The sequence below is a fragment of the Cytobacillus sp. FSL R5-0569 genome, assembly GCF_038007265.1.
Taxonomy (GTDB): Bacteria; Bacillota; Bacilli; order Bacillales; family Cytobacillaceae; genus Cytobacillus; species Cytobacillus kochii.
This window is the reverse complement of sequence record NZ_JBBOWW010000001.1, coordinates 692,056-749,726: the sequence shown is the minus strand read 5'-3', so window position 1 is coordinate 749,726 and position 57,671 is coordinate 692,056. Positions and strand designations below refer to the sequence as shown.

The following is a 57,671-nucleotide window of genomic DNA, read 5'->3' as shown; positions in this document are numbered from 1 at the left end:
CTCTTATCTACTAATATCCACTGGCAACTCCATCACCGCGAGGATCGGCTCCGCCATATTTTACACCAGTCTGTTGATTAATTTGAATAGCACCTGCATGCCCCATTACATCTGTGAAGTCTTCTAATACTTCTACTTCATGTCCTCTTTTCTCGAGCTCTAAGCAAATGGATGCACTTATTCTTCCTTCTACTTTCAAGCTGTTAGATGTTGCGCCCCATGTTCGGCCATATAACCATCTCGGTGCCTCAATGGCTGATTGAATCGGAAAATTGTAATCTATTATTCTCGTAACAAGAGCCGCTTGTGTTTGTGGTTGCCCTTCCCCTCCCATCGTTCCATAAATTAAATAAGGTTGTTCATTTTTAAATAACATCGCGGGATTTAATGTATGATATGTTCGCTTTCTTGCTTGCAGGCAATTGATATGACTTTCGTCCAAAGAAAAATAACTGCCTCGATTTTGCAGTACGATACCTGTATTTTTCGGAATAAAGCCTGATCCGAACTCATGATAAATACTTTGAATAACCGAAACTGCGTTGCCTTCTTTATCAACAACACCTAGCCAAATCGTATCCCCCTTAGGATCAAGTTGTTTTTCAAATGCCTTTACGCTAGTAAAATCAATTGATTCGGCAAGTTGGATTCCTCTTCTCAGAGACAATATTTCATCTAAAGGGATCGTAGCAAAATCCGGGTCAGTCAAGTATTGATCACGATCAACGAAAGCCCGCTTTGTTGCCTCCGCTAATAAATGATAATAGTCAGCAGAGCCTTCTTCTACGTCTGATAGTGGAAATTGATTCAAAATATTTAAGATGGATAATGATGCAAAGCCCTGAGAATTAGGTGGGACATTGAATACTTGATGATTGCGATAACGTACAGAGATTGGTTCTACCCAATTGGACTGATGATGCCTCAAATCGTCAATGGTTAACACTCCCCCGTGAAGTTGCAGGTCAGTGGTCATCAACTTCGCTAATTCACCTTCATATAAAAGCGAACCACCTTCCGCAGCTAGCCCTTCTAATGTTCTTGCTAAATCAGGCTGTTTCATAATGTCACCGGCCCGATAAGAAAGACCATTTGCTTGTAAAAAAACCTTTTGAAATTCAGTAAAACGTTGGAGATGACGGAACTCATTATCCTTGTCATCTAAATTGAGATTAGTCCAATACACTTGACTAGGAGTGACAGGAAATCCATCTTTGGCATAATGAATAGATGTCTGCAATAACTCAGACCATTCAACCGTGCCATTCATATGATTCTGTGAATATTGATAGGCCTTTTCCCAACCAGCGACTGCACCAGGAACGGTATTGGCAGCCAAAGCCCCTCTTGAAGGAATCTTGCTATAACCTTGTTGTTGATAAAACGGGATTGTTGCCCCTTCGCCCGAACGACCGCTACTATTTAATGCCTTTAATTTTTTTTGCTTCGCATCATACACAAGCCAGAAATTATCGCCACCAATCCCATTCATATGAGGGTAAACAACACCAATGGTGGATAATGCAGCAATTGCCGCTTCCACCGCGTTACCTCCAGCTTGCAATACCTTCAATCCCGCTTGAGAAGCTAAATAATGTGGCGTTGTGATCATTCCATTTGTCGCCATCGTTGTTGGACGGTACGATTGTTTGGAACTACTCATCTTTTCACCTTCCTTTTAGCAAACATCATTTCCCTAACCCATTTAATGAGAGCAATATCTTGGTGGTGATTGGCGATAAAAGAGAGGCCTATTGGCAGGCCGTCTTTATTTTCAAACGGAATAGTGACCTGCGGAAGGCCCGTTATTCCCGCGATACAAGTGAGTTGCATTAACTGGTTTCGATATTGTTCTAACTCTTCACTTGGTAAATTTTTCAACGGGGCAACGCCTGGTGCCGTAGGAATGACTAAGATACCATCCTCTTTAAGTAGCGATGAAAGCTGACCTCTAATTACATTTTGTTTTCCCAGTAGTGCTGGAAGTTCACTTGGATTTAAAGTGGATGTCCATTGAAACCTTTCGGCGATACCAGGTCCGAAAGTTGGGCGCTCCTCGTTAATCCATTCACCATGAGCTTGCCAGATTTCCGTTCCTTGAATGAGTCTAAACAACTCTGACCATTTTGCTAATCCATCAGCGGCAATGTTTATAACTTGTTTAGAGACACCTTTTAAACTGTCTAGCAATATTTCTTTGTTTTCTTCATCAATTAGCTGCCAAGCCTCTTCTGCAAAATAGACATGCGAAAAAGGGTTATCTTTTACTTCCTCATTACTTATCAGCACTTCTCCTACCTTTAATAAGGTATCTAAGTTTTGCGACATCCAGCCGATTGTGTCAAAGCTTTTAGCAAGCGGAATTACACCATTCATATTTACTTCCCCATGCGTCGGACGGAATCCAAAAATTCCACAGTAAGAAGAAGGAATACGGACAGATCCACCTGTATCAGTACCTATTGCAAAATCTACAAGTCCTGATGCAGCTGCAACAGCTGAACCGCTCGATGAACCTCCAGGAATACGGTTAGGCGAACGAGGATTAACCGGTGTACCGTAATGATAATTTTCCCCGTTTAAACTGTACATTAGTTCATCCGTATGTGTTGTACCTTGCAGGCGCGCGCCATTTTTTAACAAGGATTCTATAACTGTTGCATGTTGTTGTCCGGGTTCGTGGGTATGATACCAATGAGGATTTCCTGCAGTATTTTTGTAATTCTCGATTTCAAAAACATCCTTTATAGCAAACGTCAACCCATTAAGCGGACCACTACCTGTTGGTTCCAGTATAAGATTATCTTTCACAAAGGCACTTGCATTTTCTTTCATTCCCTTTCACCCACTCTATGTAATTTGCTATTTTTCTAGTTTTTCTAAGATTGCTTCTTTTGTTTGGCGAATATGAAGCGTTAATACATGGTGTAATGTTGCAATATCCTTTTTAATGAGTGCTTCTAGCAATTGCTCATGTTCTTTTTGAGAGAAAATTAAATAGTCTAGTTTGGTAGAGTATATATTCATATATGGCTCCACCCTTCCCCAGACAATACTCAACATCTCAAGCATCGGTTTCGACTGGGCATACGTATATATCAACGTGTGAAACTGTCTATTTAACTCATTCCATTCCGCCGGTGATGTCAGTTTCCTTTCCATCTCCAATACTATTTCGCTTAACCTAGCTAACGCTACACTATCAATATGTTTATACGACCATTCCAAGGCCATTTTCTCTAATGTTAATCTAATTTCAAATAATTCAATTAATTATTGCGATGAAAGCTGCCTAACAAAAATACTCCTCCGTTCAAAATGGACAAATCCTTCTGATTGTAATTTATTTAATGCTTCTCTAACCGGCATTGTACTGACATTCAATTGGTAGGCTAATTTTCTAATAGAAATTCTTTTACCTGGCGGGAATATACCATTCATGATGTCTTTTCGGAGACGCTTATACACTTCTTGAGATAATGTGGGGACAGTAATTACTTCGCTTTTACGCATTTATGGGATCGTCACCTCCTTTATGTGATATGTGATCACAGTTATAGCTTCTATGATACCTATCACATAGAGAGACGCAATGAATCTGTTAGAAAATATGACAAGGAAAATTTAAAACCCATTCACTATATTGAGACAAAAAAAGAATCTTCTCCTTCAGGTTGTTCTATTTCCTTATACAAATACTCTTTCAGCTTCCCTTCATATTCAACCTGTATAAAGGGGATATTGCGGAGATCATACGGAGTGATTAATGATAGCGGTTTTTCAAATTCGATGCTGTCAGTAGCGTGGATGACTGAAGCTACAAACTGAGAACAGAAGAAAGCTTTTCTCCTTTTCAAAGGTTTATTAAACAGCACACCAAATAGACCAAAGAGATTATAACGATAATCCTCCTTTTCGGATTCGATTGTAGCAATATATTGTTCCATTTTCCTCAGTTCTTCATTATTTACTGTGAAAGAATAAATGATGCAATCCGCATGTTTCAACAACCCTTTGTTAATATTCTCTACTACAAACCCACCTATAAAAGGATTCCGTGGCTTTTTCCTGCCAAAACTATATACTTTTGCTAATTCATGATCAAAGGCGATAGATGCATGATTATAACTTCTCTTTGTATAGATTTTTATCAATTTCGTAAAGTACGTACCTGTATCTGTTAGTAAAATATAAACCTTTTTGTTACTTAAACCCATAACCGTCTCTCCTCTAGCCAACGAAGGAAATATAAACAAATCCCGATAGCCACCATTTTTTCCGATTGCTTAAGCTAATCATACAAATGGAATCGTGACTGATTAACTAGCTAGAGTCTAAAGTTCCGCTAGGTCTTTGGTCGTAATTCATCAAACGATACCTTTTCAGTTATTGGATGCTTCTTAGGAATGCATGGAGTGAGGGTGCGGTAATGAAGATCAAATAGCATCAGATTTCGCCTATATACCATTTTTTGAACACGTGCGATTTCTCTCTGGATGAACGCGCTAATTCCTTTGGCTCAGCTCACTTTCTTAAACTCCTCACCATTTTAAGTTGTTACTAAATATGAAAACCCGAATCCTTATATATGGACTCGGGTACATCAATATTGTTTTATTTTTTCCGCATTTCCTTCTGAATTTTCCGTAAGGCTTTCTTCGAACCGCGGTTAATATCGTGTTCCAATTTCCTTGTAGCGAAATCAGTGAATAAGGTTTCTAAATCGTAACCTTCTGGATATAGTTCCTGTGCTGGGAGATTTAAGGTAATTCGTTTTACATTTACTTCAACCATTTCTCCTTTATAGTAGACCACAACATTATAGAATTGATCCATTTCTTTGTAGATAATCGCAAAGTCATTATGATCCAATAGTTTTACTCTGTCACCTTTTTTATAATCATATTTTGCTGTAATTGCTTCGACCTTGTGTTTAGGCTGACGTACTTTATCTGGATTCACTTGCTTTAGTTGATAATCTTTATTCTCCATATAAGCTTCTGCTCGCTTTAATACGGATTCTTTCATATTCATTTTGCGAGAAATCCATAATGCGTTGCTATCGCCTGATTTCCCGATAACTAACTGATACAACGGTGATAAAGTTTCCTGATCGAATTGCATCGCTGCGTTCATAAAATCACTATGCAATTCTGAATAACGTTTGATTTCCCCATAATGGGTTGTTGCAATGGTTAGACAGCCCATATGATAGAATTCCTCTAGTATCGCAATTGCAAGTGCTGCTCCTTCATTCGGTTCAGTACCACTGCCAATTTCATCAAATAATAAAAGAGTACGATGATTGGAGGCGTTCATGATTTCCGACAAGTTTTTCATATGAGATGAAAACGTACTTAATGCATTTTCTATACTTTGATTGTCGCCAATATCAACGAAAATATGTTCAAAAATGGCGATCTCCGTTCCCTCTTTTGCCGCAATATGAATTCCTAACATCGTCGCTAAAGTTAATAACCCAATTGTTTTTAATACAATTGTTTTTCCACCGGCATTAGGTCCGGTAATGATTAAACTTCTATAATCTTTACCAATCTCAAACTGAAGGGGTACGGCATCTTTCGGCAACAAGGGATGCTTACCATTCACTATTTTAATGTAGCCATGATCATTGACCTTTGGCTGTATGCCAGTAATATGCTTACTATATTTCGCCTTCGCAAATACCATGTCATACTCGCTAATTAACTCCATATTTACTTTTATTTTTTGTAACTCTTCTACTATCATCCCAGATAGTGTCGCTAATATTCGGTATTCTTCCATCTCTTCTTCTACTTTAAGGCTTGCTAATTCTGCACTCAACTTCGAAACGGTCTGTGGTTCGATAAATACAGTAGAACCTTTCGAAGACACTTCAATAATGGCACCTGGTACTTGACCTTTATAAGAGGCTTTAATTGGAATTGTATATCTGTCATCTTTTTTACTAATAAAGAACTCTTGGATATACTTCTTATTCGTCCCATTGTTTAAAAATTTATTTAAACGCTCGTTAATTTTTTCTTCTGTCGCTTCTTTTTTAAAGCGGATCTTTTTTAACTCTCTACTAGCTGACGAATCAATTCGACTGCCTTTAATCGTAAAATTGATCTCTTCCTCTATTGTCTTCATTTCAGACATCGACTGAGCATAAGAAGCAAGCGTTGGTGCGAAAAACTCTTTGCTTTGCATGAATTGTTTGATTTTGCGACAGCCTCGTAAAAAGTCAGATAAACTAACTAAATCACTCGGTTGCAAAATAATGTCCTTATCAAGTGAATCGATAATGCTTTCAATGTTTGTAATACCTACAAAAGGAATATGACCCTCGGCATCTATGATTGCTCTGGCCTCAGTAGTTTCCTGTAAGCGGTTGTTCACCACTTTTATATTTGTACTCGGTTCTTGTTTGTCGATTAACCTTTTACCTAAACCGCTCACACAATAAGATTGCACAATTTGTTTTAATTCGTTATATTGTAGTTTTTCAAATGTCATATTATTCAATTTCGATGCTCCTCACTCATTTTTTAATTGTGAAGACACCTACTTATTAGATTCCAAAGATTTCAAACAGAAAAAGCCGCAGGGATACCCCGCAGCTTTTACATTTATAAGGCAAGAAGACGTCATGAACCATAGCATAGCTATCCCTGTTCATCACATGCTTTATAAAGTATAGTAGGTATCTTCATAGGTTGAAATCAATCCATAACAAATATCAGGGAATCATTAAGAATTTTTTCCCCTTTTGTTATTACATTCATTTCAAATTTTAATTGCCTATTTAGAACCTACTGCACTCATAAATGCACCTCTCCAAATTCATATGGAATCTAATTACCAGTATCATATCATATCGATAAAAAGAAGTAAACATTCATCTTTTCTCTTATGAATGATTTATTCTGTCAAAATCATCAAGCAACGCACGTGCTTCATCCGTTGACTTTGTATTCATTAATTGATTTCTTAATTCTCCCGCTCCTTTAAAGCTACGAACATAAATTTTGAAAAAACGATGAAGGCCGGTATATGGGCGCAGCTCCAGCCCTGCATATTGATCATGAAGATCGAGATGCAATCTTAATAGATCCAATAATTCTTTACTACTATGCTCTTTCGCTTCCTTTTCAAAAGCAAATGGGTTTTTAAAAATACCTCGGCCAATCATTACACCGTCAATTCCGTATTTTTCTGCTAGCTCTAATCCCACTTGGCGGTCAGGAATATCACCATTAATTGTTAACAGCGTATCAGGAGCTACCTCATCACGGAGCTTTTTAATTTCCGGAATCAATTCCCAGTGTGCATCTACCTTACTCATTTCTTCTCTCGTACGAAGATGAATCGAGAGGTTGGCAATATCTTGTTTTAAAATATGTGTAAGCCAATCACGCCATTCGTCGATTTCACTATAACCGAGCCTTGTTTTAACACTAACAGGCAATCCCCCTGCTTTTGCCGCAGCAATCAGCTCAGCAGCAACATCCGGGCGACAAATCAATCCGCTACCTTTACCGTTTCCAGCAACATTCGGAACAGGACACCCCATATTTAGGTCGATGCCTTTAAATCCTAGTTCCGCCATACCAATACTCATTTCACGAAAATTCTCAGGTCTATCTCCCCATATATGCGCCACCATCGGCTGCTCATCTTCTGTAAAGGTTAAGCGACCACGAACACTTTTTTGTCCATCAGGATGACAATAACTTTCCGAATTTGTGAATTCAGTAAAAAACACATCTGGCCGTGCTGCCTCACTAACGACATGACGAAAAACAACATCCGTCACATCCTCCATCGGTGCAAGCACAAAGAATGGGCGTGGCAACTCACGCCAAAAATTTTCTTTCATCATGTATTCAATCCTCTCACGGTGAGATATCTATTTATAAAATTTACCTTCTTCACTTATAGCATGTTTACACACTGCTTTTCAAACAACAGTTAATTTTGACATTTATAGTTTATCATATCGGGGAATAAGATGGTTTGTATAAGAAGGTCACTTTATGCCCCCTAAACGAATATGAATAAAACAATAATAAGGGAGGGGGCAATATAATGGATAAACGCGTACAATTCGACTTCGAAATAGAATTTACCAATGGGGGAGGCTTACAAGGACAAGATTTTCGCTTGGATATTGACGAAGATACGATCTCAGATGAAGATCTGGCGGACTACATTGTAGAAGTTATGAGATTGTTAATGGTGGGGACACTGAAAATACTAAATAAAAAAATCATTCACGAAAAACATAAACGGATGAAAAGCGAGGAATAGTGTGGCCACTTAACGCTTTTCAGCCTCAAGCCTTAAACCAATATACACAAATAGCCCATACCATTTAGGAAATAATGGATATAAAATATACATAAACTTTCTCTCAGGAGGAATCTCATGTATATATCAAAAAGAATAGGCTTCTTAAGTTGGGGGATGACTTGCCTATACTTTCTTATTGAACCTTTCTTCATTTTTACCTCAACATCGTCTTATAGCTATTTACATCATGCTATGAGTGACCTTGGTGTAACTACCTGCGGTGAATTCACTTATGCATTCGCACCTTATGAAATATGCTCCCCTCATCATGTGGGAATGAATGGACTCTTTTTGTTTAACGGATTAACCTTTTGTATCGGAGTACTATATCTCTCCCAATACTTACGCAAATCATTGATTAATCGAATGGCAACATCGTTTATCCTTTTAATAGGCATTTCTACCTTTATCTCAGGCTTAATCCCTGCTGATGTCAATTTATTAGGGCACTCTATTCTCGTATGGATCGCTATGATAACCATATTTCCAGGCCTACTCATTTTCGCTAAGAAACTGACAGCCATTAGAAAATGGACATATTCTTGCACAGCAAGCTTAATATTCATTACTATTCTGATTTCCCTTGTTCCACTCTTTCCTCTCCCTTCAGGATTACTTCAAAGGCTCTTTTATTTCATATTGTTTATTTGGGGAACAGTATCCACTTATCTTTTAATAAAGCGTTCTAAATCTTTGCCTGCGTCGAACTAAGATGCAGGTTTTTCTTCAAACATCTTCTCTATTTTTTATTGCTTTTATACTTTATTAAATTACGGAATAGTATCACAAACCCAATAATAATCAAGCCAATCACTACTGCGGGTAGGACGTAATAAATAAAGATAATAAACATTTCCGTCTCTTTACTCCATTCCACACCAATACACCGTCCTTTATTTTTACTTCTTCTCCTCTGTTAGATTAAGAGTCGTTTTACATATCATCTATATGATTAGTATGGCGATTAGATTTATTTAGGAGGAAGTTATGCGTATAACCTTTTTTATTAATTATTTCTTTTTTTAGTTACCAATTTTCATAAATTTTATTTACCCTGCTAACACATAAAAAAAAGGAACTGGAATTAATATAACCACTTCCCTTAAAGTTACAGTCTCACCTTCACTTCAGTTCCATCATTCGCTACTACATCTACTAATACCAAGCCCTTATGACTCTTCATTTCTTTCAGAATAGGTTTCAGCCATTTTTTATCCATTTTTGGGATGATAAAATCAACTTCTTTCTTTTGCAGTTGTTGATTGATTCCAGCATATACATGCCGTTGAAACACTTTGGATAAAAGAATAGAGCACCCAATATTCAATGCAGCATGAGGAACTGGAATCGTTAATCGCATACCTTCTGTTCTCACCGTAATTTTCAGCATAGGATGTCACTACTCAATAAAGATTGAAACGGTATCTCCGTCTGCTGACTTCACATCAACAATTTGGCCGTCCAATTCATTTTCTATCGCTTCGATAATTAAGTTAATATCAATATCTTTCACGTATTTCGCAGACTCAGGTATACTCGCTGCAATATTATGCCCTGCTAACAACACCACTTTGACAAGTTTGATTGGTAGATTAACTGTGACATTATCATTTTCAGATGATTTTACACGGATTTTGAGTACTTTTTCCATATACTTACTTGATGATTCGGGCTGCTTACTTTCTTTCTCTTCCTTCTCTTTTAACACCTGGATCAGCTCTGTCCCTTTATCGGCATCTATTTTTCCTTCTTGCACCATCGTTAACACTTTTGTGATTTCCTCTTTCATACCAATACGCCTCCTTATTCTCCTTTTAAGAGCTTAATTGCTTCGTCTGAATTTATTTCACCGTTTTCCAACATCGAGATGACCTTCTTCTCATCCACTTCAGTCTTCTTAGACTGTTTATAACCAAGTGATGAAATGATATCTGAAAGCTTGCTGCGAACTGTCGGATAAGAAACCCCCAATTCCTTTTCAACCTCTTTTATATTACCTCGACAAGTTAAGAACACTTCCACAAAATGCAACTGATCGTTAGACAAAGACGCTAACTTAGATAATTCGAACTCATTTTCAATCGTCGTTTGGCAATGTGCACACTGCAATTTAGTAATTTTCAATGTTTCACTACATACAGGGCAACTCGTAATCACTTTATAAGCCATAACGCACTCCCTTCATTTAATTTTATTTGATTATATATTAATTATATTAATATGTAAATTAATATAATTAATTTTTTAGCTATATTTATTTAATTTATTTTATTTTTGAACAAAATAAAAACAGCAGGATTACTCCCACTGCTTTTTTTATATCATGCTTCCCTATATTTAACAGTCAAACCTTTCAAAAAGTTCCTAGCAAAGTGATCTAAGCACACTTTATAATTTTTATGTCCTTCTTTTCTAAGAAAAGCGCCTATTTCTCCTTTTGAAACGTTGAGTCCCGCTTTTCTAAAGATATCAATCATATCCTCTGTTGTTAATGCCAAGGCAATTTTGACTTTCTTTAAGAGGATATTATTGATATGTCGATGGCTCGTGATCGACGGGTCCGGTGTATTCGCTTGCCCGGGTTTCGGTTCTTGTTTTCCTCTCTTATAAATAATGAGGCCATTTAAGAACGAATTCAACATCGCATCAGTTAATTCAATTCGGTTTTCCGCCTCATCTTCATCAAACTTTTTAAGAATCTTCACCACCTCTGGCACTGAAACCTCTTCCTCACCTAGTTTGAAAATCTCTGCCATTTCACTATTTTTAATATCCAACGCATATCGCAATCGGATTAAAAGATCATTATTATCAACCATAATTATCGCTCCTTCTTTAAAAAAGACCACTTTGTAACGTAGTAGCCTTATTTTATTTTAACACTGTCATTGTTACTCAATCCACATTTGATGCAATTTGCATATTCATTACAAAAAGGATGGAATTTTTATCCCATCCTTTTACAAGTCAAGCTCCCTCTTAATTTTTGCCGTATAGCTCTTTAGCCAAAGAATGTAGATAAAAAAATGAAAAGAACAACATACCAATAGGTACAGCAAAATATACATAACCCATTGGTAATCTTAATGGAGAATGCGATGTGATACCTGTCGAAAATAGATGTTCAATATATGCCACACCGACATAAACAAGAAAAGCACCATAAGACATTCCTATTATATTCGTAATAATCGTAGTTATTTTTTTGGTTTTGGCACCAAAGCGTGATGTGAATAAATCAACCAAGATGTGATTTCCCTCTTTCCCTCCTTGACCAAGTGTTAAAAAAATAGCCCAAATGAGAGTGAAAACTATAACTTCCTCAGATATAGCATACGAAATTGAGAAAACTTGCCTGCTGATTGCCTCAATTAGCATCCATAAGCATGAAACGATAAATAAAAAGACTGCTATAGAAGTAACGACTTTATCTTGAAACTTTTCTATTAACTTCAATTACTTCCCCCTCCTGTTTTGGATGAATATATAAAATTGGGTATCAACGGTGCTTTACTCGCTTTTATATTTATCTGTAAGACTATTAAAGTCTTCCAAAGCCTGTGGAGATCGTTCTTTAAATTTAGAATGGACCTCTTTTGTCTTTTCTTTCCAATCATTAATTTCATTAGTAGGTATATAATGTATTTTTCCCCATTCATTTGTTACTACTTCTATATACTCTTTGTCTAAATTTATCGATTCTTTCCATTGATCAATAGTTATATCATTTAATGTATCTTGTATAAGGGTTTGTAAATTATCGGGTAAATTTTCAAACCAAGCTTTATCTGTTGCTATTGAATAAGTAAAAACCTGCATTCCAGGTACAACCAATCCATAATTAGCAACCGTTCCTACAACGTCTTTCCACCCATCTGGAGAGGTGTTAACACCATCAATTACACCTTGAGAAAGAGAAGTAGCAATTTCCGTTGCAGGTAATGATACACCTGTTGCTCCTAAAGAATCCATCATATCAGTGGCGATATGGCCAGAGACTGTCCGAATTTTCATTTTGGAAAGGTCTTTTATATTTTTAAGCTCCTTGTCACTACTTAAAAAAATTCCCTCAGCTGTCCTCATGACACCTAAGACTTTAATTCCATTTTCTTCTACATAGCTATCTAATAAACGAGTCATTTCTTCCCTATATTCTGGCTGATCAATAATGGTTTGGTCATCTAGGATAAACGGTAAACTGATCACACCATAATCTTCATTCAATGCCTCTAAATGGGCAGAGACCGGCCATACCATATGGACAGACCCAGTCCCCAGGGCTTGTATCGCCTCTCCATCTTTAAAGAGTTGACCTCCAGGATGTATAACAACCTCTAATTGCCCATTACTTTCTGCTTCAACTCTTTGCTTAAATTCTTCCATATATTTATGTTTAGGGAAGCTTTCAGGCAGTTCATGTGTCATGATGACCTTATAAGTTTCTTGATCCGAACTTGCGTTACTTTTTCCACACCCTGATAACGTTAATAAAAGAAGACTTATGATTAAAGTAATAATCAAGCTTGCTTTATAGTTTTTTTTCATTCAAACCACCCCTTGTTTTCATTTTTATAAATTGAATAGTAATAAACTAATTTGAGGAAAGTAAGTAACCAATATAAGTGATACGAACATGACAATGTAGTAGGGACCCACTCCCCTTGCAACTTCCTGAATAGGCATTTTTGTTAAACCACTCATAACGAATAAATTTAGGCCAACAGGTGGTGTAAGTGTAGCGATTTCTATATTCATAGTGATGATTACAGCAAAGTGAATCGGATCGATTCCTAATGCAGTAGCTACCGGGAATAGAATAGGAGTGACGAGAGCGATAACAGTGATTCCATCTAGAAAAAGACCAAGAATAAGAAGTAATAAGTTGACTATAATAAGAAATTGCCAAGGTTCTAACCCTAATGCTGCGATTGTAGAGATGATTCCGTTCGTTAAACCCAGACTCTTGAGCATGAATGCAGTTAATGCGCCACCTATTAGGATGAGATAAATCATTCCAGATTGGAGTAAAGCGCCTCTACTAATAGACCATAAGTCTTTTACCTTAATAGCTTTATAAATTAAAGTCGCTATTATTGCGGCATAAATAACAGCTACCGCTGAGACCTCTGTTGGTGTGAAGAATCCGAGATATATTCCACCTAATATTAAAACAGGTAAAAGTAATACCGGAGAAGAAGATTTAAAAGTTCTCCAAGTATATTGTTTGGCATTTTCCGGCGGTAATTGCGGTAAAGATTCACTAGATGCGGCTATCTCTTTTTTTGTTTCCCAATTATTTTTTTTGCATAGCCACCAAGTAAGCAGAATAAGCATAATAGCTTGCATGATTCCTGGAACAATCCCAGCGGTAAACAGATCGATAATCGGAACGCCAATCATACTACCAATTAGAATAAAACTTAGACTAGGTGGTATAAGCAGTCCAAGCGTACCGCCAGTAGCTACTAATCCTGCGATAAATCTTTTTGGGTAACCCCTTTCACCCATTACAGAAACTAAGTTTTTGCCGATAGCTGCAGCAGAGGCCGCACTTGATCCAGATACCGAAGAGAAGAAAACGCTTACAAACATTGCGGCTATAGCCGTGCCTCCATGAATTTTTTTAAAGATAATATCTGTAAAATCTAAGACCTTTTTTGCTAAATCTCCTTTCATGATAATGTCTCCAGCTAAAATAAAAAAAGGGATAGCAGCAATTGCATAATTATTAGCAGATTGAAATGTTTGCTGTGCGATGATATCAAAGCTAGTATCCTGATAGAGTACTAATATAATTAAAGCACTTGCACCTAGCGCGACACCAATATGTGTCCCTATTATTAGTAACAACAATAACACTAAAATAAATATTGTAATCTCCAATTATTAACCCCCTCTTTACTCAGATATATTATGTTTTCTGAAGCTGTAACTGATTAAACCAATAATGAGAATGATTAGCCCGCAGGAAAGCCACATGATTTTATAACTCCCAGTCATATCAATGATCCAACCTGAAATAGGTGTTCCAAATACTGCCCCTAAATATACAAAAGAGAGACCTAAACCACTAGCTAAACCAATTAGTTCTTTTGGAACAACTTCAGAAACCATTAACACGAATATGCCATTCCACCCTTGCGTTGTAATGCCTAGCATGAGTACAAGGAAACAAGTAACAATAAATAAAAGGTGGCTAGAAATTAAACATAGTACAATCACGAAAATTCCCGAGAGTATTGCCACCATTGTTAAAATAATCTCTCTATCCCTGTTAAAGTATCGATCACTTATGAATCCCCAACCAGCCCTCCCAATAACACCACCGATTTGCAATAGAGCTAAACAGAAGAGAGCGACTGAAAATGAGAGATTTTGATCTTTTAAATATAAAACTAAGTAGGTCATTACACTGAGTTGAACCCAAATAAAAAAGACGATAACAACAATAATCTTTATTAATTTTCGATTATTTAATAATTGTTTTATATTTTTCGCAAAATTCGTCCTATTCGACGTAAGGTTGGGTTCATTTAATATTTTATAATGAAACAAGCACATGATAACCAACAGTAATGCAATATAAAACAAGCTGTAACGCCATCCTACAAAACCAGCGATAACGGGAAGAATAAGAGTACCTAATGCACTTCCAATAGAGACTCCCATTTGCTTGATTCCCATAGCCGTTCCGCGATTAAATTCATTAAAGTTTTCCATTATTGATTTATTTGTTCCTGGCGTGATTCCTCCATAACCCACACCTAATAAAAACAGAAGAAGAAGGACCAATAAATAGCCGTTTACAATGGAAAAAGATAACAAGACAATGATTAATATAATCATGAAAAGTAATAATGTTTTTGTTGCCCCTATTCTATCCGTGATGACACCAGATGGAATCGCGATTAAAGAAGACCCTAAAAAAACTGCAGAAGTCATCCATCCAATTTGTGTATTTGTTAAGTAGAGCTCATTCTCAATCAAGGGGATCAATGGAACATAACCATAATAGGCTAAGGAAGAAAGGGCTTGCACAAGTATCAGCCACACTAAAAATTTATTTAGAAGTTTAGGGCCATCTTTTTTTTTACGATTTCTGTATGCATTGCTTCACCTCCGTTTTGACAGTTGCAAATATACAAGCAAAAATCATACCAACATGAAAAGATCGGACACCTTTTGGTAGATCATGAAAGCAGAGAGTATTTTTAATGATATAAAGTGCTATTATGCTAAAGAAAACAGCATTAATTATATTTTAAAGGGAAATGTCTTGTTTCAAGTAACACATGAAAATAACGTTATGAAACTATTTTTGGAACATCTATGTAACAAAAAACAAAAAGCATATTCAAGGTATGTTTATTCACACCAATAAAATATGCTTTTAAATATTAAATTGTTTGATCTTACGCCAAAGAGTTGTTCGAGAGATGCCAAGTATTTCAGCTGCTTGATTTTTATTCCCGTTTGTCTCATGTAGAACACGAAGTATTTTTTGTTTTTCATCTACTATAGGTGAGTCATCTATGGTGTTCTGAAGGTATGACTGTCCAATATGTGAATCTTGTTGAATGAATTCTTGTAATATATCATTGAATAGTTTGACTAAATCAAATGTAGTATTAGAAACTGACATTAGTGCACAGAACCTTTGTGCAAAATTTTCTATTTCTCTAACATTTCCTGGCCAAGAGTAATTTGATAAATGTTTATGCGCAATGTTAATTAAGTAGTTTGCCTGTTGTTCATCTAATCCATATTTGATTAATAAGTGAGTTAAAATTTTTGGAATATCCTCTAATCTTTGTCTAACAGGAGGAACATGAATTTGTAAAACATTTATCCGGTAGTAAAGATCTTCTCTGAATAGTTTTTGTTGAATTAATTGAGTAAGAGATTTATTCGTTGCAGTAATGATTCTAACATCTAGTGTGATAATCTTTTTCCCTCCGAGTCTTATAACTTCTTTTTCCTGTAATACCCTAAGTAGTTTAGTCTGCGTTTCTAACGGTATTTCACTTATTTCATCTAAAAATATGGTACCGTTTTGTGCCATTTCAAAGAAACCTGGCTTCCCGCCTTTTTTTGCACCTGTAAATGCCCCCTCTTCATATCCGAACAATTCACTTTCTAGGATGTTTTCAGGAATGGAAGAACAATTAACTGGGAGAAATGTATTAAGTCTGCGATTACTGAAGTGATGAACACTGTGTGCAATTAATTCTTTCCCTGTCCCTGATTCTCCATAAATAAGTAATGGAGCATCAGATTGAGCGTATTGTTGAGTCTTCAGTATTGTCTTTTTCATTATTTGGGAATGGTGAATAATGTTTTCGAATTTATATTTAGGGTTCATGTGTTCTTTTAAGTGATGACTATTCCCCCTTTGCTTAAACTGCTTGATTGCTACGACGTATGTTTTACTTTGAGCACTATTTAAAATAGGTTCAACCATGATTTGTTCATTACCCTTTGTGATAATCTGCGGTTCACTTTGGTTAAGTTTTAACTCTAGGTTTATCCATTCGTCTAATTTCTCCCCAATTACTTCATGTTTATTTTTTCTATTTAGATACTCTATCCCTTCATGGTTGGTATCGATAATTCTTTGATTTTGATCAAGAATAAAGATAGCGTGACCCGCATGCTTTAGAATTACGTCTTTTATTTTGGAGTAATTGAGCATTTTATTCTTTGTAGCGGCAAATTGATAAGCTTTAATAATCTCTAATTTTAGAGTATCCTTTGAGTAAATAAGAATATTAGGAATATTTTTCTTATTAGCTATTTCACAAACAGAGCTAGTACCCAATACCACATTAAACCCACTATTGTAATACTCCACCATTTTATTCTCTGCTTCTTTTAAGTCTGAGTAATAAATACGCTTTATTTCGATATTTAACATACCTTCATATTCTTCTAGATTGAAATTTTCTTCTGGAAAATACATGAGCATAATTCTTTTCCCATAATGAGTTGCATGAACGAGCCCTTTAACTAGGTCCGCTTCTGTAAACTGAAGAGGATAAAAAGGGACGAGATAAGTAAGTTCATAATAATCTTTGTTTATCATTTCTAGATGTGCGCCACTAGTAATAACTAAATCATATTGCGCAAACAATGTATTATCTATTTTATGTAGTTCTCCAAAATTGACTTCTAGTATATCCAGGTTTAATGGTAAATTTAAAAGTTCAATTGCTTCATGGTATAGATGTGAGAAATTCTTATGTGTAATGGTCAGAATATTTGTAGTCAATATAATGCCTCCTTCCACTTAGATTATACAGAATATTATTAAAAATAAAAATATTATAAATTGCACTGCATGGAACGTTTATTGCATATAAAAAATAGACGGAAGGAGTTGTATATAATGAGAAAATACAAGATAGCAGGCATTCAAGTTGGAGCTTATGCAGGTAACTATGAAAAGAATTGGACGAAAATTTATCAGACTACTGAAGAAGTCATTTTAAAGGAAAGACCTGAAGTAGTTGCTTACTCTGAATTAATGCATGTCCCCTATTTCGCGAGCTTGAAAGATGATCATTTTTTCTCCTTTGCTGAAGAAATGAATGGTCATACTGTTAGAAAAGTCTCCGATATTGCCGTAACTTTTGGCGTATACATTGTCGGAACATTGTTCGAAAAAGAGGTAACATCTCAAGATGTGAATTATTTTAACACTGCATTTATTTGTTCGCCTATTAGTGGAGTGATTGGTAAGTACAGGAAAGTTCATCTTCCCTGTGTAAACAACACATCACTTACGACAAACGAAAAATACTATTTCGAAAAACATGGGGGTGGTGGTAAAGAGTTTCCTGTATTTACACTTGATAACGGTTTAAAAGTCGGTATTTTAATTTGTTTTGATCGATCCTTCCCCGAGGCCTGGCGAGCACTATCTATACAAGGAGTAGATTTAATCATTGTCCCAACAGCTACTTATGGTTTTAGAAAAGATTTATTTATTCAGGAACTACAAGTTCGAGCGATGGAAAACAATGTGTTTGTGTTATGTGTGAATAAAGCTGGTAAAGAAAAATTAAAAGGAGAAACAAAAGAGAGGCATCATTTTGGTTCCAGTTGTATGATTAATCCTTTCGGGGAAATAATTCAATGTAGCAATGATGAGGAATGGTCTTCCGTTGTTGGCGTTATTGACCTTAAAGAAAATAATATAAGTCGTCAAAGAGTTGATTGGAATAAAGAAAGGAAACCTGGAGTGTATCACCCCTATTTACATCCGTAAGTACTAAAAAAAATAAAAATACATTCTTTTTTAGAGTTAAGAATGTATTTTTATTATATTAACCCATAGATATTAACCTTTTGGCAAGCAAATAAATGGGCCTGTCAATTAACTTGCCATCAATATGCGTGGCACCTTTATTTTGGGTATTCTCATATAACGCTATCACACGGTTACACCAATCCAATTGATCATCGGTTGGTTTATAAACATCATTGACCCACTCAATTTGTTGAGGGTGAATGAGTAACTTACCTGTAAAACCAATTTGCTTTCCCTTGTGTGCATCTTTCAAAAAATTTTCTTTGTTATTAATCAATGGAAAAACAGCATCAATAGGAGGAAGTGCTCCCTGCAATTTGGAGTCCAGAACAATCTTATTCATAGCATATAGACGTTCGATTCCTTCTTCACTCCAATTGACACCAATATCTAAGGCAAAATCAACCGACCCAAAAGCTACTCTTGTAACAGCAGGATGATTTAGAATTAAGTTGGTATTGTTGACACCATTAGCTGTTTCTATCAATGGTAAAATCTCTAAGTCTGAATTTAATAGTTCAGTTGATAAGTCAATCGGTGTTTGATTCTCGCACTTTGGAATCATGATCCCATCAATATGTTTTAATTTATTGATCATATTTATGTCATCGAAGAACCATTGAGTAGTTAAAGCATTAATTCTAATATAAATTTTCAAATTTTTCGTAGTGTTATTTCTTTCTTTAAGGAAATTATAAACTAAAGCTCGTGCTTCTTTTTTCTCTTCTACTACAACTGCATCTTCAAGATCTATTATTATGACATCTATCGGATATTTGTCAATTTTCCCTAATTTTTTCTCATTGTTACCTGGTACGAATAAAAAAGTTGTATCCATTGACCTAGATCACTTCCTGACCTTTAGAAAAAGTAAATAGCATTATTCCACTAAATAATCCCACTGGTTTTTAATTGTTCGTATTCTCTCTCATAACCTAGTTCGTTATAAATTTCTTTATTATGTTCCCCTAAAAATGGGGCAGCTTTATAACAAGGAGAGTAACTTGATACCTTAATAGGAGTACCTAACATTTTAATAGTACCGAAGTTCATTGAATCAACTGGAACAATCATGTCCCTTTGCATTGCTAAGGGTTGGTGTAATGCTTCTTGAACAGTGTTAACAGGAGCAATTGGTACTTTTCCTCTGAGGGTTTCTAACCAATAAAGAGATGTTCTAGTTTTAAAGATTGTCTCCAATTGGTTAATTAATTCTTCTTTATTATCTAATCTAGCTTGGAAGTTACTGAATTTCTTATCGGTAGCTAATTCAGGAGCATCCAATTCCTCACAGAGGAGGGGAAAGAACTTTTCTTTATTACACATCACAACAACATAACTATCTTTTGTTTGAAATAATTGAGAAGGCACCAGAGTTGGATGTGCTGAGTGTTTAGTACGTACAGGTTCATACTCTTTGTTTAAATGCCAAATAGCTAAATAATTTAAAACGGATAAAGATGTATCAAATAAACTAACGTCAATATCTGATCCAATACCAGCATTCTTAGCTTGGAAAATACCAACCATTAAGCCTAGTGCGGCCATCATTCCCGTGGAGAAATCAACGATAGAGATACCAGATTTTGAGGGTGGTGCGCCTGGTTCACCTGTTAATGACATATGACCATTCATTGCCTGTAGTAAGTAGTCATATGCTGGCTCTTTAGCCATCTCTCCAGTTGTACCAAATCCTGATAAAGAACATGTAACGATTTGTGGGTTTATGTGTTTCAAATGGTTATAGTTAATTTTAAGCTTCTCAGGGACATCTCCTCGTAGATTATTAAATACGGCATCTGAACTTTTTACGAGTCTTTCGAATATTTCTCTCCCTTCATTGGATTTCAAATTTAAAGAAATACTCTTTTTATTCCGATTTAATGATTGAAAAAAAAGACTATCATTATTCTGCGCATAAGGAATAACCGCTCTAGAAACGTCACCATTAGACGTAGGATCCTCAATTTTAATAACTTCAGCTCCTAAATCAGCTAAATGAAGGGTAGCGTATGGACCTGCTCCATATTGTTCAATAGAAATGATTCTTAATCCCTCTAGTGGTTTCATCTAATACCTCCCTCGAATGGTTATGCTTGATAAGCATTGTTTTTATGTGTATATGCACGAGGTGCAAATTCTTCTTTTGGCACTAACAATTTTCTTCTATAGCTCATGACATCTTGATTATTTTGATTACTTATCCTCGTCTCAACGTAGACAATTCCACGGTCATTTTTGCTTTTAGTTTCCCATTTTTCTAATATCTCCGTTCGACCATAGAGAGTATCTCCACGGAATGTTGGTTGTAAGTGTTTAATATTTTCATATTCAAGCATAGCGATAGCTGCACCACTAATATCATTGACTGTCATCCCCACAGCTATAGAAAATACAAGTGTCCCATTTACTAAGTTCTGCTTAAATTGTGTTTGTGATGCGTAATGGGCATCTATGTGTAACGGGTGTTGGTTTAATGCAAGTAGACTAAATATCATATCATCTGCTTCTGTTATTGTTCTTCCTGGCCAGTGTTTGATTACATCCCCAACAATAAAATCCTCATATACTCTACCGAAAGGCGTATGCACTTCTGCCATCATTAAAAACCTCCAAATATTTAATTTTAGATCTTATATTTTTCTACTAAACTTTTACTTATAATTATTTTCTGCATTTCATTAGTACCTTCACCAATTAACATAAGTGGTGAATCCCTATAGTATCTTTCAATATTAAACTCCTTAGTGTATCCATAACCACCATGTATTCGCATACCTTCACTTGCCAGTTCAAATCCTGCTTCTGTGGCAAATAACTTGGCCATACCAGCTTCTAAGTCACTTCGTTCTCCATTTTGTAGTTTTGTGGCTGCATTTAGCGTGAGCAAACGAGCAGCTTCCAATTTCGTTCCCATGTCTCCAAGTTTTAACTGTATAGCTTGATGTTCACAAATTGGAACACCGAAAGTTTTTCTTTCTTGTGCATATTTGATTGAATCTTCGAAAGCAGCTCTAGCTAATCCAACTCCACGAGCAGCAACGTTTACTCTACCTAATTCAAGGCCACCAAGTACCTGTTTAAACCCTTTCCCCTCTTCTCCACCTATTAACTGATTAGAAGGGACTCGGAAGTTTTCAAATGTGATTTCACATGTTTTTACACCTTTATACCCTAACTTTTCGATGTCCCTTTGCACATAAAACCCATCATTACCTTTTTGAATAATAAATAAACTAATGCCTTTATATCGTGGCTCTATTTTAGAATTTGTCTTAGCGGCAAGAATAAACGTATTTCCATAACGCGCATTTGTGATAAACATTTTACTTCCATTAACAATATAATGATCACCATTAAGAGTCGCTTTTGTAGATATGTTTTGAACATCGGTACCTGCTTCTGCTTCAGATAGGGCTAAACCTCCACGACACTCCCCTGTTGCAAATTTTGGCAGAAAAGTCATCTTCTGCTCTTCAATTCCGTACTTTTCCACAATGTAAGCCATGATGAGATGGCTGTTCAAGATTCCTGCTACACTCATCCAATGTCTTGTTATCTCTTCAATAATTAAGGCATACGTAACATAATCTATAGCGAAACCACCGTATCGTTCAGGTATTGTGAGACCAAAGAATCCCAACTCTTTCATTTTTTCGACTATTGCATGTGGATATTCGTCAGCATGTTCTAATTCACTTGCAACTGGAGCAATTTCGTTTTTACAAAAGTCCCTTACCATGTCTAAGACTTGTTGTTTTTCTGCAGTTAATGTATATAAACTCATGCATGAACACCTCCTTTGAAATTTAAGGTTAAGTCATTTATACTTTTTATTCTCTCTAAGTTTTTGATTTCTTCTATTAAATACTTCTGTTGATTCGGCTCGTAGCAAGTAGATGTAACATAGCAAAACTTTTCGATAAGCTCATTCCATGACATCGGGTTTTCTGGATCTCCCTTAGGGTAATCAATTTCTTTTTGAAAGATGCCCATACTTGATTCTATTTTGACTCTTGCCGGCCATTTTTTAGGGAAATCCACTTCCAAATCTTTTCCTCTATGGCAATATACTTTGTTCATAAAATCTTTCACTTCCGAACGATGAACAACTTGATCATCGTATTCTTCTAGTAAAGTACGTTTATAGAGAACTGCTACCGCAGCACCAAAGTGCATACTAAATTGTGCATCCACAGATGATTGTGGATTTCTTTTTTCTTTTTCTGGAAGAGCAACAATAGGGAGACCCGTTTGAACCATTTCGATGTCAATTCTGTTAATATCACTTGCTTTTAGACTATTTTCCGACACTATGTTCAAAATTAAATCTAACGGACCCTGTTTATACCGACAACAAGCATGAGGTTTTATACTTGTTTTTAATATATAGTTATGATCATTAGAGAATGGGAAAATCACTTCTTCAGGTTTAACATCGATTGAGTATGCTTGTGCAAACCCTTTATCTCCTTCTATTATGGAATTTGGTCCAGTAAAACCTGCTTTAGCTAATTCCGCAGCTATAATCCCATTGTGTGCTGCCCATCCTGGGTGTAGTCTCTTTGTCCATGATCCTGTATTTAAAAATTCCATAGATGCAGCTGCTTGACTTCCTGCAATACCTAAAGCGTTTACAATTTGTTCCTTAGTTAAGTTGAGCAACTTACTTGCAGTGGCAACTGCAGCGAAGGTACCTACAACCCCTGTTGGATGGAACCCTCTATCATACACATTTGTTGGATTCAATGCCTTACCAAGTCTCCCCATTACTTCGTATCCTATTACCGCCGCTAACATTAAGTCCTTTCCTGATTTCTTATTAGCCTCAGCTATAGCGAAAGCCGTGGGGAAAACCACAACAGCTGGGTGTAGCGATGCCTCATTTATGACATCATCTAATTCAAGGCTATGAGCTGATGTCCCATTAGCCAAGGCGGCATACTGCGGTAAAGGACTTAAATGATTGGATCCTATAACTACTCCATTCTCATCCCCCCCCAAGGATGCAATAAAAGATTGTATAGGTTTACTAGATTTAAATGTACTACCTCGAGTAGCTAACCCAATAAAGTCTAGTGCAAGGTATTTTGTCCGATTCTTAATGTCTTCGCTTAAATCTTCGTACGTAATGTCACATATTAAATCTGCTATTACTTCAGCTATCTTCATATTTTCTCCTCCGCTATTTTTATATTATTTCAGTTAAATAAAAAGCAAGTTCTGTGCCAACTGAGAAACATGATAAGTTTAACTGCTCTTGAATGTTTTATTACAAAGAGGATGTTTCAGTTTGTTTCATCATGGAACCAATTGGAACAAAAGGATATGATATGTTCCTCGCGTATAGCAAAAACGCTATTTTTATCCAAAATAGCGTTTCTCCATTAGGTTATTTGTTTTTTTCTATTGCCTGTTTAATTTCATCGTTGGTTAGGATATCTCCATAGCGATTATTAATATCAAAGAGATTAGCACTATGCGATTCGAGGTTCTGGTCACCTACACAATCCTTTGCAATGATTGTACGAAAACCATACGAAAATGAATCAATAGCTGTAGCCCTTATACAGCCACTAGTTGTACATCCTGCGATAATTATTGTATCTATTTGGTTACGAATTAAAATATTCGTTAAATTGGTATTAAAAAATGCCGATGGCATCTTTTTTACTATTACAGTATCTGCTTTTTTCACTTCTAATGATTCGTCAAGTTCAGCCCACTTACTTCCTATCAAAATTTGTGATAATATAGGTACTTTCTTTGGCCAAAGACCTATATCCATTTTGTTCTCATCATAAGCTACAACAGTATAAATAATTGGAATATCCCGGTTTCTCACAATGGAAATAAGTTCTGATGTACATTGGAGTGCTGATAAAATTAAAGAATTACCTCCAATAGGCGAACTGTTGCAAGTAAATGCTTTTTGAAAATCAACTACTAATACTGCTACTTTATCTCCTATTCCTATTGTCCCCTGTCCATAGCCAGCATCAAAAAAATCTTTAGTCTTACTTGAATTAGATATAGCCATCATCCCCCTTAAAATTAAATACCGGTACATTTGATATTAGCAAATTCCATACCAATGTTAGATTTTTTGTGGTTGATTTCTACATACACTAACCATTTAAGTACTGTGGAATAAGAAAAGGTAAAATTATGTAATGCAAATATACCCATATAAAATAATTATATTTTTTGATTATTAAACATTTTGATTATGCATATGAGATTACTTATTATCCATATTTTATTTTAAAGTTAAATTAGCAAAAAATTTATATACAAATACGTACACAAGTAGAGGAATGTTCTTTAGGATGTGCGCGCAAATCCTATTTACAAACACAAATAGGGGAAATTCTCTTAGGATATTTGCGTAAATCCTATTTACGAACACAAGTAGGGCAGATTCTCTCAGGATGTGTGCGCAAATCCTAAATACAAACACAAGTAGGGGAGATTCTCTCAGGATGTGTGTGCAAATCCTATTTACGAACACAAATAGGGGAAATTCCCTCAAGTTGTGTCCAAATCGCATATACGATCACAAGTAATTTGCAAACCCTTTTTTGTAGTTAACTCCATTAGTTTCTTTTAAACTTGCACGTGATAGCATTTGTACTATGTAACCTCCATATCCAGATTCGTGTAAAAAGAACAACTTTTCCACAATTGCACTTAACCTCCCAAATGAGGTTTATCCAAGGCAATAGAGTAAATCAAAATCCTCATAAAAAAAGAGAAAGGCCAAGATGAGTTTCAACTCACTTGACCTTTCTCCGCAAATATATATTTAATTCCTAATCAGATAATCAAATGCACCTAATGATGCGTTGGCACCTGATCCCATAGAAATTATAATTTGTTTGTACGGGTTGTTCGTACAGTCACCTGCTGCAAATACGCCTGGGACGTTTGTTGCACCATGGTTATCGACGACGATTTCGCCTGTTCTTGTGCGCTCAATCGTATCGCCTAACCAATCCGTGTTTGGAACAAGACCAATTTGAACAAAGATTCCTTGAAGTTCAATATGGTGTACTTCTTCTGTTTCACGGTCTAGATAAGTGATACCATTCACTTTATCTGTACCCGTGATTTCTGTTGTTTGTGCGTTCTTAATCACTTTTACATTCGGTAAGCTATACAGACGCTCTTGTAGGACCGAATCGGCTCTTAGTTCTGCACCGAACTCAATAACTGTTACATGTTTAACGATACCCGCTAGGTCGATTGCTGCCTCGATACCTGAATTACCGCCACCGATGACCGCAACGTCTTTTCCTTCGAATAATGGGCCGTCACAATGTGGACAGTAAGCAACACCTTTATTTTTGAATTCTGCTTCACCAGGTACGCCAACGTTTCTCCATCTTGCACCTGTGGAAAGAATGACTGACTTACTCTTAAGAACTGCACCGTTTTCTAATTCCACTTCAATGAGTTCTTTTCTTTGTAAGCTTTTCGCGCGTTGTAGATTCATCACGTCGACATCGTATTCTTTCACATGTTCTTCAAGACTAGCTGCAAGCTTAGGACCTTCTGTATACTTCGTACCGATAAAGTTCTCGATACCTAGCGTATCCATGATTTGACCACCGAATCGCTCAGCAACAACTCCAGTACGGATACCTTTACGAGCAGCATAAATCGCTGCACTCGCACCTGCTGGTCCACCACCAACAACTAGTACATCAAATGGATCTTTATTAGAAAATTCAGCTGGATCTTCTGTGCTACCCATCTTCGCTAAAATTTCATCTAAAGTCATACGTCCACTACCAAACACTTCTCCATTAAGGAAAACAGTTGGTACGGCCATGATGTTTTTGCTATCGACTTCTTCTTTAAAAGCCGCGCCATCGATCATTGTGTGTGTAATGCCTGGGTTTAACACACTCATGATATTCAAGGCCTGTACCACATCAGGACAATTATGGCATGTCAGACTAACGTAAGTTTCAAAATGAAACTCTCCTTGAATATTCTTTACCTGTTCCATCACCTTATCATCTACTTTTGGCGCGCGGCCACTTGCTTGTAATAAGGCTAATACTAAGGAAGTAAATTCATGACCAAGAGGAATACCAGCAAAAGCTACACCTGTATCTTCACCCATGCGATTCACGCTGAAGCTTGGTGTTCTTTTTAATGTAGCTGTTTCTACCTTAATTTTAGATGACATTGTTGCAAGTTCATCAACGAGAGAAAGCATATCTTTTGATACGTCATCGTCTCCGGTACTTACTTTCAGTAATACATCGCCCTCCATCAGTTGAAGATACTGATGGAGTTGCTCTTTAATTTCTGCTTCTAATATCATGGGGTTCCACTCCTTAAATTTTGCCGACTAAATCAAGGCTTGGCTTAAGTGTAGAAGATCCTTCTTTCCATTTTGCCGGGCAAACTTCGCCTGGATTAGAACGAACATATTGAGCTGCTTTAATTTTATCGATAAGAATGCTTGCGTCACGACCAATACCATCTGCATTGATTTCAACTGCTTGAATGATACCATCTGGATCGATAATGAATGTACCACGATCTGCTTGACCTAATTCTTCAATAAGAACATCGAAGTTACGAGAAATTGTATGTGATGGATCACCAATCATTGTATATGTGATTTTACCAATTGCTTCTGATGTATCATGCCATGCTTTATGAGTAAAGTGAGAGTCTCTTGAAACAGAGAATACTTCTACACCTAGTTCTTGTAGAGCTGGGTATTGATCTTGAAGATCTTCAAGTTCTGTTGGGCAAACAAATGTAAAGTCAGCTGGGTAGAAACAAACGACACTCCAATGACCTTTAAGATCTGCTTCAGATACTTCAATAAAATCTCCATTTCTATATGCATGTGCGTTAAATGGTAATACTTCTTTTCCTATTAATGACATGTTGTAGTCCTCCTAAAAGTTGTTTAAATTTAATCATAGATTAACAGAATGACCTCATTCATAATCTATAATTATTATTAATTAGCATTGATTATTATTATATTACTAATATTATATTTGTCAATTAAAGCGCATGAATTAATTTATATCAATCATTCCTAATCGGTTAAATATTATGAGGAATCAACGCTAAATATAGGCTATATAAGAAATGTATACGTTTTCAACTAAATATTACATTATTGTGAAATAAACTATAAAATAGAAAAAAAGAGTCTTCAATTGAGAATGGATAGCTTCAAATGAAAATTCTTCCCTCTCCATTCTAAGAGAGAACGGACAAATAAATACGATTTAAGAAAGGGAAAAACTAGTTCCATATGTGAGGGACTAGTTTTTTACAGTCACTAAAAGAATATTTAGCACCTATTTAATTTTTAATATGATTTTCCCTTTTGCCCTCCCTGATTCTGCATATTCCATCGCTTTTTGTGCATCGTCAAATGAAAATACTTTATCTATGATCGGCTTTATTTTACTAGCCTCAATCAAGTCTGCGATGGCTTTTAATTGTTTGCCACTCGGTTTCATAAATAAAAAAGTATAATGAACCTGATATTTTTTTTCAAGACTCGTAAGTTTATGGCTTGCCACGGAAAACAATAACGTCTTAAAAAAACCTGAGCCATAATCTTTACCGAAGCGAGCATTGGGTAGTCCCGAAACGGAAGCAATCTTTCCTCCAGGCCTTACCACTTCAAAAGATTTTTCTAATATTTCTCCGCCAAGCGTATCAAAGACTGCATCGTAATCATTCAGTATCTCTTCAAATTTTTCCGTCTTGTAATTGATAATGATATCGGCTCCAAGAGATTTTACTAAATCTTCACCAGCTTGACTCGCAGTCGTTGCCACGGTAGCACCCATTTCTTTTGCTAACTGAATAGCAAAGGTGCCGACTCCACCTGCTCCAGCTTGAATAAACACCTTTTGACCCTTTTGCAATTGTAAAATATCTATTAACGCTTGATAAGAAGTTAGCCCTACCAACGGAATTGATGCTGCTTCTTCAAAGGTCAAATTTCTTGGCTTTAATGCAATGTCATCTTCATGAATGGCAAGGTATTCCGCAAAAGTGCCAATTTTACTCTTGCGGGGGCGGCCATATATTTCATCACCTACTTTAAAACGCGTCACTTTTTTACCGACTTTTGTAACAACACCAGAAAAATCATTACCTAATATAAGTGGCATACTATATTTAACTAATAGTTTCACTTTCCCATCCCGGATCTTAAAATCAATAGGATTAAAACTAGCGGCATAAATGGTTACAAGTACCTCATGATTACTGATTTCTGGTATAGGCATCTCTGCCAATTGCATAGGCACTTTTCCATATTGATTAATAACCATTGCTCTCATATTTCATCCACCTTTTCCTTCATTATCTATAAAAATCATCCATAAATTTTTCAATATCTCCTACAAGCATTTTTAATAACCCTAATTCTGATCGTACATTTATATAATAAAAATTCTTTGTGCCTTCTTTACGCATTAATATGATTCCAACTTCACGCAAAATCTTTAGATGATGAGAAACGGCAGGTCTTGAAAGATGTGTTTGGTTAGTAATCTCACCCACGCGCATTCCCGTTTCACAATCCGTCCCCATAAGCACTAATAATATTGATTGACGCGTTTCATCACCAATGGCTGATAGCACCTTTTGACTTTGAATAAAATCCTCTTTAATCTTATTCAGTTGGACCTGTTTATTCATTCAGCTAAATTCCTCCAATTGTTTGTTGAATCGATTAAGTTGATAAACCAAATAACTTAAGAGAACAATATACTATTGGTTTTTCTAGTGCAATATTGAGAAAGAAAATCGAGACGAACACATTAACGTTTTAATCTTATATACCCCATCATTCACCCAGGTTTCTTTACATAAAGAAAAGCGTTTCTGCATAAACAGAAACGCTAGTATTCCTTCAAAATAAGAAGGTGGTTTGAGATAAAAATGGTCTATTACTTAATCTCTAATTTCAATATAAACTGTTCGCCAATTTTTCCTATTTTCCGCTCACCAGTATCAACAAAACCAACTTTTAAGTACAATTGCTGTGCGGGAATGTTTTTATGATTGACCGCCAAAACCACTTCATTGCAATCGGGGAAATGAGTAGTGATAAATGCTTTTAACGCCAGCATCGCTTGCTTAGCATACCCTTTGCCCTGATGTTTGTAATCTATAGAAAGGGCTGTCAATAACATTGCATGATAATTAGTAGTATATTCACTTACCCTTTTTGTACTGTGTAGCAGGAAAAAGCCTACTGGTACGTCTTTTGAAAGGATAACTACTCGATATTGCCCATCAGAAACAGCTATTTTTTCCTTTGGTAATGCTGTGAACTTCGCTTGATTTTCCGGTAATTCGAATCTATTTAATATTTCTAAGTGTTCCTCACGATATAACCCTAATTGAACTTCTCCAGATGTAATCAATTTCATTTTCTCCTTTTATCTACATTAAATCTGCTAGTTGCTTTTTAAATAGACCACACCACCATGCCTTACCACTTCAAATGGGCGCTGTTCATCCGCTTTAAGGAGAAAGCCGCCAGGGACTTGAGTTGTTTTTTCACTCATAGAAATGCCGTATCCGTTATTTTCTGGGTATCCATATACATAACAAACCACTTGATTATTCTTTATAAATACTATTTGGTTCATTCCTTCGTTTACTGTTTCACTAATAGTATCCCATTTATATCCTACCATTTCATATATCCACTCTTTCTGAGTATAAGGCTCAAAGAAATAAACCTTATCCCACTCAAATGGTGTGATATCCAATAAATTTACTTCTTCTACAGATGACTCAATGGACAATACCTCTTCTTTCAATAACTCAGCATTCACATCCCAGACATCTTTCTTTAGAAAGTTAAATAACATCACACAAACGACACTAACCAAAATGACACTAACTATGACAGTCGTTTTTTTGTACTTCATGTAACAAATCTTGCGAATATCTTTCTTTTCAAGATTCTCCTCCTATCAACTTAGCGTTTGTTCTTCTATTAATCCGATATTTCTTTTCTGTTGATGATAGGTAAGAATATGTTCTCCTAAATGGGGGAAAAGTAAGATGTTATTTAATTCGGATAATTCAATCCATTTTACATCAGTTTGATTAGGATCAGGATACTTTGGTTGTTTAGGAATAGATTCATCGGTAAGGGTACATTCAAAAATTAACTGCAACGAATGAATATCACCGTATTTATTCGCATTCAAGTGCGGAGCATACTCATATATAAATGCTAAAGGACCTACTTTCACGTCAATTGATGCTTCTTCTTTCGCTTCTCGCTTTACAGCTTCAATGACTGATTCATTCGGTTCTACGCCCCCTGCAGGCAAATTATAATGAATGCCTCTCTCATCTTCATATTCAATCAAAAGAATTGAATCATTTTCGATGATTAGCGCACATGCCCTCACTCTCACTGGATAAGTCATCACTATCCCACCTTCTATTTATATAAGCCTATTACACAGTAAATATGGTAATTTTTCTCTTTAGAAATAATCAAAAAAAACATTTGGCTCCTCCTTCGCCAAATGTACTGATAGCCACTGATGCTATCCCCGCTATCAATAAGATAACAATTGAGTATGAATCTCACTTTAACGATATGTAAAACGTTTATTGATTTCTAATGTCAAAGGAGTAATATCTCTCCATCCATACACAATCTCCCCATATTTCTCACCAGCCATACTCATTTCAATAGAATCAATCTTTTCACCACCAAGGGCTTCATAAAATCGATAAGAGTGATTATCCTCCACAACTAGGACAAGCATCCCTTGATATCCCTTTTGTTTCAGTTCAGTAGTAACGGCTGCAAACAGAGCCGATCCCACTCCTTTTCTTTGATACTCTTCTAATAAATAAATTGCATACAGTTCGCCATCAAAACCGTTGTACTTCCCACTTCTCTCTTCCCCACCTGAAGAAAACCCAATGATTTCACCAACCTCATTTTCAGCCACATACACGCCACCAAGAGGTATATTGTTTAACCACAATTTTTCCCTCTTTTCATACGTAAGTCCATTTAGATATTCTTGTGGGAAAATGGCTGCATAGGTGCTGCGCCAACTATCGACGTGTACTCTTGCGATGCCCATTGCATCCTCAAGGACCGCTTTTCTAATGATAAATAAAGAATGGTTCAAGGTTTTCTCCTCCTCTATGTATGTTCATTAAGTAATTCGTTTTATATTTTAAATATCCCTTTAATAAAATTGGAATATTATGCTAATATTCAATTATAAGAGGAGGAGTATGTATGAAAAGAAGAAGTTCTTTAACTATTTTCATCTTCAGCTTTATAGTATTACTTAGCGCCTGTAGCGATACACCTAGCTTTTATGTTTATAAAGGAAGCACCTTAAAGATTGCCGTAATTGGGGAAACACCTGAAATAAAAGAAGACACCATCAAATTCTTTGAAATGTCCTTTAATGAATTAGAAACAACCAAACGTTCTCTTGATGCCGTGATCGTTACTGAAGAAAACCTTACAGAAGCGTCTAAAAAACAATATGCCAAAGTTTACTTACATTCAACAAAGACTGTCAATGGTCGCCTTGCGTAAACTATGCGGTCGGCATTCTCCCCTCAAAAGTAGAAGATGCTGTGAATAGTGTAGGATGGATTATATAAACGATGAATTAAAAGTGGAACATGTAAAAGACATATATTCTCGTATATTTACGACCATTAGTGAATTAGAGAGCGCTGGACTATAAAAAAGGCTAGGGACGAGGAACAGAAGTGCTATGAGCTTGCACCAATATTTTTATCGAAAGGAAGTCGAATGCTATGATACTCATCTTTTTACTAATCCATATAATCGTTGGCTGGTTCCTTATATTTACGTATAAAAAATTACCTTCTGCCGTTTTCACCTTTATAAGTGTTTTTGTCTTTATGAGCTTTATATATTGGACGGCAGTCGTAATCCGTTACTAATTGCAAAAAAGTTCGCTTCTTTTAAGTTCCGCTTACTCTAAATGGAACTATTGTTTCATTTTTACTTGGATTTTATTGATTATTTTCTTATAGAGTAAGAGGTTAACGTTCCTTATGATAACAAACAAAAAAAACAAGCCTAAAGTAATGACTATAGAAAAGTAATAAATACCATCGAATAGGATGGACACTGCTAGACGCCCCTTGGTCATTTGAGCAAGTATGAAGGAAGAAATAACGACAATGATCCAAGAAGACAGAATTTGCCTCACAAAATCAGTATTTCTTCTGGCAATGACCTTTGGTAACTGATTAAATAGAAAATATACTGCATACATGTAGCTAAGAAGAATTCCTGATCCTAACATGAGTTCCATTTCTCCGCTCTCCATTCACACATATTGTCATCATCGGTTTCCTTTATTTCCAACATACTGTATCTAGAATGTATGTATTTTCCATCCTTTAATACACATACTAAGTTTTAGTAATTTTCGGAGGAGATACCATGCTTTCTACTGCACTTAGTAACCTAGACCTTGGAGCAAAAGGATTATGGTTTCCAATCATCGTTGTTGTCGCGCTATTATTTATCCTTAACCTCATGCCCAAAAAGAGAATAAATCGAACAGAATTATATATCATTTTTTGTATTGTTGGGTTTGCAACATGGATCATGGATGCATTTATTTTACGCGTTTTCGACTTAGTTGATTTAGGTTCCCCTAAAAAGCTAGGACTCGGAGATATTCTCTCTTTTACCTTCATCCCTTCATCATTAGCTTGTATCTTCTTAAATTTTTCAAATAAGAAAAACAAATGGAGTTTAGTCATATTCTTCACCCTCATTTCATTTGGTATCGAAATTGGAATAGAATACTTTGGTTACATGATAGAAAAAGGATGGTTTAATTTTTTCTCTATTTTGTTTTATTTTATTGTTTATGGATTTGTACTGCCTTATCAATTGAGAATTATAAGGCGGAGATGAATAATACACCTCGGAGAACTGATTTTTAATTTAGATGTTTACACTCTTGCGCTATCTAATATGGCGATTCTTATTTACTGCTTTTTCATTTTATTAAAGGATATGAACCTAACAACTTAAAAACCACCCTCTACTCGATACCATACAATAGCATCGTTTGTTTTTCAGAAAGAAGAAACACCTATATCAGAAGGATATACAAGAAATACACGGAGAAACAATTGTAAAAAGGCTGCAAAAGGATTATTCATACCGATTTATCGCCTTAACATTGGTATAGTAACCTGGATGTAAGAGCATCGTTCACTGCTTCTTGTATCCTTGGATTTAGCAAACGAATGTTTATAATTTGAAGCATGGTCAATAAACCACTCTTTCATATTAATTCTTCAACAAATGTAACTTCTTCCGAATCCAGATTTGAGATAACAATTTCATAAGCCCATGGCATCCTCAAGAACCGCTTTTCTTATAACAAAAGACGAATGATTCATTGTTTTCCCTCCTTTATATTCTATCACCTAAGCATTGAAGTTTTTTGCTGCACAATAATCCTCTGCAGTGTAGCAAGAGACTCTCTTTAATAAAAGGTACCTTCCTAGTGCTTGGCATTAATGTATAAAAGATAAATTAAATTCCATATTGAGAAGGAGCGCCCTACAAATTAGTAGAAATTACATACATGAGGGATTCATTTTTTTAAGAAAAATTAGGAGGTAAACATGAGTAGATTAGTACATTTCGAAATTCATGTAGATGACATGGACCGCGCTAGAAAGTTTTATGGCGAGGTATTTGGCTGGACATTTGAAGATTGGAGCGAATTTGCTGGTATGCCTTATTTTGGGGCAGTGACTGGTGGTGAGGATGAGCCTGGAATTAACGGTGCTTTAATGCAACGTCAAAGTCCTCCTCCTGAATCAAATCAACCATTAAATGGTTATGCATGTACAATAGGAGTAGAAAATTACCATGAGATTGAAGGAAAAATACTTAATAATGGTGGTGTAGTAGCATTGCCCAAATATGCTCTCCCTGGCATGGCTTGGCAGGGGTACTATAAGGATACAGAAGGAAATATTTTCGGTATTCATCAACCAGATGCAAATGCGAAATAGACTAATCTCACCAGAAAGAAAAGGTATTTTTTCATCGCACCTTTTCTTTCTATTTTTCGGTGTGATTTTTTTCAGATGAGTTCCTTATCGATGTTGATCAATTAAGATTGGATTGCCGTCTGGATCTTCCAGAGTAATAAATGCCGGTCCTTCTGTTGATTCATCGGCTTCTTGTATTAATTTTACTCCTTTTTCTTTCAATTCTTTTTGGAGTTCTCGAACATCTGTAAAATCTTCTAGATTTTCAGCGTTATCATCCCACCCTGGATTAAATGTAAGGGCATTTTTTTCAAACATTCCTTGAAAGAGACCTATGACCGTTTGTTCATTCTTCAATATAAGCCAATTCTGATTAATGTCCCCTCCTAGCGTTTTGAATCCTAAATCCTCGTAAAATGCTTTTGATCGATGAATATCTTTTACATTTAAACTAATAGAAAATGCTCCTAGTTTCATCGTGTCTCCCCCTTTTAATAGATTACATAATATTTCTATTTTCCATCAGTAATACCTTCTAGCTAAAGACAATCATGGAGACAATATGTGATATTTAAATCCTAATACAACATCCTTTTTCCTATCAAATGAATTGGAACAGCATAAAAGGAAATGGAAAAAATTGGTATTGCTAAAATTAAATGATAAAATTACTAGGATTAAAGTAATAAATAAAAAAGGAGTTTTCTATGATTAACAAAATTGGTAAGGTAACTGTTTATGTAAAAGACCAAGAACTAGCGAAAGACTTCTGGATAAACAAAGTTGGTTTTGTCTTAAAATTTGAACAAGCTATGGGACCAAACATGTCTTGGATAGAAGTCGGTCCAAGTGAAGACGAATTTACAACACTTGTTCTTTACTCCAAGTCAGCTATGGAACAACAAAACCCTTCAGCTGTTTCTCACCCTTCTATCCTTTTCAGCACAACTGATATAGAATCAGCTTACGAAAAAATGAACCAAAATGGAGTAGAAGTAGATGAAATGCAAAGACTTCCTTTTGGTACAATGTTCTCTTTTAAAGACCAAGACGGGAACAACTACTTACTACGTGAAGACAAGTAGCATTAATCAACTTAAATAAGATAGATTGCAAAAGCATGGACAGTTTGAACGGAAAATCCATGCTTTTATAAACTATTTTAAGCGACAGCTAATCCTACTTTTTTAAAAAATGGAATCTTATTACTAAACGAACTAAAGAATAGAAAAAGGAGAATTTGAGTGCACTCAAATTCTCTTTTTAATTATTTGACGCTAGTTATGTCCCATCCTCATTTAAATTACTTGCTTTTAGCTTTTTTCGTGAATCAAGTTGGAAGAAGATTTTTAGTAATGGAGGAGCAATTAATGTAGTTAAAATAATTGAAATAATAATTGTTGTGTAATATTCTTGCACAAGTAGTCCGCTGCTTAATCCAGTTGCAGCAATAATTAATAGAACTTCACCTCTCGATACCATTCCAGAGCCAAAGCCTGTTTCAGGTGAAGTCTCTTTGTGGCGACTAAATTAGTCAAAATTTATATTGTTGAAAATTCCAAAGGTCATTGTTTTTTATTCTCTATTTGTGCTTATACCTTGTCAAAAAACATGCAAAGATTCAGATATTTTTTTCTCATCGAGACGTTCTGACTCACCATATAATTGTTGTGCAAGTAGTCCATATAATAATGTAAGAAATGCTAATGTGGCTGTAGTTGAATTAATATTTGACTTTAGTACTTCAGATTGTTGATAAAAGAGAGATTTGAAAATATATTCAACTTCAGTAACATATTTATCAGATTCTTTTTTTATAATTTTTTTAAGATGTACCGGAGGGAAAAATGGGTTAGTTGAATTTTTAGAAATGAATTTCTTTACAAATAATACTTCAGATTCCACAGCATCTTTAAAGGTACAAATAAAAAGATCCTTTTTACTTTAAAATGAGTATATATGGACGGTTTTTTTATACCAGCCTCATTTGCAATTAAAGATAAAGACACACCTTCGTAACCATGAAGAGCAAAATGGGTTAGAGCTACTTTTTTTAGTTTTTTATAGGTCATAACACACCTACTTTCACCACTTTTTTAAAATCAAATCAAAAGAACAAGTAATTAAAAAGCGCTTACTTCAATTACTTATACGCAACTTTATCCAACTTATTCCATATCATATATCCTCGCTTATCGACTGGATAATTACCATGGCAGTACCCACCACTGTTAACACTACTCCAATTTCAAATATGGTCACTGTAGATAGCTCTGTTTTACCGAAAATAGGAAGTTCAAAGTAATTAAAAGTTTGGAATAAGAACGGCCTATCCAATAAAATTGTGATAATACCCATTAAGATAGTAATTAATACACCTACTGCCATTATCACCTTAAAATCAAAGGGGAAATATGCTCTTACTCTATCTAAATCGTGTGTTAAAAATAAAAGTGTTATAGCAGAAGCAATTGTAAGCCCTGCTATAAAGCCACCTCCAGTATTATGATGTCCTGAAAAAAAGAGGCTAATGGCAAAGGTAAATAGAATAACAACTGCTATTTTTGTTACACCCTTTAAAATAATATCATTAGGATTTTTCAAAATTTTATCCTCCTTAATTATTGTTTAGTCTGAAAACTAGTTCTCTAAGAAACTAAGATTACTATTTTTCCCTTTGCAATAACTATTAAAAAAAGTCCCTTTACTATAGATTCCCAGATATGTAAACTTGCATCCTGCCCATCATAATTGGGATATATTAAATTTATTGGCTAAAAAAACAGACTTCCCCTAATTTAAGGGAAGTCTACTATAATGTAGTAGTCCTCTTAAATAAAAAACAATAAGGTTTTGTTTATAAACAGGTATATTTTAATGGTCTCGACTTACTTTATGAGACATATAAACCATTGTTAACATACAGAAAATAAATGCTTGGATACTACCGAGGAATACTGAGAACCCAAGCCATACTAATGTTGGTAGAACCGCGACAAGGGTGCCCACAACTCCAGTTGCAAGTGAACCAACCAATAGCGAGAGTAGAATCTCTTTCGCATAAAGGTTACCGTAAAGACGAAGACCTAACGTCAATGTGTTGGCAAATTCCTCAATAATTTTTAAAGGGAACAAAAACCACATTGGTTTGGAAAAGTCCTTAAAATATCCTTTTAACCCTTTCACCCTTATTCCATAGTAATGCGATAGACCAACCACCATTGCTGCCAAAGTCAATGTAATTACCGGATCAGCTGTTGGTGATTTCCACCATAAGGTATCTCCATATACTATTGCGAATGGGAGACCTAGCATGTTTGAAACGAACACATACATGAGAAGGGTAATCCCTAATACATGGAATCTCCCTCCATCCTTCCATGCCATGTTACTTTTAATTATGTTTTTAACAAAATCCATAATCCATTCAAAAAAATTCTGCATTCCTGTAGGTTTCATCGCCAGACGGCGTGTGGAAATTACAGCAATTAAGAATACGATAGCACTAGACACAGTAATCATTAAAATATTTGACAAGTTAAAGGTTAACCCCAAAATTTCAACTAATGGTGCTTTGTGGTGCATAATATTCACCCCCTTCCCAATTTTCGTTTAAGGGACTTAGTTAGGTGTTGTATTTACTTTTATATGTCTGGAAATTTCCAACAAATTATTATTTATCTCTTCCTCTTGCCCTATTGTTCTAACTTTGGACTTCTTAAATGCAATATATAGTGCAAAAAACCTTGTCTAAATCTATTTTTTGAAAGCGATAATTGTAGATTTGATAGAAAATATGAAATATTTTGATAAAATTTTCAAATAGTTACAACCCTCAAACCCACAACAGCTATAATAATTAAGGCTAAAAAGACTATTCTTTTAATATCTTTTGAATCATTATAAAAAGCCATTCCAACAACTGCACTACCAACTGTACCCATTCCAGTCCAAACTGCATATGCAACTCCTAAAGGGATACTTTCCATCGCAATTCCTAATAAAAAAAGACTAATGCTAAATCCAAATACAATAAAAATAATTCCACTTACTGTATTACCTTTAGTATATTTTTGTATACCATTAACACCTATTACTTCAAGGATACCTGCGAGTATAAGAATAACCCAACTCATTACTTAACAGCCCCCTTTACTTCTTTCTTTTCTCCAGTGACCATTTTTAATCCAATTACACCTATTAATAAAAGTGCAACAAACAGGATTGCACCTAAATTTAACGATGTCCCGAAAAATATTACATCTACAAATACTGTACCAACAGTACCTAGTCCAACAAATACAGCATAGACAGTACTAGTAGGTAATTTGATTGATGATACAATTAATAAGCTAAAGCTAACAACAATACCTATAATAGTTAGTGACCATGTCAAAGGATCATTTGCATATTTTAATCCGGTTGCCCACCCAATTTCAAAGATTGCAGCAATTACTACTAATAACCACATGAATAAAAACACCTCTTTCAAATATTTTTTATATTGTTCCTAGAAGGAAGCATAAGAATACAAAAAAAGCCCGGGAAATACCACAAATATTTGTGATATCTCCCGGGCTTTTATCCCTCCGTGAACAAAGCTTTTAAGCTTTGCGCTTTCTCTCGGACCAGTCCTTTTAATAAAGCGGAACCCTAGAAAGCCTATATTTATTAGAATAAAGCAAAAATCACTAGGAATCAATTGTTTTTTCTCACCAATTCCTGTTGTTTTCAAAAAACCAGTATTGTTTTAATTATACAATCTTCCGAAAGTAACTACAAATTTGAAACAGCTAATAAGAAGGGGAATCACTATTCCATTACAGTTGGCCGGTGGATTTGTCCATTGTGATGTTTTTCTGAAGGATTATAGCTCCAAAAATAAAAATGTTGTAATTGCAACATTTATGGGGTAGAATTTAAATAATATTTGTACAATAAAAAAGGAATGATTGCATTGGAAATCCTCAGGGAAATCGGAATGATTGCAAGAGCATTAGATTCAATTAGTAATATAGAATTTAAAGAATATGAACTTACAAAAGGACAATATCTCTATCTAGTGCGAATCTGTGAAAATCCAGGAATCATACAAGAGAAGTTAGCAGAAATGATAAAAGTAGATCGAACAACAGCAGCTCGTGCTATAAAAAAGCTTGAAATAAACGGATTTATTGAAAAAAAGGATGATGCCCATAACAAAAAAATAAAAAAACTTTATCCGACAAAAAAAGGAAAACAAGTGTTTCCAGTTATTAAAAAGGAAAATAACTATTCCAATCAAATAGCTTTAGAGGGACTTTCGAAGAAAGAAGTAGAGACTATTTTTAACATTCTTCAGAGAGTTAGAAAAAATGTAGAAAAAGATTGGGAGTTTGTGAAGAAAGGGAACAAACGGAACTATTAAATTTTTTAGGGAGACAAAATGTAATGAAAATAAATATCAGAAAATGTAATTTGGTTGATTTGCAAAAACTACAAGAAATCGGATATGAAACTTTTAATGATACGTTTAAAGATCAAAATTCACCTATAAATATGAAAATCTACTTGGAAAGTGCATTTAATTTCAAGCAATTAGAAAAAGAATTGCTTAACCCTTCATCTCAGTACTATTTTATATATTTGAATGATGAAAAAGCTGGTTATTTAAAAGTGAATGAGAATGATGCACAAACCGAAGCTATGGGAAAGGAAGCACTTGAGATTGAAAGAATCTATATCAGGAAAAAATTTCAAAAGCTTGGGCTGGGAACAATACTATTAAATAAAGCAATAGATATTGCTGAAACATCCAATAAAAGGAAAATTTGGTTAGGGGTATGGGAAAAGAACGAAAATGCCATTAATTTTTATCACAAATTAGGTTTTGTCCAGAATGGATCTCACTCGTTTTATATGGGAGATGAAGAGCAAATCGATCTTATAATGACAAAAACAATCAAATAAACTTCTTGAAAGGTGGATAAGTATGTATATCCCTAAATATTTTAAAATTGAAGATGAAGAAGTAATTTATGATTTTATCGAAAAAAATGGGTTTGCAACGTTTTTTTCTCAACATAATGGAGAACCATTTGCTACACACCTTCCACTTATGTTAAATGAATCTAGAGATACTTTATATGGTCATTTTGCACGTGCGAATGAACAATGGAAAGATATTGATGACCAGCAAATACTTGCGGTTTTTCAAGGTCCTCACTGTTATATTTCTCCTACTTGGTACGAAACAACGAAAGCAGTACCCACTTGGAATTATGTATCAATTCATATATCTGGAAAGGTGGAAATTGTCGAAGATTATAAGGAAATATACTCTTCTTTAAATGATTTAGTAAACAAATACGAATCCCCGGATAGCATTTATAATTTAAATAATGTTGAATCTAGTTTTATAAAGGGAATGAGTAAGGGAATTGTAGCGTTCAAACTAAAAATTACGAGAATTGAGGCAAAAGCAAAATTAAGTCAAAACCATCCTATTGAACGCCAAAAATTAATTATAAAACATCTAGAAAATACTTCTCAACATGACAATATACAAGTTGCCACACTTATGAAAAAAAACCTAACAGAGTATAAATAGATGTATTATTCAACTATAGGGGGCTATATAATAAGTTCAGCCAGAAATTACTGGTTGAACTTATTTGTTTTAGATTTATGAATTTAAAAAATATTATATTTAACAAAATTTAATGAGAGAAAAATAGGGAAATAGAGATTCTAATCTATGCTTTTTTAAACCTTTACAAGTACATTCAAATATACCGTTTATAATCCTAATAACAGAAACATTACATCGATGCTGTTCTTCTGCAACAACTATATATATTTTCCCCCACTACCACATGGACAAGAATCATTTCTACCGATTTTCTGTTCTTGAATAAGGTGATGAAATATTCTCTTCTGATTTAATTGATTATCCACTACTTCTAACAATTGACCTTTTTAACCTATAATTAACCACTACCATCGCTTCTGGTTAAATGCGCATTTTATTATGCGGTTTACCACCATATTTTTATCCTAATCACCTAATGTATTGTAGTTGTTATTTCTCACTTAAATGAAAATAGGCGCCTCCATTGTTGCAGAAAGCGCCCTTTTGCTGAACAAGGCTACGACTTCAGTTATGAAGTAATTGCCTTAACTCTTCTGTCATTTCCTCCACTAACTCTGGTCTGCCATGAAACTGAGCCGGGGTATTTTGAAACAGTTCAATTTGCCATTCATGATCTTTCTTCACGGCAACTAGCGTTTGATGAGCATTTACTGATGGATTAATCTCTGATGTTTCAGGTGAAATCATACCTGCAATAGCGTGTAAAATTGCTACATCAGTACCTAAGAGTCGTGTATCTTTAACTTTAGTAACAAAAGGAGCAGTAGGATGACCTTCAAATATGGGTGTAAGGTGCGATAAAATCTCTTCTTGTCCTATTACCTTACTTCCATCAAAACCAATTTGGACTCCCTGTTCTTCAAAGAGTACAGCCATTCCCTGGGCATCACGATTGTTCCAAGCATCTATTAGTTTTTGATAAAGATTTTGAATTTCAATATGGAATGAAACATTCATGACCTTTTCCTCCTTCATTTTTAATACCCTTTCTCATTGTTATCATAAAATTGATCACATTCATTTCCAAATGGTTTCTTTTCGGACTTTCATAAAATCTGCTTATATTCAATTAAATATTTTCCATTTATAAAAAGGAGCGAATTTCTTGCTGCAAGAAAGTACCCAGTTGTGGAGGAATGTCAAACTTTTCAATGATAATTTCCCACTTATTTTTTGACCTCAAACACACATGGGTAATGAGCAGGACCATCTTTATTATATTAACAAATACATGTCTTACGCTTGATTCCAATTCGATCTTTCTCTTCTACTTTTTTTATATAGTCTTTTGCGAGCGGTACCTTACAAGCAGTATTTCCTACATCCACATGTACTTTCCCAATAAAATCAGCTACCTGTTTCGCTTCTTCCGTTAATTCAGGTACATAGGAGCCGACGGAAATAACAAAGGAATTCATAACATAACGAACTCGATTGCGTTCCTCATGTACAGAATCTTTCACTCTGTACAACAATGTCCTAATTTCACCTATGTCTAGCTCCTCATCAGGAGTAATTGATAAATAATTCGCATATGTGCTCCACCCAACAACTGCGATCATCTCTTGCTCTGAGCTCATCCATTCATTAGCCAATTCAAGGGCATACTCACTTTCAGCTGCTACCTGCGCAACGGTATATTCAGCGACCATATACCAATAAGCTTTCTTAGCCCAGTCTTGTAAGTCCTCTTTTGCCATTAATTTTGGATGCACGGATAGACCTGCCAAATACATCGCATCATGATTTCCAGAATGATATAGTTGTAATGCTAACTTCTGATCCTTCTTTACATACTTAACAAGCTTTTTTAAATCTCCAATCTTCACACCAAAATAAGGTTCCTTTACTCCGTGGTTCAAGAAGATTCTCTTTGTTTGGTCACTGCCTAATTTCTCAAGCTTTTGCATAATTTCTTCATAAGTCATCGCTTTCCTCCACATATGATTACATTAAATTCACTTCAGAGGAATTCTGAAGCGTTTTTTTGGCATTTATGTTTAACACGGTCAGACATCTACATATATGATCACAAGGGGATTGTGACCTTCTTATCTCTCAAGCTTAACAATCCGTATTTTCACCGGCGCGCCACATATCAACGGTTTTATGAATAAATTGTTCCAATCCCGTTTCTTCCATCTTTATCGTTTTTTTGATACGAATGCAGCCTTTTCCATAATTATAACCAGTTAATAGGGTCTCTGCATTTTCTACCTTATCTATTGTACCCACATAGAGACTGACATAATGTTTTTGCGCATTTAATGCAAACACATAGGTATCATCTTTACCATAATTCAACATCTTATAGCGAATCACCTCATCAAATTCAGGTGCATAAGCAAAAATCATTTGTCTAACCGCAAGCAATTTCTCTTTTCTCCAATCGTCTTCAAGCAATTCTAGATATTCTTCCGAATTCTTTGCATCATATTGCATATTGATGTCTCACTCCTCTATTTTTTAATTTATAGTTATAGAATTCAATTTACTTAACTCTTCAATCTATCAAATTGATCGTTGGTACAAAGTATTTGTATGTATGATAATTAAAACAGGTGATGGCACTTGCTTCATTAATCAATCCTTAATCTATATCATAAATAATTCCACGTCTAAACTTAAATGCCTCTTCTAAATCGAATCATTTGAATTGAATAGACAACGGCTTAACTATTTTAAATGCAATTTTAAGAGTCTTAGGTTTTCCGCACTCACCTTTTAAGTTAGAACAACCTAAATCTAAATTTAAGTATAGGTCTATGATATCATATGCTTTGCCTTCATATAGCTAAGCGATGATAACCAACCAATTGTTGGTTAAGGCGTAACTGCTGAATAAGCCGCCGAGGGATCACAGATATTCTATAACCATCGACTTTCACTACATGCTTTTACATAGTCACCAAGTCAGGTGATACTGCTACGCAATATACTTCTACTCCGTATTAAAGGATACTTATGAATTGTTTTCGAAATAAAAATTAAAAAGCCGGTCAAGATAATTAACCCCAACCGGCAAACATATTCTTATATTTCTTGACACTCTACTCTATTCCTTCTAACAAGGTCACTATTACTTTTTTCTTCACTTTATAAACCGTCATCTTCTCGACTAGTTTAAAGAATAAATTAAACTTTGTAATTGGTGTAGCATCTCTTATAATCTCGATGAACTGCTTGGCTTTATATTTCTCGAGTAGGTTCTCTCTGTCTTTCTTGTCTTCCCACTTTTGTATAAAAAACTCATCTATTTCCTAGTACGGCATTATAAACATTGATGGGAAACTTTTCAGTTAGTGGTGTTATTTATCTCATTATTTACCATTAATAGTTTTTTTTATCGATCAAATACTATGTTTAAATTTGTTACTTTTGGGAGGATATCATATTGAGTAAAACAAATTATATACCCTTAACCTCATCAGAAATTGGTTCTCTCTGGGCAACTTACTTACAAAATAGTATGGCAGAACATGTTTTAAATTACTTTCTAGTGCAAGTTCAAGATCCAGATATAGAACCGTATATTCAAATAGCCTATGATATATCTCTTCAAAGTTTGGACAATATAAAAGGTATATTCACCGAAGAAGAAATCCCAATCCCCGTTGGGTTTACAGAACAAGATGTTAACCTACAAGCACCTCGTTTATTTGATGATATCTTCTTTCTAAGTTATTTACAAAACCTTGGTAAAGCAGGAATGGCGCAGTACAGTTTGATGAAAGCTATGTCAACTAGAAAAGATATACGTACTTTCTTTAGTTCTTGTCATGAGGAGACCTCCAAACTTTATGATCAAGTCATTGATAGCTTACTCAATAAAGGATTATTAATTCGGCCACCACATATACCTATTCCTAATAAAGTCAATTTTGTTGAAGATAAAAACTATTTTGACGGTATTTCGTTTATTGGGAAGAAAAGACCACTGAACGTAATAGAAATTTCCCAATTATTCTCGAATATTCAAACGAATGTTATTGGTGTAATGCTTTCTATAGGTTTCGGGCAAACAGCAGAATCACAAAAAGTAAGAGACTATATGAATAGAGGAAAAGAAATAGCTAAAAAACACATAAAAGTTTTTGGTGATTGTTTAATTGAAAGTGATCTTCAAGTACCAATGACATGGGATGCTGCTACGTTAGAATCTACAGTTCCAGTTTTTTCAGATAAGCTAATGATGTTTCATTTTAATATGCTGGTAGCAGGTGGTATAGGTAATTATGGAGTTGCCGCATCAGTTAGTCAAAGAAGCGATCTAGTGTTGAATTACAATCGGCTCTCAGCTGAAATTGTAAAATATGCTAATGATGGCGCAAATATCATGATAAAAAATGGATGGATGGAAGAAGTACCAACAGCAATAAATCGGACAAATATAATAAAGAAAAGTGGAAACAAATAAATGGCGTGAAAACAATCGAAGTATTACTTTGGAGCATTATATTTCCTGGTTTTGGGCAAATATTAAATGGTAAATACCTTAAAGGCATTGTAATCATACCTTTAATTGTTTTAATTATTGTAAAAGGGAACCTAAATCTAATTATCCTATCTAGCTTACAAGGTAATGTTGAAAGGGCAATTCAACTAACTAACCACAAGTGGATTTTATTTTTTCCTTGTTTATATTTCTTTGCAATATGGGATGCCTATAAAGATGCAGGCGGTGGCGGAAAGCCGTATTCATCTTTCCTGTTTTTGTTTTCAGGGTATTTTATGACCGTAGGAACCATTTTTTCTACGAAGATAACTTTGTTTGATTTACATATAGCACCTATATGGCTACCAATGATAAGTGTTATACCTGGGATACTTGTTGGGTTGTTATTACAATGGATAATCATAAGCAAGGAAAATGGTTAAAGGAAAGTATGCTAGTGCATATCCATCCATATGTAGGTAATTAGATTTTTAATACTCAATGTAGGACAATCAGTGGTATTGTCCTTTTCTTATGTCATAAAATGGTAAATTCAATAATTCCTCTTCTCTAATTGATAGAATAATCTCCTCATTCATTTCTCCTGTTCCGTTCGACTCTGAAATTTTAGTTTCTGTTTTTTTTCATCTAAAAGAACCTTTGTTTCTCCTTGTTGTAATTGGCAACCTATTAAAGCGATTGCCATACATAAAATTGTTAATATCGAGAATATAACCTTCCAGCTATTTCCTCTCCTCTATCATCAAAATGAGTAGAGTTGCCCACTTAATAAGACGGTTTATAGATTCTATCGGTGTCGGTATCAATTACATAATCAATCTCTATGTCTTCATTATAGGCAAGTTGGTCAAAGCAGTTAATTCGGCAAAATATAGCTGGAAGGTCTAAAATATTTGAAGTAAGAGCTTTGGCATTTATATACTTTTTCATAAGTTCCTTTTTTGAACAACTTTTCCCTTTAATTAGAACTTGGTGATAATATCCGTCAATTTTAACTATCAATGTCATCACGATTGACTGCTAACCAATCCATATAGCTTTAGTTTGTTTTGTCTTTTCGACTGAAATACGGACCGCACCAGCCTGTTTCATGCGTTCTTACGTAAGTCCAATTAAACTCTTTATCTACTACGTAAACATCTTCTTCATTTACAAAGTCCTCGGCTGTTAAAGAAGAAGCATTTTCAAGTATATAAGCATCATCCAAATCCTGATAAAAAACATAACATGCCTGTTTTGGTTCTTTCTTAAATGCTGTATCAGCTTGTTCTTCTTTTAAATATTTCCTTTTTTCATAACTAAATACATGCCATAGGTATCCACAACAACCATCTTCATAAAGATAAATAGATTTCTTTTCTTTATCACTAAGATGATTGACAAAGTTGTCTTCCCATTGCTTTCGTAGATATGTCCCCCACTTAGGTATTTCAATTCCCCTTTACCTTTTTCTTTTTAAGCAAGGTTACTAAATCAATCACACTTTCCAAAATGACACCTACTTTATATATTCATCATATCTCATTGGCATCTCTGTTAAAAACAAATGAACATCTTACACGTTAAGTCTATTATTTAATGCTTTCAAGCTATGCAAACTGAAGTCCCTAACATCCCTATTTTTGCTCTGGGATAGTTCATTTAATATTTCCAATAAATAATCATCTTCTATAATTCCCTTATTATCACCTTCAGCACAGCATGACAAAAAAAGCAGTAAATTAAAATGCACTTTTGGTTTTTCGTGTTGTCTCATTTTTTCAACTATATATCGAATCAATTCGTTATTTGTTGAGAGAATTTTTGTAAAAAAACGTTCAATCTCTCCTGGCTTTCCCTTTTGTATTACTTCGTCAATCTTCATATAGTAATCTTTTATTTCCTGTTCGGAAAGCTCTGAATCATACGAGTCCAATTCTACATCCTCTATGTAATCTACAAGACCATTGATAAATTCTTCAAAATCCTTTGCCAACTTTATCTCTTGATTCTGCTCTACATCGATAAAAACGACAGAAGGATTTTTCCTCTTTCTATAATCCAAACAGATAAACATCGGTGGGTCTGCTGATATAATCAGCAATTTTTTACTGCGTATTCCCCATTCTTTTCGCAAATAAAGACTATCTAATAATCCTGGCTCTTGCCCTATTCCATATAAAAAATCAACATGGACAGAGTTATTAGCCCAACTATTCGGGGTTTCCGTAGAAAAGTATTTATTTTTTAAATAGAACCCATTTCTTTTCTTCATTAATTGAATATAGGAATCTGGCAAGTCCATATTTAGTTCCTTCTGAATGTTTTCTACTAACTCAGAATCGACTTCACCTTTATAATATTCATCTAATTCTTCTGCCCATAATATCTCTACATTCATGTTATTCCCCCTTTATAATAAGACATTTAATGTTATGCCCCTCATACTACTTTGGCTAACCGTATGATTCATAAGTAATGTCCATTAAAATCTTTTCGTAAGTCTCTATCTTCCTCCAAAGTTCCTTATATTTTAACGAATCAGTTTCAAACTTTTCTAATTCAATGAACATACTCATTAAAGCCTTTTTTGATTCAATTATTTTTTTAGTTTGACTTTCAATATTTCTTTTATCGCGGTACATAATAAAGTGGCCTTTAAAATTCTTTCTCGCTTCTGTAAGGGAATAATCCCCATTTGGGTCATCCTGTCCATCGTCTTCCCAATGACAAAGTTCGCATATGTCAAATATTCTACGTTCTTCCATTGTTAGAAAGCCACAACAAGGACACTACTCACGTTTCAATCTAATCTCTCCCTTTATTCAGATTAAGTATTTAACGCAAATGACGTTTACTGCTTAAAGGCCTTGTATGGTGGTAGCCCTAACGTTTCATCAGTTACACATAACAATCTCTATCGTGATATGGCATTTCTAACTCTTTCCACTCAAAATTACCCTCAACACATTTGATAAATAAATCGTCGTATCCATCACCATCTGTAGGGGATAACCCTAACCTTATTTCTTTATGCTTCAATGCAACTGGCATATTCAATAAAGTTTTTCATAATACCGATGAAATGTTACTAGTCACTGACATTAATTGTGAGAGGAATGATACTTTCTAGCAAAAAAGACGCACAGAAGTCTACCAAAAATATATAAATGACAAGAAGTTAAGGCAAAAACTGAAACATAAGATGTTACCAAGTGTTTTCTTAGAGGGTGAAGATCAAGATGAAGATGATTATGAGGACATGGTCACACATCGATTTGTTCTACCTTGTCAAAAGAGGATATTCGTTATAAATCGCTCTTTACTGCTATTAGTTTTGAGGATTTTCCACATCACCCCAAATTCTAAAAGGGTTATACTGCCCTGGTATTGATATTTATTTTGTAAATGTTACAAAGAAAATGATTTACCACCTATATGATGACCGAGGCTGGGACGTTATCGCCTCAAACCAAGAAGATTTAGATTTACTTTATGAAGAACTAAATAATTGGATTTTAGACTACGACCGGGAACAGATTGATAAGATATTCAAATAATCTATTTGTTGTATAATTATAGAAAACCATTTACAAGAGGTGAAGAACTTGAATTTTCTTACCACACGTATTGTCATCATACTCAGCCTGTAATGGTCTAATTATTCTTTGGGGACTTTTACAGGCTGAGCCTTATCCCAAGGAGTTGATGACAAGTGAAGCCACATATCAAAAATCGAAGTCGTGCTTATTATCGACATCATCGAAAAAGAGTGATTCATCGTAAAACAAAGATTGCAGAACAAACTGGATGGCAATCTCGTTTTACTGGATATTTCGCAAAAGGGAAAGTTCATTGTTCGTGCTGGATGTGTTCCCAAAAGACAAAAAAAGATGGATTTCCTCATTCGCAAAACATTCAATTGAAACGCTTAAACAGTCAATTATATGATTACTTTAGCGAAGGGGAATTTTAATCGTTTAATGAGCAGGGTGATAGTTCTTCCCTGCTCTTTCATTATTTTGTAGTCTTACGTCTCCATCAGCTATAAACATAAGCATGTCCTGAACCCATTCCATCAGACCAGGTAGCAAATGCAAAAATTCTTTTCAATTCAAATTCTTTAATTGATTCACTCGTTCAAAGTCATTCTTATTTCTTAGCAGATATTCTGAAAGACCACCCTTGTCCAGTAAGGTGGCCTTCTCGGTGAACCGCTTGGATATTCTATTCTTGTAGCCTCCATTATACCATCTTTCCCAGAATAAGGTTATATTATGATAGGGGTTTATTATGTGGCACAGGAGTTTATTATTGGGTTACACTTTTAAAATCATCTGCGATACTACCTCAACATGTGTAGTCTGCGGAAACATATCCACCGGCTGCACCTCAACAGTCCGATACCCACCATCCTCAAGCACCCTTAAATCACGTGCTAATGTCCCAGGATTACATGACACATAAACAACCTTCTTCGGTTTCATGTCAATAATGGTTTGCAACAGTGCTTCGTCGCAGCCTTTTCTTGGCGGGTCGACGACGAGGACGTCTGCTTTGTGTCCTTTTTCGTACCAGGCTGGGATGACTTCTTCTGCTTTTCCGACGGCGAAGTTTGCGTTGGTTATGTTGTTGAGTTCGGCGTTGCGTTTGGCGTCTTCAATGGCTTCGGGAACGATTTCGACGCCGAAGACGGATTTGGCTTTTTGGGCAAGGAAGAGTGAGATGGTACCGATGCCACAGTAGGCGTCGATGACTTCTTCTTTGCCTGTGAGTGCTGCGTATTCTAGAGCTTTGTCGTAAAGGACTTTTGTTTGTTCTGGGTTAACTTGATAGAAGGATCTTGCTGAGATGGCAAAGCGCACATCACCAATATAGTCATAGATCACTTCTTGTCCCCAGAGTACACGGGTTTCGTCACCCATGATGACATTTGTTTTCTTAGGGTTAACGTTTTGAACGATAGATTTGACGCCTGCAATATTCTCTGTGATGTCCGCGATGATTTTCTTTCTATTCGGTAGATCCTTCGCTTTTGTGACAAGGACAATCATGACATCCCCCGTAACTAAACCGTAGCGGGCCATGATATGACGAAGATCGCCTTTATGGCGCTGCTCATCGTATGCACGAACGCCATTTTTATTGCAGATGTCTTTCACTTTTTGAATAACCTCATCATTTTTTTCTTGCTGAATAAGGCAAGATTTCATATCAATGATTTGGTGGGAGCGTTGTTGATAGAATCCACCGATTAACCCGCCTTCATGTTCGCCTATTGGTACTTGGGATTTATTGCGGTAACGCCACGGATCGCTCATGCCAAGGGTAGGATGAACAGTGACGTTTTCAAGCTTGCCTATTCTTGTGAGCACATCACGGACTTGTTTTTGCTTGGCTAGTAGCTGGCCCTCGTAGCTTAAATGCTGGAGCTGGCAGCCGCCACATTCCTTATAGATGGGGCATGGGGCAGTGACACGATAAGGGCTTTCTTCGTAGGTTTCGATTAGTTTGCCGAAGCCATAGCCTTTGCTTGTTTTAAGCACCTTAATTTGTGCTTTTTCACCTGGAAGGGCATTGGGGACAAATAGTGGATAACCGTCGACCTTTGCCACGCCCGCTCCTTCATGGGTTAAATCTTCAAAAGTAACATCTATATAATCGTTTTTCTTAACAGGTAATGTTTGCTTCATTTCATTCTTCCTCTTCTCTTAAAATCCGTGCAAATCGCTAGTCAGATTGTAACATAAAAACAAGCGCAATACGAAAGGAGGTTTCTTCCTCAATTTTAAATAAAAAAGCCATGCATTATGCATGACTAGTGATGTTTGCTTCAAACCGATCCTCCACCTCAAGAATAAACCCGCGAAAATACTTCTCAAAATAAGGGTGGCGATGAATCCCTTCCGCGTCAGTGATAAACTGGAAGGTCGCATGTGGATGAACGAGCTTCTCCTCAAGTGCTTTCGTTGCTTCTATTGTATTAGGTACCATTTCTCTAAGGATATTTGGATATTCGTCTCCTTCTTTTTCACCTACGTACCAGAAGATATGTTTCTCATCCGTAATGGCTGGTTGTTTTTGCAAGAATGATAGAAAGTCAGGGTACCATAGAGAAGCCGATAGTAAGAAATAATAGTCGAAATCCTCACGTCTTGTTAATAAAGAGTAAAGGGAGACGAGCGCCCCGAACGATGCTCCTGCGATGCCTACATGCTTCGGTTCTATTGATAGATGAAATTCTTTATGTAAAAAAGGCAACAGCTCATCTTTAACCATCGTTAAATATGTATCTGCCTCACCTTCATAGGCATAGTCATCTACTTTTGCATACCAAGGAGTGTATTCCCTATTACGATCTATCGGGTCAACACCTACAAAGGCAATATGCTTCAGCGGGTGTTGCTCGAAGTACTCAAACAAATAAGAGCCATCTTGAACAATAATCGTCAGTTGCGGTATTTCATTTTCTGGTAAAAGAATCGACAAATTATATTCTTTCCATTGCCATTTTTTCATGGTTCCCCCACCTTCCTTGTTTTTAAAAAAAGCTACTGAAGGCATCAATCACGACAGTAGCTTTTATTCATTCTTAATCTTGATAATCAGGGCGATCTTGTTTACGTATTTGATTGAGTGGTACAAATACATCCAAATGACGATACAAGTTCACAAATTCAGCTGGGGTGTCCCCGCCGTATTCACCGTCAAGGTTCAACATAACCGGATCTTTTGAATAAACTTTTATTCTGTTTGCTTTTGCATAGATGACATGTGGATCATTGACATGCTCACCACGTAAGGCAAGTGAGGCAATGCGAATAAACTCAGCTAAATTGGTTTTCTTCAAAATCAACAATGTGAACATTCCATCATTAATGGAGGCATCTGGAGCTAATTTTTCAAAACCGCCGACAGAGTTTGTTAAAGCGACAAGGAATAACATCGCTTCTCCTTCAAAAATTTTGCCATCGAATTCAATCGTGACATCCGCCGGTTTAATACTTGGTAGCATTTCTATTCCTTTTAAATAGTAGGCAAGTTGACCAATCATCGTTTTTAGCTTGCTTGGTACTTCATATGTGAGCTCTGTAATACGACCGCCACCAGCAATATTAATAAAATACTTTTTATCCATACGGCCAATATCAACAGGGATTTTCTCGCCTTTGACAATAATATCCGCTGCTGCTTCTACATCACGTGGAATGTGCAGTGCACGAGCAAAATCATTCGTTGTCCCTGTCGGAATAATACCCAGTTGCGGTCGGAATTCCTGCTCTGCGAGTCCATTGACGACTTCATTAATCGTGCCATCTCCACCGGCAGCTACGACAAGGTCATACTTTCTCTCTACAGCAAGTCTTGCAGCCTTTGTCGCATCACCTTCACAAGTTGTCGCGTGACAAGAGGTTTCATATCCTGCGCGTTCGAATTTCTCTAATACTTCTGCAAGATGCCTTTTAAAAATTTCACGACCAGAAGTTGGATTATATATAATTCTCGCTCTTTTCATTACCCATCATCCTATAAAATAAAATAAGTGCTTATATATGTTTTTACTGTTCTTTATACTGTAATGAGCCATTCGTTCCATCATTTTACATCATACATTGTCCACAATCAGATAGCAATATTTAACCATTTCCTCTAGCCCAATCCTATTCTAATTAATCTCGACCGTTTAGACAAGTTTCATACCTATCTATTTCATTATTTAAGGAATATTCAGATTCCCACATTTCCCTTTTCTTTTATATTATAATCAACACAGAAGCGAATGTGCGAAAGAGGAGTGACACCATCGTGACCATACATAACTGGCGTAAATCATTACTATTAATTGTTATTATACTATTCACCGTTACACTAACTGCATGTGCCACTGAAACAACAACTGAAGAACAGACAACATTTTCACCAACCTTAACAGCCCACTTTATAGATGTAGATCAGGGAGAGGCGACATTATTACAAGGTGAAGATTTTACAATTTTAATAGATAGCGGGAGACATGATGGCAATGAAGTCGTACCCTATTTACAATCAGTTGGGGTAAAAGAAATTGACTTACTCGTTGGCTCTCATCCCCATGCTGATCATATTGGGCAAATGCCTGAAGTAATTAACTCTTTTCCTGTCAAAGAAGTGTGGATGAGCGGAGCAGAATCAACGTCGAGAGTATATGAAGACGCATTAGATGCCATTATTGAAAGTGAAGCAGCTTACCATATACCAAGAGCAGGCGAATCATTTACAATTGGTTCAGCACAAATTGATATTCTTCATCCATCATCTGTTGATGAAGATTTGAATAATAGCTCTATTGGGATGAAGATTACTTATAAAGAACAATCGTTTCTCTTCACAGGCGATGCGGAAACATCAGCCGAAAATGAGATGCTCGCTTCAGGCAACATAGAAGCAGATATTTTTAAGATCGCTCATCATGGTTCAGATACTTCTAATAGCGAGGCATTTATAGAAGCAATCCATCCTGAAATCGCTATTTACTCTGCTGGTGCAGATAACTCTTACGGTCACCCAAATCAAGAAGTATTGAACCGCCTTCAGCAAATGAATATAGACGTGTACGGCACGATCGAAAATGGGACGGTTATCATTCAATCAGATGGCCATGACTACCTCTCCATAAATGGGGTAAAAGAAAAAGAAGACAACAAAACGAACGAGGAAGTTGTCATTGAAAGCTGTCCTGCAGATCATATTATGATTAATGAAGCGAATGCTGAAACATTGCAACAAATCCATGAAATTGGCCCAGATCGTGCCGAGGAAATCATCGAGAAAAGACCTTTCACTTCCTATGATGACCTGCAACGCATTGCTGGTATTGGTCTTGCCAAAGCAAAAGAAATTGAAGATCAATCTATAATTTGTTTCTAAGAGGAGTGGGGTCGAGTGAATAAAGCTGTTATAGATAGAATGGAAGAAGGCAAAGCTGTGCTCCTAGTCGGTGATGAGCAAGTGGAAAAAATAATTGCGGCTCATCTCCTACCTCCTGACTCAGTCGAAGGTACATGGCTCCTTATTACAATGAAGGAAGAAGAAATAACTGAAATCATCATCGATCACGATTCAACAAAAGCTGCCAAAGAAAGAATCAAGCAAAAACAAGCGAAATTATTAAATAGAGGCAGCCGCTTTAAAAAAGACTAATCAACACCGCGAAAAAAGCACATCAACATTTTAATAGATTGATGTGCTTTTTTATTGTCGTATACGCCCTCTAGTCATCCTCACGGGTGATAAATAAATGGGACAATGATGAGCAAGATGGCTATCATCGTGATTGTTTTCGACAGAGGCTTTGATAGCTTCTCTCTTCCATCCCCTTTATACCAACCAGAAAATTGCCATTTATTCCGATAGAGCACAAATAATAGAAGTAAAATACCAAGAAAGCCCATCCAAGGTTGCGTAACCGTTTCTCCTCCTATTGTATAGACACCCGCTAACGCCGCACTTCCTAACCAACCTACTACTAAGAAGATAGCAATAATTCTTACAAGTTCAAAGACAAACGTCATTGTTTAGTCACTCCTTTTTATAAACAACTTCAAAGTCTTCACATACGACGAGAATTTTTTCGTGAAAGTCTTTCCCTAAAGGTGCTAGCTCTCGTTTAAAAAAGGCTTCATGTACCTCTCTCCAATAAGCTAGCGAACAATCACCCTCCCCTTCATTAAATGCATGATTCTCTGTTACTTCGTCAAAAGGCACGACCGTCACATTTGTCGTTTTAACAATCACTTTCGGCAACCCTTTGCCATCAAGAATGATATTCAACTGTCCGACTTGGGGTAAGTCTTCATTTTCTATCTCGTATAAAAGGTAATTGGATGCTGTTGCTGTTTTCTTCCCTTCTGCAACTAGTTCCACCAAGGCATCCGCCATTTCTTCACTATCACCGAACGCCCATGCTGCATAAGTATCTGGTGCTTCTGAGTGTTGCTGTCGATATTGCTGCCATATTTTATCTATTGCTGTCTGACTCATCTTTTATTCTCCTATTCACTTCTTCTATTTTTGTTGCGTGGTTTCCTCTTTGCTTAAAGTGCCATCGATGATTTTATCTGCATCCATCCTGACTGTCTCAAGCATATGGATATGCGCCTCTCCTCTTCTCCATATAATCAGCTGCCGCATACTGTGACGCTCCATTTCGATGAATTTCAGCTAGCAGGACCGAGTAGTATCATCCAGTGGATTGAAAATGGCGCGACCTCACGTATAGGACAACACTCCGATTGTAAAAGAGGTACAGCGATTAAACAATGCCTTCGTTATCTCTGTTTTCCCTCCACCAGAAACTGCTGCAATTGCAATAATGAAGCTGTCTTTCTCTTTTATAAACGTCTGAGATTCCACCTTTTCTGATTCATCTCTCCTATATTCTTATGTCGATTATTTTCTATCTTATAAAAATAAGTGATTTCAAAAGCGAAATAACCCATCAGCAGTCCCCCACCCATTGCCGAATAGACTCCATTAAAAATGAAAAGGGGCATAAAAGCAAAAGAACTAGTCAAGGTAGCTATCGTTAGCGGTTTCATAGAGTCACTCCTTTTATATATAGACTTTCCTTTACTGGGTTAGCAATCATTTAATACTACTTTAAAAATACCAATTTTTTTCATTTTTTTAAACATATGCCAAGAAAATTCTTATATTATCACTAACCAAGTTGAATTACCGACCAAATTTCAGTAATAAGGACCAATTATATGGATAAAATCACACGAAAAACGTTAGTTGGACAACAGTTTTCACCAAGGGATCAGCAATTTTTGATAAAAATCAATATAGTTAAGTTTTCATCAGATGCGGCTTTCACCGTTTTCTTTTAGAAAAACAACAAAATGACTGACTTTACGAAATGGCTTCAACTTTACATTTTTCCAAAAAGATAAGAAAGTAAAAAAAGCGTAAAAACAAGTAAAGAATTTACAAAGAATATTATCAGAATATTAATATAATTAGATGATTGAAACAATTTATTTGTACCATACTTTAGGGGGGATAGGATTGAGGAGAAAAATAAAAGAGCTCGGTTTATTATTATTCATTTTAGTAGTCATTTCAGGATGTTCAACAAGTAACAATGTTACTTTAGAAAGCAATGATTCTAAAAACGGGAACGGTAATGAAGGAACACTTATTATTGCCAGGCAATCAGACGTGGATAACTTAGATCACCACTTTATGTCGACTATTAATGCAGCCAGTGTGACTCATGGAAAGGTTTATGAAGGATTAGTTGCTAGAGATAAAAATGAAAATATTGTTCCTCTATTAGCTGAAAGTTGGGAACAGGTAAATGATACGACATGGGAGTTTCATTTGCAACATGGAGTAACCTTTCATGATGGGACACCCTTTAATGCTGATGCCGTTAAAGAGACATTTGAAAGGGTGTTAGACCCTGACCTAGGTGCCCCAAAAGCTTCTGCCTTTGAAATGGTCGAAGAGATAAAAGTTTTAGATGATTATACTGTACAATTCATACTTTCCGAACCATTCTCTCCTTTACTATCGATTTTAGCAAGCCATGAAGGGGGAATTATTAATCCAAAAACGATCGAAAAATATAAAGGAGAGGTCATAAAAGAACCTAATGGGACTGGGCCATTTACATTTGAGTCATGGACACCCGGTCAAGCAATTATATTGAATAAGAATCAAAACTATTGGGGAAATCCCCCACATATCGACCGAGTCGAATTTAAAGTAGTGCCTGAAGAAACAACAAGAGTTTCTATGATTGAAACTGGTGAAGCACATATTGCAGAACCTCTTTCTATCCATATGATTGAAACGGTTGAAACATCAAAGAAAGGGAATGTGTACCGTAGCGAGGGCTTTGGTACAGAATA

67 protein-coding genes, 3 pseudogenes and 1 riboswitch (1 of these 71 running past the window's edge) are annotated in these 57,671 nt (G+C 35.6%); of the genes and pseudogenes, 17 read left to right on the top strand and 53 right to left on the bottom strand.

The genetic code is table 11. The features are described 5' to 3' along the window. Positions 1-10 precede the first annotated feature (10 nt). The 7 genes from ggt to MKX78_RS03935 form a co-directional block, all read right to left on the bottom strand. Positions 11-1,663, bottom strand: coding sequence for a gamma-glutamyltransferase (gene ggt, locus MKX78_RS03965; RefSeq protein WP_307315014.1), 1,653 nt, complete (start codon positions 1,661-1,663; stop codon positions 11-13). Continuing rightward, on the bottom strand, positions 1,660-2,835 hold the full coding sequence (locus MKX78_RS03960) for an amidase (RefSeq protein WP_307315016.1): 1,176 nt from the start codon (positions 2,833-2,835) through the stop codon (positions 1,660-1,662). Before MKX78_RS03960 ends, ggt begins: the two co-directional genes overlap by 4 nt. A 27-nt stretch (positions 2,836-2,862) precedes the next feature. Next, positions 2,863-3,255 (bottom strand): GntR family transcriptional regulator, encoded by a 393-nt coding sequence (locus MKX78_RS03955; protein WP_341052704.1) that lies wholly within the window; start codon positions 3,253-3,255, stop codon positions 2,863-2,865. 18 nt (positions 3,256-3,273) lie between these two features. Beyond that, complete coding sequence (locus MKX78_RS03950) at positions 3,274-3,513, bottom strand: GntR family transcriptional regulator (RefSeq protein ID WP_307315017.1); 240 nt, start codon at positions 3,511-3,513, stop codon at positions 3,274-3,276. A gap of 125 nt (positions 3,514-3,638) precedes the next feature. Further along, entirely contained in the window at positions 3,639-4,217 is a 579-nt protein-coding gene (locus MKX78_RS03945) for a hypothetical protein (RefSeq protein WP_307315019.1), read from the bottom strand. A gap of 397 nt (positions 4,218-4,614) precedes the next feature. After that, positions 4,615-6,510 (bottom strand): endonuclease MutS2, encoded by a 1,896-nt coding sequence (locus MKX78_RS03940; RefSeq protein ID WP_307315022.1) that lies wholly within the window; start codon positions 6,508-6,510, stop codon positions 4,615-4,617. A gap of 385 nt (positions 6,511-6,895) precedes the next feature. Then, a complete protein-coding gene (locus MKX78_RS03935; RefSeq protein WP_322910221.1) occupies positions 6,896-7,864 on the bottom strand; it encodes a tRNA dihydrouridine synthase in 969 nt (322 codons plus the stop codon). A 209-nt stretch (positions 7,865-8,073) separates the two neighbouring features. On the opposite strand from MKX78_RS03935, the gene MKX78_RS03930 reads away from it, so the two are divergent. Both MKX78_RS03930 and MKX78_RS03925 read left to right on the top strand, forming a co-directional pair. Further along, on the top strand, positions 8,074-8,295 hold the full coding sequence (locus MKX78_RS03930; RefSeq protein WP_341049889.1) for a cyclase: 222 nt from the start codon (positions 8,074-8,076) through the stop codon (positions 8,293-8,295). Between the two features lie 117 nt (positions 8,296-8,412). After that, entirely contained in the window at positions 8,413-9,048 is a 636-nt protein-coding gene (locus MKX78_RS03925; RefSeq protein ID WP_341049887.1) for a DUF998 domain-containing protein, read from the top strand. A 397-nt stretch (positions 9,049-9,445) separates the two neighbouring features. On the opposite strand, the gene MKX78_RS03920 is transcribed toward MKX78_RS03925, so the two are convergent. The 9 genes from MKX78_RS03920 to MKX78_RS03880 all read right to left on the bottom strand — a co-directional run bounded on the left by MKX78_RS03920 (position 9,446) and on the right by MKX78_RS03880 (position 17,605). After that, positions 9,446-9,727 carry a hypothetical protein gene (locus MKX78_RS03920; protein WP_341049885.1) on the bottom strand — a complete coding sequence of 94 codons (282 nt, stop codon included), beginning with the start codon at positions 9,725-9,727 and terminating at the stop codon, positions 9,446-9,448. A gap of 9 nt (positions 9,728-9,736) precedes the next feature. Next, positions 9,737-10,126, bottom strand: a complete 390-nt coding sequence (locus MKX78_RS03915) for an SHOCT-like domain-containing protein (protein WP_341049883.1) — start codon at positions 10,124-10,126, stop codon at positions 9,737-9,739. Positions 10,127-10,140: 14 nt separating this feature from the next. Continuing rightward, the gene (locus MKX78_RS03910; RefSeq protein WP_095370559.1) at positions 10,141-10,506 is read right to left on the bottom strand and encodes a DUF2089 domain-containing protein; all 366 of its coding nucleotides are present in this window, start codon (positions 10,504-10,506) and stop codon (positions 10,141-10,143) included. 152 nt (positions 10,507-10,658) lie between these two features. Further along, the gene (locus MKX78_RS03905; RefSeq protein WP_307315028.1) at positions 10,659-11,156 is read right to left on the bottom strand and encodes a YehS family protein; all 498 of its coding nucleotides are present in this window, start codon (positions 11,154-11,156) and stop codon (positions 10,659-10,661) included. A 160-nt stretch (positions 11,157-11,316) separates the two neighbouring features. Next, the gene (locus MKX78_RS03900) at positions 11,317-11,793 is read right to left on the bottom strand and encodes a TRAP transporter small permease (protein WP_341049879.1); all 477 of its coding nucleotides are present in this window, start codon (positions 11,791-11,793) and stop codon (positions 11,317-11,319) included. A 54-nt stretch (positions 11,794-11,847) separates the two neighbouring features. Next, positions 11,848-12,882, bottom strand: a complete 1,035-nt coding sequence (locus MKX78_RS03895) for a TRAP transporter substrate-binding protein (protein ID WP_341049876.1) — start codon at positions 12,880-12,882, stop codon at positions 11,848-11,850. A 24-nt stretch (positions 12,883-12,906) separates the two neighbouring features. Next, complete coding sequence (locus MKX78_RS03890; RefSeq protein ID WP_328199765.1) at positions 12,907-14,220, bottom strand: TRAP transporter large permease; 1,314 nt, start codon at positions 14,218-14,220, stop codon at positions 12,907-12,909. 15 nt (positions 14,221-14,235) lie between these two features. Further along, on the bottom strand, positions 14,236-15,375 hold the full coding sequence (locus MKX78_RS03885; protein WP_328199796.1) for an MFS transporter: 1,140 nt from the start codon (positions 15,373-15,375) through the stop codon (positions 14,236-14,238). A 352-nt stretch (positions 15,376-15,727) separates the two neighbouring features. Beyond that, positions 15,728-17,605 carry a sigma 54-interacting transcriptional regulator gene (locus MKX78_RS03880; protein ID WP_328199764.1) on the bottom strand — a complete coding sequence of 626 codons (1,878 nt, stop codon included), beginning with the start codon at positions 17,603-17,605 and terminating at the stop codon, positions 15,728-15,730. Between the two features lie 117 nt (positions 17,606-17,722). Between MKX78_RS03880 and MKX78_RS03875 the strand changes: the two genes are divergently transcribed. Next, complete coding sequence (locus MKX78_RS03875; protein ID WP_341049868.1) at positions 17,723-18,604, top strand: carbon-nitrogen hydrolase family protein; 882 nt, start codon at positions 17,723-17,725, stop codon at positions 18,602-18,604. A 58-nt stretch (positions 18,605-18,662) separates the two neighbouring features. Here the strand turns inward: MKX78_RS03875 and MKX78_RS03870 are convergent, their stop codons facing one another. From MKX78_RS03870 to MKX78_RS03805, 14 genes are all read right to left on the bottom strand, one after another. Continuing rightward, on the bottom strand, positions 18,663-19,484 hold the full coding sequence (locus tag MKX78_RS03870; protein ID WP_328199762.1) for an HpcH/HpaI aldolase/citrate lyase family protein: 822 nt from the start codon (positions 19,482-19,484) through the stop codon (positions 18,663-18,665). Between the two features lie 50 nt (positions 19,485-19,534). Next, a complete protein-coding gene (locus tag MKX78_RS03865) occupies positions 19,535-20,716 on the bottom strand; it encodes a CaiB/BaiF CoA transferase family protein (RefSeq protein WP_341049865.1) in 1,182 nt (393 codons plus the stop codon). 20 nt (positions 20,717-20,736) lie between these two features. Next, positions 20,737-21,246, bottom strand: a complete 510-nt coding sequence (locus MKX78_RS03860; protein WP_328199760.1) for a MaoC family dehydratase — start codon at positions 21,244-21,246, stop codon at positions 20,737-20,739. Positions 21,247-21,272: 26 nt separating this feature from the next. Beyond that, entirely contained in the window at positions 21,273-22,433 is a 1,161-nt protein-coding gene (locus MKX78_RS03855) for an acyl-CoA dehydrogenase family protein (RefSeq protein WP_341049862.1), read from the bottom strand. Then, positions 22,430-23,818: an MmgE/PrpD family protein gene (locus MKX78_RS03850; protein WP_341049859.1), complete on the bottom strand. Its 1,389-nt coding sequence runs from the start codon at positions 23,816-23,818 to the stop codon at positions 22,430-22,432. Before MKX78_RS03850 ends, MKX78_RS03855 begins: the two co-directional genes overlap by 4 nt. Before the next feature lie 220 nt (positions 23,819-24,038). After that, positions 24,039-24,689, bottom strand: coding sequence for an isochorismatase family protein (locus MKX78_RS03845; RefSeq protein WP_328199757.1), 651 nt, complete (start codon positions 24,687-24,689; stop codon positions 24,039-24,041). 762 nt (positions 24,690-25,451) lie between these two features. Further along, positions 25,452-26,981, bottom strand: coding sequence for an alkyl hydroperoxide reductase subunit F (ahpF, locus tag MKX78_RS03840; protein ID WP_307315039.1), 1,530 nt, complete (start codon positions 26,979-26,981; stop codon positions 25,452-25,454). Between the two features lie 13 nt (positions 26,982-26,994). Beyond that, the gene (gene ahpC / locus MKX78_RS03835) at positions 26,995-27,558 is read right to left on the bottom strand and encodes an alkyl hydroperoxide reductase subunit C (protein WP_095370569.1); all 564 of its coding nucleotides are present in this window, start codon (positions 27,556-27,558) and stop codon (positions 26,995-26,997) included. A gap of 426 nt (positions 27,559-27,984) precedes the next feature. Beyond that, positions 27,985-28,983, bottom strand: coding sequence for an NADP-dependent oxidoreductase (locus tag MKX78_RS03830; protein ID WP_307315043.1), 999 nt, complete (start codon positions 28,981-28,983; stop codon positions 27,985-27,987). A 22-nt stretch (positions 28,984-29,005) separates the two neighbouring features. Then, positions 29,006-29,344 (bottom strand): ArsR/SmtB family transcription factor, encoded by a 339-nt coding sequence (locus MKX78_RS03825; protein ID WP_307315045.1) that lies wholly within the window; start codon positions 29,342-29,344, stop codon positions 29,006-29,008. Positions 29,345-29,595: 251 nt separating this feature from the next. After that, a complete protein-coding gene (locus MKX78_RS03820) occupies positions 29,596-30,075 on the bottom strand; it encodes a GNAT family N-acetyltransferase (RefSeq protein WP_370873322.1) in 480 nt (159 codons plus the stop codon). Positions 30,076-30,108: 33 nt separating this feature from the next. Then, positions 30,109-30,588 carry a hypothetical protein gene (locus tag MKX78_RS03815; protein ID WP_307315050.1) on the bottom strand — a complete coding sequence of 160 codons (480 nt, stop codon included), beginning with the start codon at positions 30,586-30,588 and terminating at the stop codon, positions 30,109-30,111. Between the two features lie 45 nt (positions 30,589-30,633). Further along, a complete protein-coding gene (locus MKX78_RS03810; protein ID WP_307315053.1) occupies positions 30,634-31,098 on the bottom strand; it encodes an NUDIX domain-containing protein in 465 nt (154 codons plus the stop codon). Positions 31,099-31,266: 168 nt separating this feature from the next. Beyond that, entirely contained in the window at positions 31,267-31,821 is a 555-nt protein-coding gene (locus MKX78_RS03805; protein ID WP_307315056.1) for a GNAT family N-acetyltransferase, read from the bottom strand. A 113-nt stretch (positions 31,822-31,934) separates the two neighbouring features. Between MKX78_RS03805 and MKX78_RS03800 the strand changes: the two genes are divergently transcribed. Then, entirely contained in the window at positions 31,935-32,243 is a 309-nt protein-coding gene (locus MKX78_RS03800; RefSeq protein WP_307315058.1) for a hypothetical protein, read from the top strand. Between the two features lie 424 nt (positions 32,244-32,667). Here MKX78_RS03800 and MKX78_RS03795 read toward each other — a convergent pair whose 3' ends face one another. Then, positions 32,668-32,997 carry a hypothetical protein gene (locus tag MKX78_RS03795; RefSeq protein WP_307315060.1) on the bottom strand — a complete coding sequence of 110 codons (330 nt, stop codon included), beginning with the start codon at positions 32,995-32,997 and terminating at the stop codon, positions 32,668-32,670. A 131-nt stretch (positions 32,998-33,128) separates the two neighbouring features. Here MKX78_RS03795 and MKX78_RS03790 point away from each other — a divergent pair, with 131 nt between their 5' ends. After that, positions 33,129-33,611 carry a hypothetical protein gene (locus MKX78_RS03790; protein WP_307315062.1) on the top strand — a complete coding sequence of 161 codons (483 nt, stop codon included), beginning with the start codon at positions 33,129-33,131 and terminating at the stop codon, positions 33,609-33,611. Positions 33,612-34,333: 722 nt separating this feature from the next. Continuing rightward, a complete protein-coding gene (locus MKX78_RS03785; protein WP_307315064.1) occupies positions 34,334-34,729 on the top strand; it encodes a VOC family protein in 396 nt (131 codons plus the stop codon). Positions 34,730-34,813: 84 nt separating this feature from the next. Here MKX78_RS03785 and MKX78_RS03780 read toward each other — a convergent pair whose 3' ends face one another. Continuing rightward, a complete protein-coding gene (locus MKX78_RS03780; RefSeq protein WP_307315066.1) occupies positions 34,814-35,185 on the bottom strand; it encodes a VOC family protein in 372 nt (123 codons plus the stop codon). Positions 35,186-35,415: 230 nt separating this feature from the next. Between MKX78_RS03780 and MKX78_RS03775 the strand changes: the two genes are divergently transcribed. Then, on the top strand, positions 35,416-35,793 hold the full coding sequence (locus MKX78_RS03775; RefSeq protein WP_307315068.1) for a VOC family protein: 378 nt from the start codon (positions 35,416-35,418) through the stop codon (positions 35,791-35,793). A gap of 196 nt (positions 35,794-35,989) precedes the next feature. On the opposite strand, the pseudogene MKX78_RS03770 reads toward MKX78_RS03775, so the two are convergent. The 7 genes and pseudogenes from MKX78_RS03770 to MKX78_RS03740 all read right to left on the bottom strand — a co-directional run. Beyond that, positions 35,990-36,202: pseudogene (locus MKX78_RS03770) on the bottom strand (cation:proton antiporter domain-containing protein); the annotation flags it as partial. Between the two features lie 108 nt (positions 36,203-36,310). Then, a complete protein-coding gene (locus tag MKX78_RS03765; RefSeq protein WP_307315405.1) occupies positions 36,311-36,613 on the bottom strand; it encodes a hypothetical protein in 303 nt (100 codons plus the stop codon). Further along, positions 36,589-36,780, bottom strand: coding sequence for a TetR/AcrR family transcriptional regulator (locus MKX78_RS03760; protein ID WP_370873323.1), 192 nt, complete (start codon positions 36,778-36,780; stop codon positions 36,589-36,591). The genes MKX78_RS03765 and MKX78_RS03760 overlap by 25 nt, the downstream gene beginning before the upstream one ends. Before the next feature lie 106 nt (positions 36,781-36,886). Next, a complete protein-coding gene (locus MKX78_RS03755; protein ID WP_307315069.1) occupies positions 36,887-37,312 on the bottom strand; it encodes an MnhB domain-containing protein in 426 nt (141 codons plus the stop codon). 270 nt (positions 37,313-37,582) lie between these two features. After that, positions 37,583-38,293, bottom strand: a complete 711-nt coding sequence (gene atpB, locus MKX78_RS03750; RefSeq protein WP_307315072.1) for a F0F1 ATP synthase subunit A — start codon at positions 38,291-38,293, stop codon at positions 37,583-37,585. A 233-nt stretch (positions 38,294-38,526) separates the two neighbouring features. Then, entirely contained in the window at positions 38,527-38,844 is a 318-nt protein-coding gene (locus tag MKX78_RS03745; protein ID WP_307315075.1) for a DMT family transporter, read from the bottom strand. Further along, complete coding sequence (locus MKX78_RS03740) at positions 38,844-39,179, bottom strand: DMT family transporter (RefSeq protein ID WP_307315077.1); 336 nt, start codon at positions 39,177-39,179, stop codon at positions 38,844-38,846. Before MKX78_RS03740 ends, MKX78_RS03745 begins: the two co-directional genes overlap by 1 nt. Positions 39,180-39,276: 97 nt before the next feature. Next, positions 39,277-39,376: riboswitch (guanidine-I (ykkC/yxkD leader) on the bottom strand. A 280-nt stretch (positions 39,377-39,656) separates the two neighbouring features. Here MKX78_RS03740 and MKX78_RS03735 point away from each other — a divergent pair. From MKX78_RS03735 to MKX78_RS03725, 3 genes are read left to right on the top strand one after another with little or no spacing between them, the layout of a single operon-like run. Further along, positions 39,657-40,115 carry a MarR family winged helix-turn-helix transcriptional regulator gene (locus MKX78_RS03735; protein WP_307315393.1) on the top strand — a complete coding sequence of 153 codons (459 nt, stop codon included), beginning with the start codon at positions 39,657-39,659 and terminating at the stop codon, positions 40,113-40,115. Positions 40,116-40,138: 23 nt separating this feature from the next. After that, positions 40,139-40,657, top strand: coding sequence for a GNAT family N-acetyltransferase (locus MKX78_RS03730; protein ID WP_307315079.1), 519 nt, complete (start codon positions 40,139-40,141; stop codon positions 40,655-40,657). A 22-nt stretch (positions 40,658-40,679) separates the two neighbouring features. Then, positions 40,680-41,297 carry an FMN-binding negative transcriptional regulator gene (locus MKX78_RS03725; RefSeq protein WP_307315083.1) on the top strand — a complete coding sequence of 206 codons (618 nt, stop codon included), beginning with the start codon at positions 40,680-40,682 and terminating at the stop codon, positions 41,295-41,297. A 239-nt stretch (positions 41,298-41,536) separates the two neighbouring features. Here MKX78_RS03725 and MKX78_RS24485 read toward each other — a convergent pair whose 3' ends face one another. From MKX78_RS24485 to MKX78_RS03710, 4 genes are all read right to left on the bottom strand, one after another. Continuing rightward, positions 41,537-41,644, bottom strand: coding sequence for an SEC-C metal-binding domain-containing protein (locus MKX78_RS24485; RefSeq protein WP_370873330.1), 108 nt, complete (start codon positions 41,642-41,644; stop codon positions 41,537-41,539). A gap of 199 nt (positions 41,645-41,843) precedes the next feature. Next, the gene (locus MKX78_RS03720; RefSeq protein ID WP_307315085.1) at positions 41,844-42,296 is read right to left on the bottom strand and encodes an SgcJ/EcaC family oxidoreductase; all 453 of its coding nucleotides are present in this window, start codon (positions 42,294-42,296) and stop codon (positions 41,844-41,846) included. Positions 42,297-42,559: 263 nt separating this feature from the next. Continuing rightward, positions 42,560-43,267 carry a DNA alkylation repair protein gene (locus tag MKX78_RS03715; RefSeq protein ID WP_307315087.1) on the bottom strand — a complete coding sequence of 236 codons (708 nt, stop codon included), beginning with the start codon at positions 43,265-43,267 and terminating at the stop codon, positions 42,560-42,562. Between the two features lie 136 nt (positions 43,268-43,403). Next, on the bottom strand, positions 43,404-43,781 hold the full coding sequence (locus MKX78_RS03710) for an iron chaperone (RefSeq protein WP_307315090.1): 378 nt from the start codon (positions 43,779-43,781) through the stop codon (positions 43,404-43,406). A 952-nt stretch (positions 43,782-44,733) separates the two neighbouring features. Between MKX78_RS03710 and MKX78_RS03705 the strand changes: the two genes are divergently transcribed. Further along, the gene (locus tag MKX78_RS03705) at positions 44,734-45,756 is read left to right on the top strand and encodes a DUF3231 family protein (protein WP_341049835.1); all 1,023 of its coding nucleotides are present in this window, start codon (positions 44,734-44,736) and stop codon (positions 45,754-45,756) included. Next, entirely contained in the window at positions 45,690-46,217 is a 528-nt protein-coding gene (locus MKX78_RS03700) for a hypothetical protein (RefSeq protein ID WP_341049832.1), read from the top strand. Before MKX78_RS03705 ends, MKX78_RS03700 begins: the two co-directional genes overlap by 67 nt. A 617-nt stretch (positions 46,218-46,834) precedes the next feature. Here MKX78_RS03700 and MKX78_RS03695 read toward each other — a convergent pair. From MKX78_RS03695 to MKX78_RS03685, 3 genes and pseudogenes are all read right to left on the bottom strand, one after another. Continuing rightward, positions 46,835-47,273 (bottom strand): annotated as a pseudogene (locus MKX78_RS03695) (DUF4275 family protein). A 77-nt stretch (positions 47,274-47,350) separates the two neighbouring features. Further along, on the bottom strand, positions 47,351-48,175 hold the full coding sequence (locus tag MKX78_RS03690) for an SMI1/KNR4 family protein (RefSeq protein WP_307315098.1): 825 nt from the start codon (positions 48,173-48,175) through the stop codon (positions 47,351-47,353). A gap of 55 nt (positions 48,176-48,230) precedes the next feature. After that, positions 48,231-48,554 (bottom strand): annotated as a pseudogene (locus MKX78_RS03685) (CPCC family cysteine-rich protein); the annotation flags it as partial. A 642-nt stretch (positions 48,555-49,196) separates the two neighbouring features. Between MKX78_RS03685 and MKX78_RS03680 the strand changes: the two are divergent. Both MKX78_RS03680 and MKX78_RS03675 read left to right on the top strand, forming a co-directional pair. Beyond that, on the top strand, positions 49,197-49,334 hold the full coding sequence (locus tag MKX78_RS03680) for a DUF3885 domain-containing protein (RefSeq protein ID WP_307315100.1): 138 nt from the start codon (positions 49,197-49,199) through the stop codon (positions 49,332-49,334). 155 nt (positions 49,335-49,489) lie between these two features. Beyond that, positions 49,490-49,750 carry a hypothetical protein gene (locus tag MKX78_RS03675; RefSeq protein WP_281203141.1) on the top strand — a complete coding sequence of 87 codons (261 nt, stop codon included), beginning with the start codon at positions 49,490-49,492 and terminating at the stop codon, positions 49,748-49,750. Between the two features lie 343 nt (positions 49,751-50,093). Here the strand turns inward: MKX78_RS03675 and rlmD are convergent, their stop codons facing one another. The 3 genes from rlmD to MKX78_RS03660 all read right to left on the bottom strand — a co-directional run bounded on the left by rlmD (position 50,094) and on the right by MKX78_RS03660 (position 53,290). Continuing rightward, on the bottom strand, positions 50,094-51,467 hold the full coding sequence (rlmD, locus tag MKX78_RS03670) for a 23S rRNA (uracil(1939)-C(5))-methyltransferase RlmD (protein ID WP_307315104.1): 1,374 nt from the start codon (positions 51,465-51,467) through the stop codon (positions 50,094-50,096). Between the two features lie 115 nt (positions 51,468-51,582). Further along, positions 51,583-52,293 carry an alpha/beta hydrolase gene (locus tag MKX78_RS03665; protein ID WP_307315105.1) on the bottom strand — a complete coding sequence of 237 codons (711 nt, stop codon included), beginning with the start codon at positions 52,291-52,293 and terminating at the stop codon, positions 51,583-51,585. A gap of 73 nt (positions 52,294-52,366) precedes the next feature. Next, positions 52,367-53,290, bottom strand: a complete 924-nt coding sequence (locus MKX78_RS03660) for a diacylglycerol kinase (protein ID WP_095370585.1) — start codon at positions 53,288-53,290, stop codon at positions 52,367-52,369. 290 nt (positions 53,291-53,580) lie between these two features. On the opposite strand from MKX78_RS03660, the gene MKX78_RS03655 reads away from it, so the two are divergent. Further along, entirely contained in the window at positions 53,581-54,681 is a 1,101-nt protein-coding gene (locus MKX78_RS03655; RefSeq protein ID WP_307315108.1) for an MBL fold metallo-hydrolase, read from the top strand. A gap of 15 nt (positions 54,682-54,696) precedes the next feature. After that, entirely contained in the window at positions 54,697-54,954 is a 258-nt protein-coding gene (locus MKX78_RS03650; RefSeq protein WP_307315110.1) for a DUF3006 domain-containing protein, read from the top strand. Between the two features lie 80 nt (positions 54,955-55,034). On the opposite strand, the gene MKX78_RS03645 is transcribed toward MKX78_RS03650, so the two are convergent. The 4 genes from MKX78_RS03645 to MKX78_RS03630 all read right to left on the bottom strand — a co-directional run bounded on the left by MKX78_RS03645 (position 55,035) and on the right by MKX78_RS03630 (position 56,166). After that, positions 55,035-55,325, bottom strand: a complete 291-nt coding sequence (locus MKX78_RS03645) for a hypothetical protein (protein ID WP_307315112.1) — start codon at positions 55,323-55,325, stop codon at positions 55,035-55,037. A 7-nt stretch (positions 55,326-55,332) separates the two neighbouring features. After that, positions 55,333-55,794: an ASCH domain-containing protein gene (locus tag MKX78_RS03640; protein ID WP_341049823.1), complete on the bottom strand. Its 462-nt coding sequence runs from the start codon at positions 55,792-55,794 to the stop codon at positions 55,333-55,335. 24 nt (positions 55,795-55,818) lie between these two features. Further along, complete coding sequence (locus MKX78_RS03635) at positions 55,819-55,944, bottom strand: hypothetical protein (protein ID WP_267892258.1); 126 nt, start codon at positions 55,942-55,944, stop codon at positions 55,819-55,821. A gap of 78 nt (positions 55,945-56,022) precedes the next feature. Beyond that, positions 56,023-56,166, bottom strand: coding sequence for a hypothetical protein (locus MKX78_RS03630; protein WP_157733799.1), 144 nt, complete (start codon positions 56,164-56,166; stop codon positions 56,023-56,025). 612 nt (positions 56,167-56,778) lie between these two features. On the opposite strand from MKX78_RS03630, the gene MKX78_RS03625 reads away from it, so the two are divergent. Beyond that, on the top strand, positions 56,779-57,671 hold the 5' portion of the coding sequence (locus MKX78_RS03625) for a glutathione ABC transporter substrate-binding protein (protein WP_445293132.1). It continues 718 nt past the right edge of the window; only the first 893 of its 1,611 coding nucleotides appear in the window; the start codon lies at positions 56,779-56,781; the stop codon falls past the right edge of the window.

Coding starts and splice junctions, on each gene's coding strand:
- MKX78_RS03855 (WP_341049862.1), bottom strand. CDS start 22,433: ATGAGTTTATATACATTAACTGCAGAAAAACAACAAGTCTTAGACATG.
- MKX78_RS03825 (WP_307315045.1), bottom strand. CDS start 29,344: ATGAATAAACAGGTCCAACTGAATAAGATTAAAGAGGATTTTATTCAA.
- MKX78_RS03860 (WP_328199760.1), bottom strand. CDS start 21,246: ATGGCAGAAGTGCATACGCCTTTCGGTAGAGTATATGAGGATTTTATT.
- MKX78_RS03895 (WP_341049876.1), bottom strand. CDS start 12,882: ATGAAAAAAAACTATAAAGCAAGCTTGATTATTACTTTAATCATAAGT.
- MKX78_RS03950 (WP_307315017.1), bottom strand. CDS start 3,513: ATGCGTAAAAGCGAAGTAATTACTGTCCCCACATTATCTCAAGAAGTG.
- MKX78_RS03660 (WP_095370585.1), bottom strand. CDS start 53,290: ATGAAAAGAGCGAGAATTATATATAATCCAACTTCTGGTCGTGAAATT.
- MKX78_RS03845 (WP_328199757.1), bottom strand. CDS start 24,689: ATGATGGCTATATCTAATTCAAGTAAGACTAAAGATTTTTTTGATGCT.
- MKX78_RS03665 (WP_307315105.1), bottom strand. CDS start 52,293: ATGAAAAAATGGCAATGGAAAGAATATAATTTGTCGATTCTTTTACCA.
- MKX78_RS03810 (WP_307315053.1), bottom strand. CDS start 31,098: ATGACTTATCCAGTGAGAGTGAGGGCATGTGCGCTAATCATCGAAAAT.
- MKX78_RS03865 (WP_341049865.1), bottom strand. CDS start 20,716: ATGAAACCACTAGAGGGATTAAGAATCATTTCTATTGAACAATATGGA.
- MKX78_RS03910 (WP_095370559.1), bottom strand. CDS start 10,506: ATGGCTTATAAAGTGATTACGAGTTGCCCTGTATGTAGTGAAACATTG.
- MKX78_RS03740 (WP_307315077.1), bottom strand. CDS start 39,179: ATGTGGTTATTAGTAGTAATTGCTGCAATCTTTGAAATTGGGTGGGCA.
- MKX78_RS03735 (WP_307315393.1), top strand. CDS start 39,657: ATGATTGCATTGGAAATCCTCAGGGAAATCGGAATGATTGCAAGAGCA.
- MKX78_RS03930 (WP_341049889.1), top strand. CDS start 8,074: ATGGATAAACGCGTACAATTCGACTTCGAAATAGAATTTACCAATGGG.
- MKX78_RS03800 (WP_307315058.1), top strand. CDS start 31,935: ATGAAAAGAAGAAGTTCTTTAACTATTTTCATCTTCAGCTTTATAGTA.
- MKX78_RS03945 (WP_307315019.1), bottom strand. CDS start 4,217: ATGGGTTTAAGTAACAAAAAGGTTTATATTTTACTAACAGATACAGGT.
- MKX78_RS03635 (WP_267892258.1), bottom strand. CDS start 55,944: ATGCGGCAGCTGATTATATGGAGAAGAGGAGAGGCGCATATCCATATG.
- MKX78_RS03935 (WP_322910221.1), bottom strand. CDS start 7,864: ATGAAAGAAAATTTTTGGCGTGAGTTGCCACGCCCATTCTTTGTGCTT.
- MKX78_RS03830 (WP_307315043.1), bottom strand. CDS start 28,983: ATGAGAGCAATGGTTATTAATCAATATGGAAAAGTGCCTATGCAATTG.
- ahpF (WP_307315039.1), bottom strand. CDS start 26,981: ATGATATTAGAAGCAGAAATTAAAGAGCAACTCCATCAGTATCTTCAA.
- ggt (WP_307315014.1), bottom strand. CDS start 1,663: ATGAGTAGTTCCAAACAATCGTACCGTCCAACAACGATGGCGACAAAT.
- MKX78_RS03720 (WP_307315085.1), bottom strand. CDS start 42,296: ATGAATGTTTCATTCCATATTGAAATTCAAAATCTTTATCAAAAACTA.
- MKX78_RS03760 (WP_370873323.1), bottom strand. CDS start 36,780: ATGACCTATAAAAAACTAAAAAAAGTAGCTCTAACCCATTTTGCTCTT.
- MKX78_RS03785 (WP_307315064.1), top strand. CDS start 34,334: ATGAGTAGATTAGTACATTTCGAAATTCATGTAGATGACATGGACCGC.
- MKX78_RS03690 (WP_307315098.1), bottom strand. CDS start 48,175: ATGAATGTAGAGATATTATGGGCAGAAGAATTAGATGAATATTATAAA.
- atpB (WP_307315072.1), bottom strand. CDS start 38,293: ATGCACCACAAAGCACCATTAGTTGAAATTTTGGGGTTAACCTTTAAC.
- MKX78_RS03875 (WP_341049868.1), top strand. CDS start 17,723: ATGAGAAAATACAAGATAGCAGGCATTCAAGTTGGAGCTTATGCAGGT.
- MKX78_RS03920 (WP_341049885.1), bottom strand. CDS start 9,727: ATGCTGAAAATTACGGTGAGAACAGAAGGTATGCGATTAACGATTCCA.
- MKX78_RS03870 (WP_328199762.1), bottom strand. CDS start 19,484: ATGGATACAACTTTTTTATTCGTACCAGGTAACAATGAGAAAAAATTA.
- rlmD (WP_307315104.1), bottom strand. CDS start 51,467: ATGAAGCAAACATTACCTGTTAAGAAAAACGATTATATAGATGTTACT.
- MKX78_RS03925 (WP_341049887.1), top strand. CDS start 8,413: ATGTATATATCAAAAAGAATAGGCTTCTTAAGTTGGGGGATGACTTGC.
- MKX78_RS03775 (WP_307315068.1), top strand. CDS start 35,416: ATGATTAACAAAATTGGTAAGGTAACTGTTTATGTAAAAGACCAAGAA.
- MKX78_RS03790 (WP_307315062.1), top strand. CDS start 33,129: ATGCTTTCTACTGCACTTAGTAACCTAGACCTTGGAGCAAAAGGATTA.
- MKX78_RS03730 (WP_307315079.1), top strand. CDS start 40,139: ATGAAAATAAATATCAGAAAATGTAATTTGGTTGATTTGCAAAAACTA.
- MKX78_RS03680 (WP_307315100.1), top strand. CDS start 49,197: ATGATTTACCACCTATATGATGACCGAGGCTGGGACGTTATCGCCTCA.
- MKX78_RS03725 (WP_307315083.1), top strand. CDS start 40,680: ATGTATATCCCTAAATATTTTAAAATTGAAGATGAAGAAGTAATTTAT.
- MKX78_RS03815 (WP_307315050.1), bottom strand. CDS start 30,588: ATGAAGTACAAAAAAACGACTGTCATAGTTAGTGTCATTTTGGTTAGT.
- ahpC (WP_095370569.1), bottom strand. CDS start 27,558: ATGTCATTAATAGGAAAAGAAGTATTACCATTTAACGCACATGCATAT.
- MKX78_RS03960 (WP_307315016.1), bottom strand. CDS start 2,835: ATGAAAGAAAATGCAAGTGCCTTTGTGAAAGATAATCTTATACTGGAA.
- MKX78_RS03715 (WP_307315087.1), bottom strand. CDS start 43,267: ATGACTTATGAAGAAATTATGCAAAAGCTTGAGAAATTAGGCAGTGAC.
- MKX78_RS03850 (WP_341049859.1), bottom strand. CDS start 23,818: ATGAAGATAGCTGAAGTAATAGCAGATTTAATATGTGACATTACGTAC.
- MKX78_RS03905 (WP_307315028.1), bottom strand. CDS start 11,156: ATGGTTGATAATAATGATCTTTTAATCCGATTGCGATATGCGTTGGAT.
- MKX78_RS03915 (WP_341049883.1), bottom strand. CDS start 10,126: ATGAAAGAGGAAATCACAAAAGTGTTAACGATGGTGCAAGAAGGAAAA.
- MKX78_RS03745 (WP_307315075.1), bottom strand. CDS start 38,844: ATGAGTTGGGTTATTCTTATACTCGCAGGTATCCTTGAAGTAATAGGT.
- MKX78_RS03640 (WP_341049823.1), bottom strand. CDS start 55,794: ATGAGTCAGACAGCAATAGATAAAATATGGCAGCAATATCGACAGCAA.
- MKX78_RS03700 (WP_341049832.1), top strand. CDS start 45,690: ATGGATGGAAGAAGTACCAACAGCAATAAATCGGACAAATATAATAAA.
- MKX78_RS03645 (WP_307315112.1), bottom strand. CDS start 55,325: ATGACGTTTGTCTTTGAACTTGTAAGAATTATTGCTATCTTCTTAGTA.
- MKX78_RS03795 (WP_307315060.1), bottom strand. CDS start 32,997: ATGGAACTCATGTTAGGATCAGGAATTCTTCTTAGCTACATGTATGCA.
- MKX78_RS03710 (WP_307315090.1), bottom strand. CDS start 43,781: ATGCAATATGATGCAAAGAATTCGGAAGAATATCTAGAATTGCTTGAA.
- MKX78_RS03780 (WP_307315066.1), bottom strand. CDS start 35,185: ATGAAACTAGGAGCATTTTCTATTAGTTTAAATGTAAAAGATATTCAT.